Below are 57671 nucleotides of genomic sequence, written 5' to 3'. Positions count from 1 at the left end.
TCAGCCTCTATAGCTTGATCTATAACCTTACCTACTAAGAATGTTAATAATCCCTTAGATTGATAGTCTTTTATAACTTTAGAAGCAGTAGCAGCATCTGGGCATTCTCCAAGTACAACTGCAACACCTGGTATATCTCCAGTAACTAATGGTACTCCTAGGGATCTTATTATTGGGTCAGATATATGGCCTGCACATGGAGCTTCATATGGAGTTTCCATTGTAGAATATTTTATAGCTTCTATAACTTCAGCCGCAACTGCTGTAGCTAATCCTGAATTTAGAGCATTTTCTAGTAGATGCTTTTTTACAATTAGACTTTCAACTACACCTAGTGCAGCTTCTAAATCACCTAATGTATTCATTTTGTTTCCTGTAGCTGCATATATAACTGGAAGTGAATATGCAGTATCAGGGAAAGCAACTTTATGATCTTTACCATGTTTTTCTATTTCTTGGTTTAAATAACCTCTAGCAGCATCCAGTGCTTGTTGTGATCCTGTAAATATAATATTATATAAGTTCACTGTAGTATCCCCCTTTAAATTTTTTATACATTAAATGCAAATCCACCTTCATTTAATTCTAAATATGAATCTGCATATAATGAAGCCCCTCTTATGATATCGCAAGATTTTATAGTATTCATTAATTCTATATCACATGGATTTATTATTGCTGAGCTAAATCCATTAGACATAGCCATAGCTAAAAATGCACTATCTAAAACTGGTCTTACATTTTTAGGAGCACCATTTGATACATTTGATAATCCTCCTGTTGTTTTAAGACCCATTTCAGTCATCATTCTTATAGCTTCTAATACTTCCATTTGTTTTTCTTGCATTCCTTTTATAACTAAACATAATGGGTCAAATAACATATCTTCAGGTTCTAATCCTGCCATTAAGCCTCTTTCTAATAATTCTTGGCAATAAGCCATACGCTCATCGTTATCTCTTGGTATACCTTCTTTAGCACATAAAGCTATAACCATAGCTCCATATTCTCCCGCTAAATCTATTAAATCTATTCTTCCACCTGCATCAGCAGAGTTTATTATTGCTTTTCCATGTTCGTTGTTGTAAACTTTAAGACCAGCTTCTATAGCTTTTCTATTCGCTGTATCTAAAGCTAATGGAACATTGTTAAATTCCCTTTGAAGTAATTGAACTCCCCATGCCATCAATTCTTCTCCGTCTCTTTCTGCTGGCCCTATATTGAAATCTATATAATGAGCTCCAGCTTCTAATTGTTCTTTAGCTCTTTTTAGTATTGGTTGTGGGTCTCTTTCCGCTAATGCAGTTCTTATTACTGGTGAAATACAGTGAATTCTTTCACCTATTATCATAAACTTTTCCATATTATAGTTCCCCCTTATTTATTTCTATTTAAGCCTGAGACATAGCAGCTTCTGATTTTAAGCTCATTTCTCTTAAGAATTTTGGTAATTCCATAGATTCTTCAGTTCCTATAACAACATTCCAACCTGGTAAATTATCTTCTATATCACCTTTAAGAACAGCAACTTTGCCTGGTATTATTAGGTTTCTATTCTTAGTCATGTCTGCAACTCCGCTTTCTTTTATAAACTTAGATATACTATTTCCTCCAAATTTACCTGCAGCCCATGCAGTAAGAACTGAATATCCACCTGCATCTGGTATAGCTAACCATACCGGTACTTTGGATCTTTCTATTTCGCCAGCTATTATGAAGTAAGTTAATGCAAAGTCAACAGTTACTAAAACTGGAGAATTTTCATCTGGATTATTTATTGGATATATCTTAGGTTCAACTCTCATTGGTCTTTGTGGATCAGTATATATATTTTGTCTTAAAGCAAATAATGGTAATGCTCTAGCAAAATCTATATCATTTAATACAACTATAGAACCATATTTAACTATAAATACAGAAGATAATGCTATTTCCATCATCTTATCATCGTTAGATAATTGATTAACGAATATTATCGAAGGGTATCCAAATGTTCTATCTTGTTCTTTAAGTGATATTCTTCTCATTTGAATTGCATTAGCAAATGTATCTTTTATTGATTTATTTCCAGAATCTAATATTAATTCCTTATATCCTAACTTTTGTATATTTTCAACAGTAGAATATAATTCTTCTAAATTATCACCTTTAACACCTAGTGCTATTTTATCATTTTTAACTATTTCAACCATTTGAGCATAGTTATCTTTGTTTGCCCCATATAATATTGGATTAGTTTCTTTTACTAATTCTACTGATTCTTTGGCAACTTCCACATCTTCACATATTAGCATGTATACAAGATTTAATTGGCTTTCTTTAACTTTATTTATTAAGTTTAAGTAAGAATCTTTATTTCCATTGTATTTTAAAGCTGCTATTTCTACTTTCATTTCTTCCCCTATTCTTATGTAGTTAACAGCTTTTATATTTTCTATTTTGTTATTTATTTCTTCGTCGCTCATATTATCACAGAATTCAACAGCAAATCTATTTCTGTTTACTAGGGTTTTTTCATGTCTAAATAATACAGTTTCCCCACCTAGTTCATATGAAGCTATATCGTTTCCTACTTTAACAGCTTTCATAAGTGGAGCTGTTGCAGCAGATAATTGATTTAGAGCATCATCAGACATATGAGGACATTTAGAAACTTCTACAGCACCAGATGCAACCTTCATACAAAATGCCATACAAGTTGGGAATCCACAATCCTTACAGTTTTTCTTTGGTGTTAATTTAAATATATCTAAAGCTTTTAATGCCATATCTTTTTCCCCCTAACCTTATGTATTATGATAATTCACTTACTAAATTTTTTATAGTTTCTACTGATTTTGGATGACGTAATACTATAGCATTAGCTCCACCTACTAGTACACTTGCAGCAGTTGAAACTTCCATAGCAATTCCTCTTTCTTCTTGACAACCCCATTCTGGTACATCTTCTACGGTCGCTACAGATTCCTTAACATTCCAGGTTTCAAAAGAAACTGGAGTTATTATAGGCATTTGTAAAGTTTTATCATTTTGAGTAAATGCTGCAAGCCTTATTCTATCCATAGTAGATGCAACATACTCATATCCATATCCTACAGCTGAGCATCCAACGTTCATAACAATATTCTCAGATTTAACCCCTAATTGTGTTAATAATACGTTTAGTTGTTTAGCTAAGTTTATATCAACTGAAGATTCTGCACCAACTTTGTGGTCATACGCCATACCAGCAGAAGCTCCTACAGCTTTATAATTTTCCTCTACAGCTGACATGAATAAACAGTTATATCCATCTACAGCAGCAGTAACTTTTTCAAATAATTTTGAGTCTTTATCAATATTCCCAGAACCAGCTATAACAAGTGGTAAACTTACAACTTCAGCTATAGATTTAGCTACTTGTGAGCATTCCTCAGGAGTTTTATCTAATCCAGCAGGATCAGCTCCTTCTAGCTTTAAGCATATAAAATCTGGTTTTATATTTTCTTCTATATATTTAGCCCATTCTACTGGATTACTAGCAACATCTTTATATATATCCTTTAAAGAATCCGTCCAGTTTTCTGGATAAACATCTAACATTTCTACTCCAATTTTTTGTGTGTTACCAGTTGAACCATCAAAGCTATAGAATGGAAGAACTTCTTCTCCTCCTAATTTTATAGCTTTTTCTCCTTTTCCTACTTCTACTTCTGATATCTTACCAGAGTACTTTTGAACAGACATTTTGAATGGCATCTCATTTCTCCCCCTTAAGCCTATTATATTTCTAGTTTTGATATTATTTCTTTTATAGCTATCTTTGCCTTTGATTCTTCAGGCATTTTCACTAATGGTATACCAGATGAATCATATTCATATATCATTTCATCTTGTGGTACTATTCCTATTAAATCGAGGTTTTGTATACCTATTTCTTCTTTTATTCCATCACTTAAAACCCCATTTGGAACCTTATTTACTATTAAATGCATATTCCCTATGCTAAGGTTTAATTCCTTAGCTAGATCTTTTATTCTTCCTACAGCTTGAATACTTCTTCTTGAACAGTCACTTACAAGTAAAAGAGTATCTATATGTTTTGTAGTTTTTCTACTTAAATGTTCCATGCCTGCTTCGTTATCTATAACTAGATATTTATAACTATCTGAAAGGGAGTCTGTTTGTTCTCTTAATACTCCATTTACATAACAGTAACATCCTTCTCCTTCAGATCTTCCCATAACTATTAAATCGAATCCATTACCTTCTACTAAAGAAGTATTTAATCTATATTTAAGATACTGAGCCTTGGTCATACCACCCGGAAATGAATTACCTTGTTTTTCTCTCTTGCTTACTTCTTCTCTTATTTGTCCTATAGTATTATCTACTTCCACACCTAATACTTCATTTATATTTGCATTAGCATCAGCATCTACTACTAATATAGGACCTTCTTTTGCAGATGTTAGTTGGTTAATTAAAAGTCCTGTTAAACTTGTTTTACCAGTACCACCTTTTCCTGCTACTGCTATTGTATATCCCATAAGCTTTTCCCCCTTGTGTTATATAAAACAGGCTTTTAAAAACCTCTGTCTTATGCTTTAGCTAATTTTGAATTAACTGAGTGAACACATTCTCCATGTACATCATGTAAAGCTTCCATTATACCTTCTGATAAAGTTGGATGTGCATGTATAACATCTCCTACTTGCTCTACTGTTAATCCTAAGTGAACTGCTAAAGATAACTCTGTTAATAAATCTGTTGCATGAGGACCTACTATAGAAGCTCCTATTATTTTATCTTCTTTGTCAGCTAATATTTTTATAAATCCTTGGAATTGTCCTATAGCTTGAGCTTTGCCTAATCCTCTGAAGTCAAATTGACCTATATTATATTCTATTTCATCTAACTTTAGTTGCTTTTCAGTAACACCAACAGCTGCTACTTCTGGCTCAGTATACACACATCTTGGTATAGAAGTATAATTTACAGATTTATTTTTTCCAATAGCATTCTCAGCAGCCACCATACCTTCTTTAGAAGCTACATGTGCTAAAAACGGACTATTAACTATATCTCCTATAGCATAAATTCCCTCTACACTAGTTTCCATTTTTTCATTTATAACTATTTTTCCTCTTTCTATATCTATACCCAGTTCTTCTACTCCTAATTTATCAAGGAAAGGTTTTCTACCTACGGAAACAAGAGCCATCTCTGCCTCTATCTTTTTACCATTTGACAAACTAGCAACTACTTTTTCGTCAATTATTTCACAATTATCTATCTTAGTATCTGTTAATACTTTAATTTTATCTTTTTTAAATTGTCTTTGCAACTGTTTTGCAACATCTTTATCCTCGAATGGTAATATTTGGTCAAACATCTCCACAATTGTAACTTCAGTTCCTAAAGCTCTAAAAAATTGACCAAATTCACAGCCTATAACTCCTCCACCTATTATAAGTAGTGACTTTGGAAGATTATCTAAATATAATGCTTCATCACTAGTTATAACCTTTTTTCCGTCATATGGAAATATAGGCGGTATAACAGGAACTGAACCAGTAGCTAATATTATTTTATCAGCTTCTACTATTTCATAAGTTCCATCTTCTTTACTTACTTCTATTGTGTTTTTATTAACTAACTTTCCAAATCCATTTATTAATTTAACACCTTTTTTTTCAAATAAAAACTCTATACCTTTAACTAGCTGATCTACTACTTTGTCTTTTCTTGACATAATAGCATTAAAGTCAGGATTTATATCCCCTTCTATTTTTATTCCAAAGTTTTTTGCTTCTCTTATTCCCATTAATAATGAAGAAGAAGCAAGCAATGCCTTAGTAGGTATACATCCAACATTTAAACATGTTCCACCTACTTTTTTCTTTTCTATAACTGTAACATCCGCACCAAGCATAGCAGCTTTTATAGCAGCTACATATCCCCCTGGACCTCCACCTATTACCGCTACTCTCATTCCTATTTCCCCCCGTCATTTTTCACAAAATGTTTAAATATGTACTATATTGGATAAAATACAAATGAATTAATTATTTTAAAACCTATATTAATATTTTGACACTATTCAGTTATTTCCTTCTTATAATTGAGCTGCATCTAATATTGCTGGCACATTTTCTTCAGCACCTATTGCCATTACATGAACTCCATCACAAAGACCTTCTTCTTTTAATTGCTGTATGAATTCTCCTGCTATTTTTATACCTTCTTGAGCCCAATTTTCTGTTCCTACAGATTTCATTCTTTCTATTACTTCATCAGGAACATATACACCTGGTACGTTTGCATTCATAAATTTAGCCATTCCAGGAGATTTTAATGGAATTATGCCGGCCAATATTTTAGCATCTAAGTGATTAGTTTTGTCTCTAAATTCTCTCATAGTTTCTATATCAAATATAGCTTGTGTTTGGAAGAACTTTGCTCCAGCTTTCATTTTCTTTTCCATTTTTAATATTTGCAATTCAACTGGCGCATACCTTGGAGTAACTGATGCTCCTAAGTAAAATTCTGGACTTCCTTTTAATTCATTTCCAACCATATCTTTTCCGTCCATTAATGTAGTTGCTACTTGTAATATACCTACACAATCTAAATCAAATACCGGTCTCGCTTGTGGATGATCTCCAACAATTGTATGATCTCCAGTTAATGCCAACATATTATTTATTCCAAATACCCCAGCTGATATTAATTCTCCTTGAATAGCTATTCTATTTCTATCTCTTCCTGTTATTTGAAGTACAGGTTCTAAACCTTCATCTTTTAATATCTTGCAAGTAGCCAGTGATGTAGCTCTCATTACTGCTGATTGAAAGTCCGTAACGTTTACCCCATGAACTCTTCCTTTTATTGCTCTTGCGCATTCTACTAAATGAGCGAAATCCGTTCCCTTAGGAGGTGCCATTTCAGCTGTTATTGCAAATTGCCCGTTTTCTAAGGCTTGTTTTAATAAGCTCATTTGAAAAATCCCCCTTTTACCTTCTATTAAGCATTAGCTATTTCTTCTTTTTTCTTTAAGCTTAAACTTCTTGGATTTATAGATTTTTGGAAGTTTTTAGGCTCTCTTATAGCTGTTAAATTTTCCAGTAGTCCTAAATCCTTTAATTTTTCATATATCATTATCCATGCACAATCATTTTCCGAACTCACTTCACACTTTCCATCTTTTGCTCCACCACATGCTCCATTTAATAACCCCTTAGCGCACATAGTTACTGGACATATACCTCCAGTCCATCCTAATTCACATTCTCCACATGCTCTGCAAGCTTCTTCGTATTCTCCAACTCTTTTAACTTCACCTATGAATAAAGTATTATTAGATGGATAAACTGGTACTTTAACATTTTTAACTACAGTTTGAGTCCCATCTCCACAGGCTAAAGAAAGTATAGCATCGGCATCTTTTAATTCAGTCTTAAGCTCTTTTAAATCTTTTTTGACTTTTAATAAATTACATGAAGGTCCGAAGACCTTCATACCTAGAACTTGCTTTCCGTTAGTTTCTAGTAATTCTTTCATTTCTTCTAATTGTTCTTGTCCACCCACTTTACAAGTAGTAGCACACTCTGAACAGCCAGTTAATATTACTTTATTAGATTCTTTTAAATAACCTAATACTTCTTCTAAAGGTTTTTTTTCAGAAATTACCATCTCTATCCCACCTTAGTTACTTTATATTGTTTTGCAACTTACATGCTTTAACAACATGCTTAGCTAGTATTGATGTTGTAACTGATCCTACCCCCGCTGGAACCGGCGTTATCATAGATACTTTTTCAACTACAGAATTTGTATCTACATCTCCACATAATTTACCTTCTTCATCTACATTTATTCCAACATCTATTACTACTGCACCTTCTTTTATATATTCTTCTTTTACCATTTTTGCTCTACCTACTGCAGCAACTAATACATCTGCTTCGCTAGTTACTTTTGGTAAATCCTTAGTTTTAGAATGGCATATAGTAACTGTTGCATTTTCATTTAATAATAACATCGCAGCTGGTTTTCCAACTACCATTGATCTTCCTAGTACTGCAACTTTTGCTCCATTTAAATCAACATTGTAGTGTTTTAGTATTTCAACTACCGCTGTTGGAGTACATGGTGGAAATCCTGTTTTATCTCCTTCCATGATCTTAGCAGCATTAAGTGGGCTAAAACAATCAACATCTTTCTCTGGAGCTATAACATATTTTATAGATTCTTCATCTAATTGTTTTGGAAGGGGTCTAAAGCATAGTATTCCATTTATACTTTCATCATCATTTATTCTTTTTAATTCATTTATATAATCTTCTTGAGTTATATTTTCGTCTAACTCTATTACATCAGTTGTTATTCCTACAGATTCGCATCTTTTCAACGCTCCTCTTTCATAAGCTAGATCATCACTTCTAGCACCTACTCTAACTATAGCTAACTTTGGGTTTATACCCTTTTCCTTTAATTCACTAATATCTTTTATTAAGTTTTCACTTATTTGATCAGCAACCGGCTTTCCTTTTATTATTTGGCCCATGTGTTAATCTCCGTTCGTTAATTTTTTATCTATATAAAATAAAAGAAATTATCAATAATTTCTTTTATGATTTTACTTTCCTAGCATTCTTTCTACTTCACTATATACTTCATCAGCTATTTTTACGCCTTCTGTAACTAAGTTAGTAACTTCAGTTTTTACATTACGTACATATTCTTCATCTTTTATTGAGTTTATATTGATTATAACATTTAATTCTCCACTAAGAATGGCTGCTCTTAAACATTGAACCCCTACACCGACATCACTTATAGCAAGTTTAGACCCTTTGTCAACTAATGCTTCATGTAGTTTAATAGAGTCATAACATGTTCTTACTATTTTTATAGGTACTTCACAAGCTAATTTTAGTGCATTTTCCATAGTTTCTTCTTTTATCTTCTTCTCTTCATCTGTATTAGAAGGAAGCCCATAAGCTTTAGATAACGGAAGAAAGCCTTCTGCATCTTTATCTATCATATCAAGTAAATCTTTTTGTATTTTCTCAGCTTGAAATAATATTTCTTTTACATCGTCCTCATATTGAGCATATTTTTTCTTGCCTATTGTTAAATTACATACCATACTGCCTAAAGCCATTCCTACAGAACCTACTAAAGCAGCTGCACCACCACCACCTGGTACAGCTGCTTTAGAGGCAAGGATATCAATAAATTCTATAGAATTTTTTTCTATTAATTTCATTGCCTTGACCCCCTAAAGCTTATTTGATTGTTTTTTATTTAAATATTAGAATAATCCTCTTATTAATCCATTCTCATCTACATCTATTTTTTCAGCAGATGGAACCTTTGGTAATCCTGGCATTTTCATTATTTCTCCTGTAAGGGCAACTATAAATCCTGCTCCTGCAGATACTGTTAATTGTCTTACAGTTACTCTAAATCCAGTTGGTCTTCCTAATTTAGTTGGGTCATCACTTAAAGAATATTGAGTTTTTGCCATGCATATTGGTAAATTGCCAAATCCTAATTTCTCTAAGTTTTGAATTTCTTTTTCTGCTGTTGCAGTAAAGTCAACTCCATCTGCACCATATATTTTAGTAGCTATAGCATTTATTTTTTCTTTTATGCTCATATCTTCTTCATAGCAGAATCTGAAGTCTTTTTTGTCTTCTTCTATTAATCTTATTACTTCTTTAGCTACAGCTTCTCCACCTTCTCCACCTTTAGCCCAAACTTCAGATAATGCAACATTAACACCTAGTTCTTTACACTTATCTTCTACTAATTTAAGTTCAGCTTCAGTATCAAGTGGGAATCTGTTTATTGCAACAACAGCAGGTAATCCAAATACCGTTGTTATATTTTCAACGTGCTTTAATAAGTTAGGAAGTCCATTTTCTAAAGCTTCTAAGTTTTCATCATTTAATTTATCTTTAGCAACTCCACCGTTATATTTTAACGCTCTTATTGTAGCTACTATTATAACAGCATCTGGGCTTAATCCAGCTTTTCTACATTTTATATCTAGGAATTTTTCAGCACCTAAATCAGCGCCAAATCCACCTTCAGTAACTACATAATCAGCAAAGTGCATTGCCATTTTAGTAGCTATAACTGAGTTACATCCATGTGCTATATTTGCAAATGGTCCACCATGAATAAATGCTGGTGTTCCTTCTAATGTTTGAACTAAATTTGGTTTTAGAGCATCCTTAAGTAATGCAGCCATAGCTCCTTGAGCATTTAACTGCTTAGCTGTTACTGGTTCACCACTATATGTATAACCTACTATCATATTTCCTAGTTTTTCTTTTAAGTCAGTTATGTCGTTTGCCAAACAAAATGCAGCCATTACTTCTGAAGCAACAGTTATATCAAATCCGTCTTCTCTTGGCATTCCATGTGCTTTTCCACCTAATCCATTAGTAACATTTCTTAATTGTCTATCATTCATATCAACACATCTTCTCCAAGTTATCTTTCTTGGATCTATGCCTAGACTATTCCCTTGGTGAATATGGTTGTCTATCATAGCAGCTAATAAGTTGTTAGCAGCTCCTATAGCATGGAAATCTCCTGTAAAGTGTAAATTTATATCTTCCATAGGAACAACTTGAGCATAACCTCCACCTGCTGCTCCTCCTTTAACACCAAATACTGGACCTAAAGATGGTTCTCTAAGTGCAACTAATGTTTTATTTCCTAATCTTGATAATGCATCTGAAACACCTATAGTAGTTGTTGTTTTACCTTCTCCAGCTGGAGTTGGATTTATTGCTGATACTAATATTAATTTAGATTTTTTGCCACCATTATCTCTTTTTAATAAATTATAATCTACCTTAGCTTTATACTTTCCATATAGCTCTATATCATCTTCAGTTAAATTTAATTTACCTGCTATATTTCTTATGTCTTGTAACGTTGCTTCTTGAGCTATTTCTATATCACTTTTGAATCCCATTTTAAAAATCCCCCTTAATTAATTTGTCCTTAATAATATGTATTTCGTTTATTGCATTTATATTACTATCGTATGGAGATTTATTTGACCTATCGGAATCTATAATTCCCTGATTATAGTGAATATACCCTAATAATTCACTTTTTTCAACGTTTTTCATTATAAAATGTTCATCTTCTTCATTTCTTATTTTATTCCCAACGACTAAAACTTTCTTTACACCTATATCTTCGCCTAATTTTTTTACTTTCCTATATGTTTGTAAACTTCTTTCCCCGGGTTCTACTACTACTATAAAAGCATCTACCCCTTGAGCCGTTCCTCTACCTAAATGCTCTATTCCCGCTTCCATATCCATTACTACAACATCTTTATTTTGTAATATTAAATGAGATGTAAGTCTCTTTAATAATACATGTTCCGGACAAACGCAACCTGATCCCCCTGAATCCACAGTTCCCATTGTAAGAAGTTTTACTTTATTATATTCTTTACAGTATTTTTCTGGTATATCATCTACCTTTGGGTTCATTCTAAACATTTTTCCAAAGCTTCCTGCATCAGCAGCAGTTCTTTCAGAAACTAAATTCTTCATTTCTGATATTGGAACTATAGAGTCAGAAATTTCTTTAGGAAATCCTAATGCTAATGCTAAGTTAGCATCAGGATCTGCATCAACAGCCACAACTCTATATCCATCATCAGCAAACAACCTTGATAACATCGATGAAAAAGTAGTTTTACCTACTCCACCTTTACCAGTTATAGCTATTTTCATTAGTATCACCCTTTGTCTTAGTCTTATTGTATATTAAGCTTTTGTTGTTGCAGCTTCTAAAGCTTCTTCAACTTCTACATCTTCTTTATTGTTCATTCTTTCAATAACTAAATTTTCAAAGTTAACACGTTTTTCTTCTATTCTATCAATTATCATTTTAGCTAGTTCTTGTGGGTTTTCATTTACAAAAGCTCTAGCTCCAACCTTTTCTTCTGCTCCAGTAGTTAAAGCATTTAATACTTTTTGAGATCCGCTTATTGGAGGCATAACTCCTAAGAATGTATCTACACCTGAAGATATAACATAAGTTGCTATACCAACAGCTTTTTCAGACATCCATTCTGGAGCAACTCCAGCAACTGGTAAGTCACACATATCCATATCTAAGAATTCAGCTGTAGCTCCAACTAATTCTAGTATACGGCTTATATCTACACAAGATCCCATATGAAGTACTGGTGGTATATCTACTAGTTCACAAACTGTAGCTAATCCTTTGCCAGCTAAACTTCTAGCTTCTTTTGTCATCAGACCAGCTTTGGCAGCAGCCTGTGCAGCACATCCAGTAGTTACAACTATTATATCATTCTTTATTAATTCTTTCATTATCCCTATATGGCCTTCATCTGCTTTATTTTTAGGGTTGTTACATCCTACTATACCTACAGCACCTCTTAATACCCCTGCTTTTAAGCAGTCTGCTAATGGTTTAACTGTTCCTGGTACGTCTGTTTGAGAGTTAACTACTCTATTTAATTGATTTATTATAGCGTCAATACTATATCCTACTATGGCACTTGACTTCATTTCAGGTATCATTATCTTAGAGTTATCTCTGTTTTTGAAGTTTAATATAGCTTCTCTTACTATTTTCTTAGCATCTTCATATGCCGTATGTTCATTAAATTCTATATGATTAGCTCCTTCTATTTTAGCTTTAGGAGAAGTCGTTATTAATTTAGTATGATAGCAATCTTGTAACTTAGCTAATGCCGGGAATATACATTGTACGTCAACTATAACAGCCTCAACAGCACCTGTAAGTATTGCTAATTCTTGTTGGTGGAAGTTACCAGCTATTTTAACACCATGTCTCATAGTAACCTCATTACCTGTACAACACATACCAGCTAAGTTTATACCTTCAGCACCAACTTCTTTAGCTAAAGCTACTAATTCTGAATCTTCTGAAGCTAATACTATCATCTCTGATAAAGTCGGTTCATGACCATGTAACACTATGTTAATTTTATTTTCTTCAAGCACCCCTAAGTTAGCTTCTGTTGTTCTAGGTGTTGGAGTTCCAAATAAGATATCACTTATATGAGTACCCATCATAGAACCACCCCATCCATTGGCCAAAGATGTTCTCATAGACATATGTATTAAGCTTTCCACTTCAGAAGTACATCCTATATGAGTGGAGTGCATTATTGTAGCGATTTCTCTATCTATAGCTCTTGGAAGTATATTATTTTTTTCCCAAACTTCTTGTCTTTTCTTTGGAGCTCTCTTAACCATATTTTGTATTCCAAAAGGCTTACCAAAGTCCTCTAGTGCCATTTTAGCTACTTCTTTAGATAAAACATATGTTTCTTTACCTTCTGTCTCTATTCCCCAAGATTTAGCTAATTGTCTTAATTTAGCTTCATCTTTTACTTGATAATTCCCTTCTGGACTTGCATCATATAAAGTATAAGCTAAATCTCTTGCATGATCAGAGTGAGCAGAAACCCCCGCTGCTACCATTCTTGCAAAATTTCTAGCTACTATTGTATCTGCATCAGCTCCACATATACCCCTAGGAGTTTTCGGAGTTATTCTACATGGTCCCATGTGACATATTCTACAGCAAGTTCCTTGTAATCCAAATCCACAAGAAGCCTTCATAGCAGCTTTTCTGTCAAACATAGTTTCTACACCTTCATTTTGAGCTTTAACTAATAGCTCTTGGGTAGCTGTGTCAATTGACATTAATTTTTCATCCATTTTTTATCCCCCTTATTTAACCTTCTCTTCTCTTAAATTATATGTATGATAGTTAAATTTAAGACAATGTTTTTTCATCTTTTATGGTAATTTTTTACTTATTAATTTGATTATAACATATAAAAATATAAAAAAAAGGGTTTTTTAACTGTGTAATATAATTTTTATGTTAAAAAACCCCTTGCTTTTTAATTATGCATTTCTCTAAATGTTCAGAATATTTTATCGGACCTTTCTGTCGAAGTGTGTTTTTAGAAAAACTTTGTTAAATATTAAACCTAATTTTTTTCTAATACTTTTCTTTCTATATTTTTTCCTATCTCAAAAGCTTTAATATTTATATCTATAAACTTTTCTTTAACATTTTCTTTAATAGATTTGTACCAATCTACTTCCTGTATATTTAAAGCCTTAACTATAGTCCCTAGCATTATTATATTTTGAACTTTGATATTTCCTAATTTAATGGCTTCTTCAGCTGCATTTATACTTATTACATTTTCTAAATTTTCTTCTAACTTTTCTATTACACCTTCTGGATATACTTCTTTTCCAGATAATACTGTTGCTGATGGTATTTTGTAGTCGTTTATTACTAGTATTCCATCAGGCTTTAAGTATTCTAAGTATCTTAAAGCTTCAAGTCTTTCAAAAGCTATTATAACATCAGCTTGTCCTTTTCCTATTATAGGGGAATACACCTTTTCTCCATATCTTACTTGAGTAGTAACGCTGCCCCCTCTTTGAGCCATACCATGCACTTCTGACATTTTTACATCATATCCTGCATCTACTAATCCAGAAGATAATATCTTAGATGCAAGTATTATCCCCTGTCCACCTACACCTACTAACAATACATTTTTCACATTATTCATACTTATTCACCTACTCTTTCTATAGCATCAAATGGACATATTTGTTCACATACAGAACATCCTACACATGAATTTTGATCTATTTTACTCTTTCCTTCAAAAGATATAGCTGGACATCCGCACTTTAAGCACATCTTACAACTCTTACACTTGTCTGCCGCTACACTAAATTTCTTAGGAGTTAAATCAAATGATCTTTTATCATGTTCTGTCATTTGCTTAAGAACACAAGGCCACTGAGTTACTATAACACTCGGTTCTGATGATGATAATGCGTTATCTAAAGCGTCATTAGTTTCTTTTAAATTTAGAGGGTTTATAACTTGTATATTTTTGATTCCTATAACTTCACAAAGTTTTGGTATATCTATCATATTAGCGACTTCTCCCATTAACGTATATCCTGTACCTGGGTTTTGTTGATGACCTGTCATACCTGTGATTCTATTATCTAATATAATAGTTACCGAATTACCTCTATTGTAAGCTACATCTACTAAACTATTAATACCTGAGTGGAAGAATGTGGAATCCCCTATAACAGATACAACTTTTTTGTCTACATTATTAACATTAAATGCCTTTTGAGCCCCGTGGCCTGAACTTATAGATGCTCCCATACATATACAAGTATCCATAGCATTTAATGGTTCAGCAGAACCTAACGTATAACAACCTATATCACCTGTAATCATAACATTTTTCTTTTTAGATAATGCATAGAATAATCCTCTATGAGGGCATCCTGCACATAAAGTAGGCGGTCTAGATATAACTTCTGATTTTAATAAATCTAGGTTTTCTATTGTTTTATTTTCTCTACGTAATAAAGTTTCAGCAACTATATCTGGATTTAGCTCTCCTATATTAGGTATTTGACTTTTACCTATGCAATCTATACCCATAGCTTTTAATTGTTCTTCTATATATGGTTCTAATTCTTCTATTACATACAATGTCTTTACTTTTGTTGAGAAATCTTTTATTTTTTCAAATGGAAGCGGGTGAGTGAATCCTAGTTTTAAGTATGACACATCATCTCCGAAAACTTCTTTAGCATATTGATAAGCTACACCTGATGATATAACACCTATTTCGCTATTATTTAACTCCATAGTATTCAGTGGAGAATTGTTACTATATTCTTCTAATTTCTTTAGTTTATCTTCAACTACTACGTGCAGTTTTTTTGCATTTGCTGGTGTTGCTACGAACTTAGTTATATTTTTACTATATGGATTTATTGTTTTATCTTCTCTGTTTCCTAGTTCTACTACTGTTTTTGAATGACATATTCTTGTTGTAAGTCTATATAATACTGGAACATCAAACTCTTCAGATATATCAAATGCTACTTTTATAAAATCTTTTGCTTCTTGGCTATCACTTGGCTCAATCATAGCTATTTTGGCAAATTTAGCATAATATCTATTATCTTGTTCATTTTGAGATGAATGTAGTCCAGGATCATCAGCTGATATTAATACAAATCCACCATTTACACCTGTATAACCATAAGTCATAAGTGGATCTGCTGCCACGTTTACCCCAACGTGCTTCATTGCAGCTAAAGATCTTGCCCCTGCTATAGATGCTCCTATTGCAACTTCCATTGCTACTTTTTCATTTGGCGCCCACTCTGAATATATATTTTCTTTATAATCAACCATATTTTCTAGTATTTCAGTAGACGGAGTACCGGGATATGCTGCCGCTACAGTTCCCCCTGCTTCATAAAATCCTCTGGCAACTGCTTCGTTACCAGTCATAAGTAATTTCATAATATTATCCCCCTAATTTATTATTTATTAATTATTGTTATACATTTCATTGGCTACTAATGCACCATAAGCTATTGAATATAATTTTGATTCATGACTGTCAGCTCTTGATACTAGTACTACAGGAGCCTTTGCCCCCATAATTATTCCTGCAGATTTAGCATTTGCCATATATGTAAGTGCTTTTCCTATTCCATTTCCAACTTCTATTGTCGGAACTAATAATATATCTACATCCCCACTTACATTACTTTCAAACTTTTTAACCTCTGCAGATTCTTTAGAAACTGCCAAATCAAAAGCCAAAGGCCCCTCTACAATAACGCTTTCTCCAAATATACCTTGTTTTCCTGCTTGTGCTAACTTGTCCGCATCTACAGTTGATTCCATCTTAGTACTTACTTTTTCTTTAGCCGCTAAACATGCTACCTTTATAGTATCTAACTCTAAAGATTTTGCTGCTTGTATTGAATTCATAAGTATTTTCTCTTTTTGTTCATAAGTTGGAGCTATATTCATACCACCGTCTGTTAATATTAACAGCTTATGATATGCTGGCATTTCATATATCATAACGTGACTTAATAAACTATTTGTTCTTAAACCATATTCTTTATCAAGTACTGACTTTAATAATATTGATGTATCTAATAGCCCTTTCATTACAAAATCTGCTTTTTTGTCTGCAACTAATTTTACAGCAGTTTTTGCGCTTTCTTCTAAGCTGTCTGTTCCTATAATTTCTATGCCATCTAGTGATATTCCTAGTTCATTTGCTATTATTTTTATTTTTTCTATGTCACCTACTAATATAGGCTCTATTATATCTTCTTTCTTTGCATCAAATACTGCATGTAATACTTCTTTGTCTTCTGCCGCAGCTACTGCTAATTTCATTTTCGCGTCATTTTTCAACTTGCTCATTATATCATCTAATTTTTTTATCACGTGAATTCCCCCTTAAAAGTCATTTTTTAAAATTTGTAATATTTTTAATTTAACCACAATAATATATTACACTTTTTGTCCATATTTTGGAACAAAATTTCTATAACTTAATATATTATTTATAGAATAAATAAATTAATCAATGAATATAATGTAAATTTATGAATATACGGAGGAAATACAACATGATCATAAATGCATTTAAGGACCTTAGTCCTATTATACAAGCCCTCTGTGCAACCCTATTTACATGGGGGGTAACTGCTCTTGGAGCATCCTTAGTTTTCTTCTTTAAATCTGTAAATAGAAAGGTATTAGATGGAATGATGGGATTTGCTGCAGGTGTTATGATAGCTGCAAGCTTTTGGTCTCTTCTTTCACCTGCTATAGAAATGTCTGAACAAACTTCAATCGCACCATGGATTCCTCCTGCTATAGGTTTTTTATCTGGCGGATTATTCTTGTGGGGAGTTGATAAAATTATTCCTCATTTACACGTTGGCTTTGATAAACCAGAAGGAGTTAAAAGTGGATTTCACAGAAGTATATTATTGGTTTTGGCTATAACCTTACACAACATACCTGAAGGTTTAGCCGTTGGAGTTGCCTTTGGAGCTGTGGCGGCAAATCTTCCATCAGCTTCATTACCTGGAGCTATTGCTCTTGCTATAGGTATAGGTCTTCAAAATTTCCCTGAAGGTGCTGCTGTTTCAATGCCTTTGAGACGCGAAGGGTTTTCTAGAAGAAAAAGCTTTTTTTATGGTCAGGCTTCAGGGATGGTCGAGCCTATTGCAGGTGTTCTAGGCGCACTTGCAGTTATATATATGCAGGCAATTCTTCCTTATGCATTATCTTTTGCTGCAGGAGCTATGATATATGTAGTTGTAGAAGAGCTTATTCCAGAATCACAACTTGCTAAAAATACAGACTTGGCAACTATTTGGACTTTAGTTGGCTTTACTATTATGATGATATTAGACGTTGCATTAGGATAGTAATACAAAATTCGCTTTGCTCATGTCGCCAACGACCTTGAAAATATGGGACCTTGCTCAAAAAAGGTGTAGACTAGTCTACACCTTGTTTATTAGTAATTATCTAATTCTCTCATACAAGCTACAGTTATTTCATCTTCTGGATTTAATTCGTAGGCTTTTTCTATGTAATCTCTAGCAATATCAACATCACCATTATTTAAATATGCCATTCCTAAATTACATAGTATTTCAGGATCTTCCTTTATGTCTAATGCTTTATGGAAATATTCTATAGTTTTTTCCATATCAATCATAGAATAACATAATCCAAGTTCCATTAATGTATCTACTTGTTGTGGTTTTAATATAAGTATCTTTTCAAAATAATTTATAGCTTCTCCTAAATCTTGCATATCTTTATAAGCAAGTCCTATTATAAATAATAAGTTCCACCATTCAGGATATTCTTCAACTAATGGGATAAGTTTTTCAAGCCCTTCTTCACTTTTTCCTTGGAATACTAAGTTATAACCTTCTTCATATTGAACTTTATTTTGTATTTTTCCAAGTTGTTCTTGTATTTCCATAGTGCTTTCTTCGTCTAAGTTCAATTCTAACCCTTGTTCCCAAGTTAATTTTGCCTTAATATATTGACCTTGGTTATAGTAATGATATCCTAATTGATAGAAGGCAGGACCAAAACTAGGGTCTATTTCTAATATTATTTCTAATTTATCTAATGCTTCTAATAAAAAGTCATTCATTTCTTTTTCTTGACTATTTTTTTGATGAATCTTAGCTATCTCCTGACAAACTAGTGCATAATGATACAATCCATTTATATTATTATTGTCCATAGTTATAAGAGATTTGAAATAAGCAAGTGAATCGCTCATTTCGCCTTCTTCAAACTTTTTTCTTCCCATATATCCAATATATGATTCTATATCTACGTTAATTTTATCGTCTAATGCTTTTAAAAATTTCTTATATTCTTCATTATATTTAAATTTGTGATCTATTCCTATTATATATATCATTGCATCTGCTAGAGACATTAAATTAAGGTTGTTTTGAGCTGTACCTTCTTTTATACCTTTTACTAAAACTTCATTTTTTATAGGTACATCTAATCCATCACTTGGTATATTATATCCTTCTAAGTTTAATTCTGTATCTTCTTTAATTCTAATAAATGCTAGCTCTTCTGTTTTTTTAAATATATGTTTTTCTATTTTAAATTTCATATTTCTCCCCTCCTACATTTGTACTAAGTATGACTTTGATTTTTCAAATACCTTTTTATCATTATCATAAACAAATAATACAGTAGTTGTATATTCTTTTAAGTCTTCATTTATATTTTCTTTTAGCTTTATTACGTTATACTTAAACACTTCAAAGTGAACGTGTTTTATTATATTTTTAGCCGGAGAATTTCTGAATTTAGGTATGTACATTTCTACGTTATCTTCATTTTGTAAGAATAAGTGACATCTATTTTTAAAATCTTCCAATTCATATTTATCCATGAATTTAGGTACGTTCGGAGATTTTCCCAATGATACATAGTCGTATTTTAATATTTCTTTAAATAAATCAATTTTTTTATTTATTTTATATTCATAGAAATCTAATAGAATATTATATAATTGGTTTTTTCCTTGTGAAAGTTTAAAATATTCATTTGAATCGTAATAACTAGAAAACTCTTCAAAAAATCTAAAAGGATTTTCTCTATAGTAGTTTGATATTAAGTACTTTATAGATAAACTAAAATTCTTAGAATTATAATATAACTCTAAGATTTCTTCTACATCCTTTAGCTTTAGAATTTCATTATAATTCATATACTTATTATATAAAATTTCGTAAGGTGGGTAATCCTTATACTTATATCCATGTACATCGGCATTAGCCCTTACTCCAGTTCCTTTTATCATTTTTAAAAAGCCTAGTTGCACTTGCTCTATCCCTAAATTGAATACATCATTAAAGGATTTACCAAAACTTTCATAATCTTCATATGGAAGTCCAGCTATTAAATCTAAATGTTGATGTATATTCCTAAAAGAAGATACCTTTTTAACTGCATAAGATAATTTTTCAAAATCATCCTTGCGTCCTACAGCTTCTAGGGAATCTTTGTTAGTAGACTGTACTCCTATTTCAAATTGAAATAACCCTTCTTTACAATCTTTTAAAAACTCTAACATTTCTTCATCTATTAAATGTGCAGTAACTTCAAAGTGGAAGGTAGTATGATCATTATCATTTTCCATTAAGAAGCTCATTACATCCATGGCAAATTTACTATTAGCATTAAACGTCCTATCTATAAACTTAACTTGGGATACTCTTGCATCCATAAGGTTTTTTAAGTCTTTCTTTACTCTATCTATGCTAAAATACCTAAGGCCATTAATTGTAGATGATAGGCAATACTGACAGTTAAATGGACACCCTCTAGATGTTTCATAATAAACTATTTTATTTTCATATTCACTTTTGTCCATATTATCGTAAGGACTTGGTATTAAATCTAAATCTTCAAGTAGATTTCTAGGTTTGTTTTGTATTATCTCATTTTCATTTCTATATAAAATGCCATTTATATTTTTTATATCTCTTTTTTCAAGTAAGTATTCTACAAATTCTCTAAATACGACTTCTCCTTCTTCACATATTATATAGTCAATAAAATCGTACTTTTTCATTGTATTCATACTATCATAAGAAACTTCAGGTCCACCTAAAAGTATTTTTATTTTAGGATTAATTTTTTTTATGCTCTCGCAAAGCTTTAATGTGTCATCAACATTCCATATATATGTAGAAAAAGCTATTAAATCATATTCCTTCTTGTGTATTTCTTTTAATATATAATCTAAATTATTATTTATTGTATATTCTTCCATACTACAATTTATTAAATCCCTTGTGAACTCTTTTAAATACCTTATAGCCAAGTTAGTATGTATGTATTTAGAATTTAAAGTTGTTAATAGTATATTCAAAATATTTCACCTCTCTCAAAATCTATCATTATATATTACCACAATACTATGAATTTATCCATTTTTTTGGTTATAATACCATTAGGTATTACATTATATATATAAATTTCATTAAAATTTTTACAAATTTTTTTATTTTTTAAAAGGTTTTTTTGTAGTTTTATAGAACTATTTGTATTACGTATAATTATAATTACATTAGAAAGGAGTCAGTCATGGAGAAATTTGACAAAGTATCTATAGATGAATTATCAAAGAGAGATTTATTGCTTATAATAAAGTCTTTAGAATATACTTATGAAAATACTAATTTAAAAGAATTTATTAATTTAAAAAATAATATACTAAAGGAACTATGTTTCTTAACAAATACTAACGAAGAATCATTTCTTGAGTATTTAGAATCTGATAATTAAGATTTCTTAAATTTAAATATATAGTTACCACTTTTAGATTCTAATTTTATAGACAATATATTATTATCGAATTTTTTATCTAATACTTTTATGTTATTTAATATAGGGTCATATTTTGTATCTCCTATATTTAGACTTATTATTGTTCTTGGATCTACATTTTCATCAAAAGTTTTCTTGTTTACTTTATAGTTTCTTAATTTTAATATGTAATTAGCCATTAAATCTATAAATTCTATATTGTTTATATTACTTTGATTTATATCGAAATTTAATATAGATAATATAGAATTTTTTATGCTCTTAAATCCTTCTATAGTTTCATTTTCATCTTCAATGAATATTTGATATAATAAATTTAAAAAATTGTTAATAATACTCTCTTCATTTTTACCAAAATCATTAGTGCTTAAGTATCTATCTATGGTCTGTATATATTTAATTCTATTTTTTTCAAATAATATAACTTCGCTTTTACCTATATCAATTTTCAAATCTATTATTCTTTGCTTTATTTGATGAAGTAAGTCATGATATTCTATTTGGGCATTACCTAATATCGTATGTATAGTATAGTTATAGACTACAGACGATAATATGTAGTCGTATAGATATTCATTTATTTTATTATATAAAACATAATATCTAATATTCTTTATAACTTCCCTTTCACTTTTGTCTAAATTTGTATTAGCTATAATTATGGGCAGCAAAATATTTAAATTAGATAGATAATTAATATTTTTAAAACCATAAAATTTATAATATGCAAGTTCACCTTTTAATCTATTGTAATCAACATAAACACATCTGTTTATCTTATCATCTATTAAACACTTTGTATTTATTAGAATCATATCCTTCAGATATTTATCTTCACATAAAAAAGCACTTATATACCCATTTTTCAACCTAATGTCTTTATCCATATAATCACTTCCTCATAAGTAATACAACAATTTATATTTTTGTCAATTTGTATATCAAATATGTAGTTGTCCGTAAAAAAAGTGACAGCTATGTAGCTGTCACAAGTGTAGGGGGGGTAGTAGCATATATAAATTTATTAATTCTCTAATATGCTACATCCATATATATTTTTCTATGTCCTAATTATACAATATGATATTTTTAGATGTAAAGTATTATTTTTCGACAAAACTTATTGTTTGTTTTTAAATCTACATTTTATGTGGAGCTTTCATCCCTAATAAAGCTAGTGCATTTTCTATTGTTTGTCTTGTAACTTCAACAAGTGCAAGTCTAGCATTTCTAACATTTATATCATCTATTAATATAGGATTATCATGATAAAACTTATTAAATGCTTGTGCTAAATCAAGTACAAATCTTGTTATTATATGAGGCTCATCTTTTCTCATTGCTAAAACTATATTTTTATTAAATGAAGCTATTAATTTTATAACTTCCGCACTATCTTCATCACTTAATAAGCTATAATCTATATCTGCTGTAATTTCTTGGTTTGCTTTTCTAAGTACTGAACATGATCTAGCATGGGTATATTGAACATATGGTCCTGTTTCACCCTCAAAGTTTAATGTTCTGTCCCAAGAGAATACATAATCTTTTATTCTGTTATTAGATAATTCTTGGAATATAACCGCTCCTACTCCAACTTGTTTTGCTATTTCATCTATATTGTCTATATTTGGATTTTTTTCAGTTATTATTTCTTTAGTTTTTTCTACAGCTTTAGTTAAAGCATCTTCTAAGAATACTACTCTACCTTTTCTTGTAGACATAGTTCCTTCTTCTAAACTAACCATACCAAATGCAACATGCATACAGTCCTTTGCCCATTCATATCCCATAAGTTCAATTATTTTAATCCATTGTTGGAAATGAAGGTTTTGTTGAGATCCTACTACATATATGCACTTATCAAAATCATATGTTTCTTTTCTATATATAGCTGCTGCTATATCTCTAGTTATGTATAAACTTGAACCATCACTTTTAGTTATAAGCGCTGGAGGCATGTTGTATTCTTCTAAATCTACTATTTGAGCACCCCTTGATTCTTGAAGCACACCTTTTTCATTCATAAGATCTATAACTCTTGGCATTTTATCTGAATAAAAACTTTCACCTGCATACGAATCAAATTCTATGTCTAACATATCATATACTCTACTAAATTCTTTTAAGCTTTCATCCCTAAACCATGTCCATAATCTAACGGCTTCTTCATCTTCATCTTCTAATTTTTTGAACCACGATCTTGCTTCATCATCTAATGCTGGATCTTTTTCTACTTCTTCATGGAATTGTACATATAATTTAAGTAAAGCAGATATAGGACTTTCTTTTACTTCATTTTCGTTACCCCATTTTTTAAATGCAACAATAAGTTTACCAAATTGAGTTCCATAATCCCCTAAGTGGTTTATTCTAATTGTATTATATCCTTGTGATTTATATATTTTATATAATGAATTTCCTATAACTGTTGTTCTAATATGTCCTATATGAAATGGTTTGGCTATATTAGGAGATGAGAATTCTACTATTGTAGTTTTTCCCTCACCTATATTACTATGTCCATACTTGTCCTTTTTCGATAATACATCATTTATAACATTTCTAGCTAATATTGTTTTATCAACAAAGAAATTAACATAGCCTCCAGCTACTTGTATATTAGATATGTATTCAGTCTTTTGTGTTTTATTACATATGTCTTGTGCTATCATAGGTGGTGCTTTTCTATATGTCTTTGCTAGCTTAAAACATGGGAACGCATAATCACCCATATCTTTATTCGGAGGTATTTCTATTGATTCTGTTATTTCTTCTAAAGTCATTTCACTAATTTGCTGAGACAAAATTTTGGCAACTTCTAATTTAAAATCCTGCATATTATTTCTCCTTCCTAAATTTTTACATATTTATTATTCCCAATTGGTAGTATTAACAAACAAAAACTCTCGCCTCTTAGAAATTTTAAGAGACGAGAGTTTGACCTCGTGTTACCACTCTTATTAGTATAAACTACACTTACTTTATGTCCGTAACATGAACTATAGTAATTTATTATTTTTTAAGTGTACTCCTAAAATATAATAAATTAAACTATGAACTTTTTCAAGTATTTACCTGTATTATTATACTTTATTTTATATTTCATTCTCATTTACTACTTTAATTCCTTCTTTAGTCAAAATAGCTGCCGTAACTCCCATACCATTCTTAATGTTTCCTTTAAAACTTCCATCATATATCTGTTTGTTTCCACAAGATGGACTATTTGATTTTAATATTGCTTCCTTACAATTATATAATTTTGCTATTTTAAAAGTTTCATAAGCCCCTTTTATAAAGTTTAAACTTACGTCTTTTCCTTCTTTGCTCATTACTATAGCTTTTTTATTTATTACATCCATACCTTCACCATTTACTATTTCTGATGGTATCCTCGGAGTGGAAAGTCCTCCTAGTTGTTCGGGACATACAATTATATAATTTTTATCATTTATATATTCTAAAACCTTATTGTTGTTATTATTTCCACCATTATATTTACAATCTACACCTACTAAACAAGCTGAAATTAATATCACTATTATCACCTACCTAAGTTCTACTATTGTAACTCCCGCTCCACCTTCTCCATAAGCACCTTCTCTAGAGGTTTTTACGTGTTTATGTTTTTTTAGAATTTCTTTTATACCTGATTTAAGTGCTCCTGTACCTACTCCATGTATAATAGTTACTCTCTCAAGGCCTGCAACATAGGCATCATCTAAATACTTATCAACTTCTTCCATAGCTTCTTCGAATCTCATTCCTCTTAAATCAACTTCTGATTTTGCACTGTTTGATTTAGACTTTATTATTTTTCTAGTACTTTGTGTAACAGTAGATTTAGGATCTTTTTTTGATTTTTCAAGAGATGCAAAAGGAAGGTTCATTTTCATTATACCTATTTGAACTAATGCTTCTTTTTTACTATTATCAACTGATATTACACTTCCTTGTTGATTTAAAGTTACAACTTTTACATCATCTCCAGGTTTTAAATCCTTTATTTCTTTTTTGGCTAACTTAGGAACTATCATACTTTGCACACTAGGTTGTAAGCCTTCCATGGACTTTGATATTTCTCTTCTTAGGTCTTCTATTTTTTTATTTTTTTCTCTAGAGGCCATTTCTTTTTCAAGCTCTCTTAGTTCTTTTACTATTTCATCACTTTTTTCTTTTGCTTCTTTAGTTACCTTATATGCATCTTTTTTAGCATTTTCTATTATTTTTTCTTTTTGTTGTTCTATCTTAAATATTTTCTCATCGTACTCTTCTTTTAATCTTTGTATTTCTTCTCTCAACCTCTGAGCTTCTTCTCTTTCTTCTATTGCTTTAAGCCTATTTTTTTCTATATTTTGCAGTAAATCTTCTAATTGTATATTCTCAGTATTTATAAATCCCTTAGCCCTTTGTATTACATATTCACTAAGGCCTAAACGACTTGATATTTCAAATGCATTTGATTTTCCTGGAACTCCTATTAAAAGTCTGTATGTTGGGCTTAATGTTTCAAGACTAAATTCAACAGCTGCATTTTCTACTCCCTCTTTAGTTAAAGCATAGCTTTTTATTTCACTATAGTGAGTAGTTGCTATACACCTAGCACCAGCCATTTGCACATCCTCTAGGATCGATATAGCAAGTGCAGCTCCTTCTATAGGATCCGTTCCTGCACCTAATTCATCAAATAATACTAATGAATTTTCTGTAATATCACTCAATATAGATACTATGTTCGTCATATGTGATGAAAATGTAGATAAGCTTTGTTCTATACTTTGCTCATCTCCTATGTCTGCAAAAACATTATCGAATACACACATACTAGTTCCATAATCAGCAGGTATATGAAGGCCACTTTGAGCCATAAGTGCAAATAAACCTACAGTTTTTAGGGTAACAGTTTTACCACCTGTATTAGGACCTGTTATAACTAATGTATGAAATTCTTTTCCAATCCATATAGTATTTGGAACTACCTCATTTATATTAAGTAGTGGATGTTTTCCATTTTTTATATTTAAATATTTATCTTCATTAAGTATAGGTTCTATAGCCTTCATCTTAATGGACAACTTTCCTTTTGAAAATACAAAGTCTAATTTTCCTAGTATTTCTTGATTTGATATTATTTCATTACTTACCTCTCCTATATATCCAGATAATTCCTTTAGTATTCTTTCTATTTCTTCGTTTTCTTTAAGTCTTAACTCTCTTAGTTCATTATTCATCTCAACTATAGAAATAGGCTCTATAAACAAGGTAGCTCCAGATGATGATTGATCGTGAACTATTCCTGGAACTTGACCTCTATATTCCAATTTAACCGGTACTACAAATCTATCTCCTCTAATTGATATTATTGCATCTTGTAAATATTTTTGATATGTGGTAGATGTTATTATGGAATTTAACTTAGAACGTATAGATTGATTTTTTTGAATTATTCTCCTTCTCAAATCTCTTAAGGTAGATGATGCATTGTCTGATACTTCTACTTCACTTACTATAGCATTATATATTTTTTCTTCTATATCTCTATAAGTATACAAAGAACTTGTCAACCCTTGTATTATAGGGTAATTAAAGTTTTCTTCATTCTCCCCTGAAAGTGCATTTTTTAACAATCTTGCAGCTCTTAAAGTATCTGCAACCATAAGTAATTGTCCTGGATCAAGTGATGAACCTATATTTGCTTTTTTTACTTGGAGCTCTATATCGTGGATTCCACCTAGACTTACCCCACCTCTTTTTATTAATATTGCTTGTGCTTCACTAGTTTCCTTAAGCATTTGTGCTACTTCATTATAATCCGAACTAGGTTGTAGTTTTTCTATATATTTTAAACCCAAAGAAGACGATGTTTTGTCTTTTAACATGTCTATAACTTTGTAGTATTCTAAAATTTTCAATGACTTTGTGTTCATGTTTCCTCCTTGATTTTTTTGTCATATTATGGATATAATATTAACATGTAAATATATATATATTTTGTCTATATTGGAGTTATACTATTTATATATTATACATAATATAGTTTATTTTGTACTAATTAAATTTAACTTACATAGAAAAGGAGAAATATTTTATGAGTAACGTAATTTGTAATTTAGAACCAAAGTTAGTTTTCAAGTATTTTGAAGAAATATCTCAAATACCTAGAGGGTCAAAAGATGAAAAAGCTATAAGTGATTACTTATATAACTTTGGAAAAAACTTAGGTCTTGAAACTATACAAGACGATGCTTTAAATATAATAATAAAAAAACCTGCAACTCCTGGTTATGAAAATGCCCCTGGTGTTATCTTACAAGGTCATATGGATATGGTTTGCGAAAAAAACAAAGGAACTGCACATGACTTTTCAAAAGACCCTATAGAATTAAAAATAGATAACGATATGATATATGCTAATAACACTACTTTAGGTGCAGATAATGGTATTGCAGTAGCAATGTCTATGGCTGTACTTGCATCTAATGATTTAGAACACCCTGCAATAGAAGTTTTAGTAACTACTGATGAAGAAACTGGAATGAGTGGTGCTATGGCAGTAGATGGTAGTATATTTAAAGGTAAATATCTTCTAAACTTAGATTCTGAAGAAGAAGGATATTTACTTGTAAGCTGTGCTGGAGGAGTTACTTCATTAGTTAACTTACCTATAACTCACAAAGATGTAGATAATTCTTTAAATGCCTATTCAATAGAGATAAATGGCCTTCAAGGTGGCCACTCTGGTATGGATATAATAAAACAAAAAGGGAACTCTAATAAATTAATAGGAAGAGCCTTAAATTTAATTCAGAAACTTCAAGGTTTAAATTTTGATTTAGTTGAAGTTCATGGCGGTTCTAAAAATAATGCTATACCTCGTGAATCTGAAGCTATAATATTAATAAGCAAAAATGATGAAGTTAAACTTAAAAATGCTATAGATGAAATTCAAGCTATGTATTCTAATGAATTTAAAACTTCTGATTCAGGTGTAAAATTAACATGTAAAGAAGTTGAAAATAGCTATACTAAAGCTTACTCTGATGACTCTAAGAAAAAAGTACTTCAAATGTTAAATGTAATTCCTAATGGAGTTCAAACTATGAGTATGGACATAAAGGATTTAGTAGAAAGTTCTACAAATCTAGGAGTTGTTAGAAACTTAGATAATCACGTTGAATTTGAAAGTGCTACAAGAAGTTCTGTTAAAACATTAAAAAATGAAATAACTAATACAATAGAACTATTAGCACAAACTTTAGGTGCAACTCAGAATTTAATAAGTGATTATCCAGCTTGGGAATACAACAAAAACTCTCAATTAAAACAAATATGTATAGATGTTTACAAAAACATGACTGGAAAAGAGCCTGTAGTAATGGCACTTCATGCAGGTCTTGAATGCGGATTATTACTTGAAAAAATGCCAAACGTTGATGCCATATCATTAGGTCCTGATATGTATGATGTTCATACTCCAAATGAACATTTAAGTATATCTTCAACTGAAAAAACTTGGAAGTATCTAGTACAAATACTTAAAAATATAAAATAAAAATTCGCTTTGCTCAAAAATTTATCAGTTAGATATAACAAGCAAAAGGAAGGTCATAATTTAATATGACCTTCCTTTTATTTAACCTATAATCCTAATTCATCACTTATATTTTGCATAGCTTCAAGGGATAGTTTTGCAAATTCATCAAAGGATATACCTACTTCTTCTATGCTTTTCATAGCATGTCTATTAGCTCCTGCTGCAAATCTTAATTCTTTCATTCTCTTTGTTATAGACTTTACCTTAACACTAGATAATTTTTTATCTGGATAAACTAAAGTTATAGCATTTATAAATCCAGTTATAGGGTCTGCTGCGTATATCGCCTTGTCTATAATATTATCTCTACTTACCCCAGTAGATTCATTATGTGCACTTATTGCATGGTACATAAATTCATTTCCAAATCCCTCTTGCTTTAATATTTCTATAGCTTTTACTCCATGTATTTTTGCACCTTCTTCAGACATATAATCCATTAAGTCTGAGTCTAAATCATGTAATAATCCAGCTATAGCCCATTCTTCTTCTCTTTGTGGTTCTAATCTCTTACCTAACTCTCTCATAACAGCTTCAACAGCGAATGAATGTTTCACTAAGTGTTCTGTCTTAAGATTTTTATGTAGTATTTCTAAAGCTCTTTCTCTCATTGTTACCCCTCCTGTTTTTTACTCTACGCCTCTATAGTAGTGTCCTGTATTTTCACCATTTTTATTTAGATTATCGTAAACATCTTTATGTTCCATACATATTTTAAAATTATTATCTATAGTTAATGTAAATGCATTTAATATATTGTCAACTTCATCACTTTTTTCAGAGGTAAAATCTAATCTAAATACATCTATTCCTATATCATGTAATGTTATTAAATCATCTAACATACATAATGGTGTTGAATTGTATATGGTTGTCCTGCAAAACATATCTTGAGATAACTTATACTCTTCCCCTTTTATATCTCTAAGTGAATATATACTTTTGTTACATGTCTCGCATCTTTTATCCTTATTGCAATCTCTTGTTAAAACACCCATTGGACAGTACTCAGTTACCATAAGTGGAACATACCCATATACTAAACTTTCTATTTCTGCATTTGTATATAATAAGGTTTCTTCTATTTCACTTGTATTTAACTCAGCAGATATACATACAGTACTAGCATTATAAGATGCAAAGTGATTTATTGATTCACTATTAAATGGATTTAAATAGTAATCAATATATAAGTTTTTATTTTTTAGGTAATTTATACTACCTAGATTTCCTACTTGTATATTTTCTATATTATTTAATTTATTTAATAAGTTATAATCACTATTTCTAAGTATTCTAGGCGCACTATATATTATTTTTATATTGTGTTTTTTGCCTAGGTTTATTGCGGTATCTAAAGTTTTTATATCTTCGTAGTATATAGCATCTACAGAATATTTTAGTGATGCCTTTAATTGTTCTATATTTTTCACTTTTACTCTAATTTTATTTTTTATATCTTTGTTTATTTTATTAGGTTTGTATTCTACACTAGTTTCTTTGTACTTTCTTACATTTAAAATAGCCCTTTTATTATTTAGTTCTTCTATTCCATTTCTTCTTAGTTGATTTAATACACTTATAGGAATACTTATATTCTCATCCATGTTTATATTAATATGTATTAATTCATATGGTGTGTTTCCTAACTTAGATAATTGAGATATTACTTTATCTTCACTTAAAGATACTTTCATAGCTTGTTCTATTAGTTTATCTCCGCTAACATCTACTACATTGCCTTTTTCATCTTTTAGTATAAGTTTTGGATAATCATTTAACTTCAATATAACATCTGCTTTTATATTTATTTTTTTATGTTCTACTTCATTTTCATAACTTTTTTGAGCTTTAGCCATAAGTTCACTATCAGATGTTTTATATACTTGTTGATTTAGTTTTGCGTCTCCTACAAAATCTATTTCTATAATATCGCCTTTATTTCCTCTTTCTAATATTTCATTATTTTTTAATATTCTACCTATAGTTCCTCCACCTAAGTTTATTCCATCGCCTTTTTTAAGAGAGTTTTCTAATTTTATTTTTAATTTATTGGTTTTTCTACTGTAATCTATAACTTGTCCTACATATAGACCTACATTATTAGGTTTATAAGGGTTCATTATATCTGAACCAACTTGGTTTAACACATATCCCTTTGTAAAATTTCTATTAAATATAGTATATAAATCATTAATAGTTTCACCTGATATGTTTATTTGATTATCTTTATTATATTGTTCTATTGCTTGTCTATAGCTTCTTATAACAGTTGCAACGTATTCTGGTCTTTTCATTCTTCCTTCTATTTTTAGAGAATGAACGCCACATTCTATTATTTTATCTATATCTTCTATAGTATTTAAATCCCTTGGACTTAATAAATATTCCCCATCTGTACTTAAAACTTCACCGTTATATAAGTCTATTAGTTCGTATTTTTGTCTACAAGGCTGAGCACACCTTCCTCTATTTCCAGATCTACTTCCTATCATACTGCTCATAAGACATTGTCCTGAATAACATACACAAAGTGCCCCATGTACAAATACTTCTATATCTACATTTGTGTTGTCACATATATACTTTATTTCATCTACGTTTAACTCTCTGGCCAATACAACTCTATTAAATCCTATATTTTCAAGATATTTAACATCCTCTATAGAGTGAGCTACCATTTGCGTACTAGCATGGAGTTCGAAATCAGGAAGTAATTTTTTTATTAACCTTGCCATTCCTATATCCTGAAGTATTATTGCATCTACATCTATATCATATAGATATTTTATATATTTAATAAAATCTTCTATTTCATTTTGTTTTATTAATGTATTTACTGTTACAAATACATCGACATCTCTTATATGAGCATACTCTACAGCTTCTTTAAGTTCATCTCTGTCGAAATTATTTGCCGATGCCCTAGCGCTAAATTCCATACCTCCTAGATACACAGCATTTGCTCCGTTTTGTACTGCTGCTCTTAGTGATTCAAAACTGCCAACTGGAGCTAATAACTCTAATTTATTCATTTTATACCTCCTTTAATAAACACAATTTAAACTTGCAATCCTCAAAAAATTAACCTTCAGGTTATTTTACCCTGAAGGTTAACTATGTTATTCTGCATTCTTTGCCTTATATGACTTTAATTCTTGCTCTAGCTCAATAACTTTTAATTGAAGATCATATAACTTATTTTGAAAACTAGAAGCTAAGTCTTCTGCTACTTTTATTCTGTTTTCTGACTCTTCATATTCATTTTTATGTTTATTGCACTCTTCAGTTGCTTTTATAGCTATTTCTTTTTGACTTTCTATTTCTTTTTTTAATGAGTCTACTTCATTTTCTTTTTTGATTATATCTATTTTCGATTGTTCCAACTCGATTTTTATTTTTTCTAATTCGACTTGAATTTCTTGATTTGGCTTACTATTTTCTTCCATAACCTTTGCATATTTTTTACTAAGCTCTTCATTTTCAGAAGAACATTCAAATAATATGTCTGTTATATTTAAAGCTGTCAATATAGCTGCCATACTAGTGCTTAATCTAGGATTAGCCTTAGTTATCTTTTCCATTTCTTCATCCACATAATGAGCAACAGCTCTCATATGTTCCTTAGTTTTTTCTCCAACCATAGGATATTCAATGCCATTTATTTTGACAATAACTTTATTCATTCTAACACCCCCATGCTAGCGTGTATTAATTTGATCTTAAGTTAGCATTTAATTTCTCACTTAGCTCACTTACTATCTTATCATGTACCTTAGAAACATCTTCATCAGTTAACGTTCTATCTTGACTTCTATATACTATAGAATAAGCAACAGACTTATATCCTTCTTGTATTTGAGCACCTTTGTATACATCAAATAACTCATAACTTTCTAATAATCCTTGAGAGTTTTCCTTTATTATATCTTCTATTTGCTTAACAAATACCTCATCTTTAACTAATAATGCAATATCTCTAGTTATAGCTGGATATTTTGGCAATGCTTTATAACGTTTTTCGCAGTTAGAGTTTGCAAACACTAAGTCTAAATCTATTTCAGCCATGTAAACTCTATTGCTTAAGTTATAATTATCCAACACGTCAGGATGAAGTTCGCCAAAGGTTCCTATACATATATTATTATACACTATATTAGCACATCTTCCAGGGTGGAATGTTAAATTTTCTTTTTCTGGGATTATTTCATAATCTGAAAATCCTGTATTATATAATGTTTCTTCTAAAGCCCCTTTTAAATAGAAGAAATCTATATTGTTTCCATAAATACCTATGCATAACTTTTTAGTTTGATTTGGAAAATCTGAGCTTAGTTCAAATGTATTTCCAATTTCAAATCCAGCAAATGAATTTACTTTACGAGAATAATTAGTATACATAACATCTAACATATTAGATATTAAAGTAGTTCTCATTACAGATGTTTCTTCACCAAGAGGATTTATTATTTTAACAAAATCTCTTTTCTTATCATTTTGAGATAAATTTATTTTGTCTACTCCTCTTGGGCTTACAAATGAATAAGTTAATATTTCATTTATTCCCATAGATACTAAACTATTTTTTATTTTGTCTTCAAATTTTTGATTGTCAGTTTTTATGCCAACAGTAGTATTTCCATATAAAGAAGCTGATGGTATATTTTCATATCCGTATATTCTAGCTATTTCTTCTAATATATCAGCCTCTTGCTCTATATCTAATCTAAAACTTGGAACTTCTATTTCTAATTTATTATCTTCTATTAAATTACATTTAAATTCTAATCTTTCTAATATTCCTATAAAATCATTTAAAGGAACATTAACTCCTAATAAAGAATTTATTTTTTGAGGTCTTACAACCATTTTTTGCTTTTCTACTTTATTTTCATAGTTATCTACTATACCTTTTAGTACTCTTCCAGCCCCTAATTCCTCTATTAATTGAGCTGCTCTATTTATTGCAGTCTCTACTACGTTTACATCAATACCTTTTTCATATCTTGCAGATGCTTCTGTTCTAAGCCCTAACTTTTTAGATGTGGCTCTTATACTTTCTGATTTAAAGTTAGCACTTTCTATTAATATTTCTGTAGTGTCATCTTTTATTTCAGAATTAGCTCCACCCATTACACCTGCTATACCTAATGTTTTTTCCCCATTAGTTATAACTATCGTATTACAGTCAAGAATTCTTTCTTGTTCATCTAAAGTTATAAACTTTTCTCCATCTCGAGCAGTTTTAACTACTATTTCATTCGTACCTATTTCTCTTAAATCAAATGCATGAAGAGGCTGGCCTAACTCTAACATAACGTAATTTGTTATATCAACTATATTGTTTATAGGTCTTACACCTGCTTCTATAAGCCTTCTTTGCATCCAATATGGAGATGGCCCTATCTTTATATCCTTAACTATTCTAGCACTATATCTTGGACATAAATCATTATTTTCTATTTTAATATTAAAGCTTATGCTTTCATCACTTTCTTTAACATTTATACTTGGATACTTCATTTCTTTTTCTAAAGTAACTGCTGCTTCTCTAGCTATACCTATTATAGATCTGCAATCAGGTCTATTTGAAGTTATCTCAAATTCTATTAATGTATCATTTATACCTAATATATCTTTTATATCTTTTCCTAATTCATAATTTTCTTCATGATCTAATATGTATATTCCATCTCTTTTGTATTCTGCTACATATTGCGATGGGATTCCTAGCTCATCACCAGAACACATCATACCTTCAGATGTTTCTCCTCTTAATTTTCCCTTTTTTATCTTTATACCGCCAGGAAGCTTAGCTCCTACTAATGCAACAGGGATATAATCATTTTTAGATATGTTTTTAGCTCCAGTCACTACTTGAATAATTTCATTTCCAATATCAATTTTAGTAACTACTAACTTATCTGCATTTGGGTGTTGTTCTATTTCTAGTATTTTACCAACTACTACTTTTTCTATTTCTTCTCCAAATGATTCAACTCTTTCTACTTTAGATCCTGTCATTGTCATTTTGTCAGCAAAATCTTTACTATCTATATTTATATCTACATAATCTCTTAGCCATTTCAAAGGAACTAACATATTTATCCCTCCTATTAAAATTGATTTAAAAATCTCATATCATTTTCGAATAATAATCTAATATCATCTATTTCATATTTAAGCATTGTAATTCTATCTGCTCCCATACCAAATGCAAATCCACTGTACTCTTCTGGGTCTATCCCACAGTTTCTTAGAACATTTGGATGAACCATACCTGCGCCTAATATTTCTATCCAACCTTCGCCCTTACACATAGGACATCCATCTCCACCACATTTAAAACAAGTAACATCTACTTCTGCACTTGGCTCTGTAAATGGGAAGTTATGCGGTCTGAACTTAGTCTTTGTCTTTTCACCAAATAACTTTTTAACAAATGTATCTAGTGTGCCCTTAAGTTCTGCCATAGTTACATTTTTATCTACAACTAATCCTTCTATTTGATGAAACATTGGAGAATGTGTAGCATCTGGGGAGTCTGATCTAAAACATCTTCCTGGAGATATTACTCTTATAGGTAAGTCCATACTTTTCATTGTTCTTACTTGAACTGGAGATGTTTGAGTTCTAAGTAGCAATTCATCATTTATATAGAATGTATCTGACATGTCTCTAGATGGATGATCTTTAGGTGCATTTAATGCATCAAAGTTATTAAATACAGTTTCTATTTCTGGACCTTGCGCTATGCCAAATCCCATTCCCATAAATATTTCACTTACTTCATCTATTACTTGAGATATAGGATGTTTTTTTCCTACAATAAATTTATTTCCTGGCATAGTTACATCAAGTACTTCAGTTTGTAATTTTTGATTCTTTTCTATAGATTTTAATTCTTCTTTTCTTGAAGCTATAGAATTTTCTATTGCTTCTCTAACTTCATTTGCAACTTTTCCTATAATAGGTCTTTCATCAGCTGATAATTTACCCATTTCTTTTAGTATAGCTGTTATTTCTCCCTTTTTTCCTAGGTACTTTACCCTTAGAGTTTCTACTTCCTCTATACTTTGTGTAGTTTTAACTTCAGCTAAGGCACTTTGTTGTAAAGTCTGTAGTTTTTCCTTCACATTATTCACCCTTTCTATATAATAAATGGATATTAATTATTTAATACAACAAAAAAAGCCCCTTATCCCTAAGTAGGGACGAAAGGCTATATTTTCCGCGGTACCACCCTAATAGTCTAATAAATTAGACCACTCATAAGAACTTAACGCGTTCATACGTCAAAGTCTACTTAAATTTCAACCTTGAAACTCCAGAGCGAACTTCCATTGATTTCTTATAAAGTGCTTCCAGCCTAGTCACTTTTCTCTGTACTAAGTTTAATCAAAGTACTTTTCTCTTTCATTGTTTTTATAATATTAGAGTTTATGTTATAAAATTATATCATAGTAAATTATTACTTACAATGTATTATACTAAATATTTTTTAATTTCATACATTAATATTCCTGCACTTATAGCAGCATTTAAGGATTCTGCACTTCCATATATAGGTATCTTAACTAATATATCAGATTTTTTTATTATATTATCATTTATTCCATTAGCTTCATTTCCTATAACTAAAGCAACTTTACTTCCATATTTTACATTACTATAATAATTGTCAGTATCTAAATAACTTGATACTATGTTGAATTCATTATCTTTTAAGGTTTTTATGGCATCTTCTTCATTTAAACTAATGGTTTTCATATTAAATATAGATCCCATTGTAGATCTTATAACTTTAGGGTTGTATATGTCTACACTTCCTTTTAAAGTTATTATTAAATCAACCCCAGATGCATCTGCAGTTCTTATTATAGTTCCCATATTACCTGGGTCTTGTATTCTATCTAATACAACTACAAATTTTGTTTCATCTTTTATTAAATCATCTAAATTATTTTCTTTTATATTTATAACAGCCAAAATACCTTGTGTATTTTCTGTATCTACTAAATCTTTAAATAACTTATTAGTAGTTTTATAGATAGGTATATTTCTAGACTTTAATGTATCTACTATCATAAATTCTTTTTTATTTGAAAAATCATCATTAAATATAATATAGTCAATACTAGCGTTACTCTCTAGGGCTTGGGTAATTATTCTATAGCCTTCTATTATATATTTGTTTTCTTCTTGTCTAGTTTTTGATTTTAGTAATGACTTAGTATATTTTATCTTTTCATTTTCTTTACTACTTATCTCTATTATCATTTAATTATCTCCTAAAAATATTATCATCTGGTGTTATATGACTTATCTTATTATTACTTCCTATAACTACTAGTATGTCGCCGAGTCTTAGACGTTCGTCAGGAGATGGTGTCACATTTATATCTCTTCCATGTTTGATGGCTAATACTGTAACCTCATATTTGGCTCTTAAATCTAATTCCTTTATAGTGCTACCTACCCAGGCACTTGGAGTTACTATTTCAACTATAGAATACTCTGGGTCTAATTCGATATGGTCTAGTATGTTATTAGACACTAAGTTATGGGCAACTCTAACTCCCATATCTCTTTCTGGAAATATAACTCTATCTGCCCCTATTTTGTATAATACCTTAGCTTGTAATTCATCCATAGCTTTACATACTACTTGTGGTACTCCCATTTCTTTAGCTATTAACGTAGCCATTATTGATGCCCTTATATCCGATCCTATTGCTACTATAACTACATCAAAATTTCCAAGACCAATAGATCTTAAAGCATTTTCATCTGTAACATCTACTATTGCAGCATGAGTAACTTTGTCAGCTATATTTTGTATTGTATCCTCATTTTTGTCTATAGCCATAACTTGATGTCCAAGTAAATTCATAGTAGTAGCTACAGATGAACCGAACCTTCCACAGCCTATAACAACATATTGTCTCATAATATATCTCCCTTCATTATCCAACTATTATTTTTCCCTCAGGATATCTTATAATTTGTTTATTTCCTCTAGCTGCTATAGCTATGAGTATTGTAAGGGATCCAACCCTTCCAGCAAACATACAAAGCATTATGACTATTTGTCCAACAGGAGTTAAATTAAAGCTACCTCCAATACTAAGTCCTACTGTAGCAAAAGCTGATACTACTTCATATAAGGATTCTACTACATCAAATTTCGGCTCAAATATAGTCAGTATTAACGTAGCTGTAACTACTATTGTAATAGCTATGAAAAATATTCCTATAGCCTTATTTACTATTGCATAAGAAACTCTTCTATTATACACCTCTACATCTTCTTTACCTACTATGAAAGTCTTAACTGTTAATATTAAAGTAGCTAATGTAGTTGTCTTTATACCTCCACCAGTTGATGCTGGAGATGCACCTATAAACATAAGTATTATCATTATAAATGTCGATGCTTGGTTCATCTTGGTTAAATCTAAAGTATTAAATCCTGCAGTTCTAGTAGTTATAGATTGAAATAAAGAACCAAGTAACTTACCTTTTATGGATAAGTTTCCTATAGTGTCTGGATTATTATATTCTATAACAAATATTAATATAGTCCCTATTATTATTAATATAGCTGTTGTAGTTAATACTATCTTAGAATGTATTGAAAGTTTAGAAAATCTTCTTGCCTTCAATATATCTAATATAACAGGAAATCCCAATCCACCTAAAATTATAAGTCCGCATATAGTTAAATTTATAGTTGAATTATTTACATAAGAAATTAAAGAACTATACTTGCCACTTATTCCTCCCATTAAATCAAACCCCGCATTACAAAATCCAGATATGGCATGGAATATACTGTACCATATACCCTTTGTTATCCCAAATTGAGGAATGAATACAGTCGATAAAAGCAAGGCTCCAAAACCTTCTATTATAAAGGTTATAAGAAATACATATCTACTTAATTTTACTAGACCTGATAAATCAAAATGATTTAGTGATTCTTGTATTAAAAGCCTTTCTTTCAAATGTATTCTTTTTTTAATTATAAGTGCAAGCATAGTTGCTACAGTCATAAATCCCAATCCACCAACTTGAATTAAGGATATTATTACTATTTGTCCAAATAAAGTCCAATGAGTTGCAGTGTCTGCAACGATTAGACCTGTAACACAAACAGCAGATGTAGATGTAAATAGGGCATTTAAAAAACCAATACTTTTCCCATCTTGAGATGCTATAGGCAATGTTAAAAGTATTGCACCTAAAAAAATCACACCTGCAAAGCCTAAAACCATGACCTGAGCTGGAGATAGACAATTAAATATTTTACCACATCTCCCTATGGTATTTTCTATAGGGTTTTTCATATGCTATTTTCACTCCTTATATTTATGCATTATATAATGTTATTATCCGACTATGATTTTGCCTTCAGGATATTTTATAACTTGTTTATTTCCTCTAGATGCTATAGCTATGAGTATTGTAAGTGATCCAACCCTTCCTGCAAACATACAAAACACTATAACTAATTTTCCTATAGGAGTTAAATCAAAGCTCCCTCCAAGAGTAAGCCCTACTGTAGCAAAAGCTGATATTACCTCATATAAAGATTCTACTATATCAAATTCCGGCTCAAATGTAGTTAATATTAAAGTACATATAATTATCGTAGTAAGTGCTATAAAAGATACCCCTATAGCCTTATTTACTATTGAATAAGAAATTCTTCTATTATATACTTCTACATCTTCTTTACCTACTATAAATGTTCTAACCGATAATATTAATATAGCTAGAGTTGTGGTTTTTATACCTCCACCTGTTGATGAAGGTGATGCGCCTATAAACATAAGTATTATCGTAATAAATGTTGATGTCTGATTTAGGCTAGTTAAATCCAAAGTATTAAATCCACCAGATCTAGGAGTTATAGATTGAAATAACGATCCTAGCAGCTTATTTTTTAGCGGTAAATTTCCTAAAGTTTGTGGATTATTATATTCTATAGCAAATATTAATACGGTTCCTAAAATTATTATTATAGTTGTTGTAGTCAAGACTACTTTAGAGTGTAGTGAAAATTTTGAGAATACTTTATTTCTAAACACATCTAATATAACAGGAAATCCTAAACCACCTAAAACTATAAGCCCACATATAGTTATATTTATAGTTATATTATCTGCATAATAAGTTAAACTACTATATTTTCCACTTATTCCCCCCATTAAATCAAATCCAGCATTACAAAATCCACCTATTGCATGAAATATACTATACCATATCCCTTTTGCCACGCCAAATTGAGGAATAAATACAGTTGATAGCATTAGAGCTCCAAAGCCTTCTATTATAAATGTTATAAGCACTACATGTCTTGTTAGCTTTACAAGCCCTGACAGATCAAATTGATGAAAAGATTCTTGTATTAAAAGCCGCTCTCTTAAATTTATCTTCTTTTTAATTATAAGTGCAAGCATAGTTGTAATAGTCATAAACCCCAACCCACCAACTTGAGTTAAAAGTATTATAACTATTTGTCCAAACAAAGTCCAACTTGTTGCAGTATCTACAACTACTAGTCCTGTAATGGAAACTGCCGATGTTGATGTAAATAAGGCATTTAAAAAACCTATACTATTCCCATCTTGGGATGCTATAGGTAATGTTAAAATTAAGGCCCCTAAAAGAATTAGACTTCCAAAACCTAAAACCATAATTTGAGCTGTGGATAGTTTATTAAACAATTTTCTCCACGCACCTATGGTATCTTCTATAGGCTTTTTCATATTCTATTTTCACCCCTTATAGTCATGTATCATATCAATTTATAAGAATAGATTATATAATATAAAATATTTAATGTAAAGTATTAAAACCCTCAATAATAGCTTATTTTTAACCCCTATTGGTATTATCTATCGTTTTTTAATAATAATGCTATGTATTACTCTTTTAACATCACACTTTGTATCTAATAAAATATAATAGTACAAATAAAATTAATAAAGGAGCCTTTAGAATGAGACAACAATACTATTAAAACCTGGAAAAACTAAAAAAAGTACCTGAGTATAATCTCAGGTACTTGTCTTATTATTAAGCAGCTAATTTTTCTTTAGCAACAGATACTAATTGAGCAAAACCTTCTGCATCATGTATAGCCATTTCAGCTAACATTTTTCTGTTTACTTCTATGCCTGCTAATTTTAATCCATTCATGAATTTTGAATAAGATAATCCATTTATTCTAGCACCAGCATTTATTCTTTGTATCCATAATTTTCTGAAGTCTCTTTTTCTTAACTTTCTACCTACATAAGCGTTTCTTAATGCCTTCATTACGAATTGATTAGCAGGTCTGAATAATTTACTTCTTGCTCCTATAAAACCTTTTGCAAGTTTTAATACTTTTTTATGCTTTTTACGAGCATTCATTGCCTTTTTTACTCTTGCCATGGTTACGCCTCCTTTGTTTTCTACTTTAGTCCATAAGTTTTATAATATAAATTTCCATCCGGGATTTTATATATATGGTAATAATTGAGCTATTCTTCTTGCATCACCTTCACTAACTATTCCTGCTTTTCTTAATTGCATCTTAGTTTTAGCACTCTTCTTAGTTAGTATGTGTCTTCTATAAGCCTTAGATCTTTTTAATTTTCCACTTCCTGTTGCTTTAAATCTCTTAGCAGCACCTCTATGAGTTTTCATTTTTGGCATAGTGGGTTCCTCCTCTCAAATTTTAGTCTATTTTTTTGGTTCTATTATTACAACCATATTATTGCCTTCAAATGCAGGAGCTTTAGTTGTTGTTCCATATTCTTCTATTAATGCTATGAAATCTGTCATAACTACTTTACCTATATCTTTGTGTCCTAATTGTCTTCCTCTGAATCTTAATTCTACTTTTACTTTATCGCCTTTTTGTAAGAACTTGATAGCATTTTTAGCTTTAGTGTTTAAATCATTTGCTTCTATACCAGGTCTTAATCTTATTTCTTTAAGGCTTACAGTTTTTTGTTTCTTTTTAGATTCTTTTTCTTTTCTAGATTGCTCATATTTAAACTTGCCATAATCCATTATTCTACATACTGGTGGATTAGCATTTGGTGATATTTTTACTAGATCTAAATTTTTGCTATTAGCTATTGCTTGAGCTTCTTGAGAAGACATTACCCCTAATTGCTCTCCTGTATCTGATAGCACTCTAACTTCTTTATCTCTTATTTCATCGTTTAATGGCATTTCTTTACTAATGGCAGGACACCTCCAACTATAATTTTATATAAAAAAAGCGAATGACAAAGTCATCCGCACAAGTTACATAGCAATTCCATAAGTAATAGTAACTATTATTAACCTTACTAACTTTTGTTGTAAGGTGAGAAGCGGATAACTTCTTCTTGTTCACATCAACTACCTTATAAAATATATCATTATATAAAATATTTGTCAACTTTTTTTAAAAAATCCGTTAAATTTTTTCTTTATGGCAATACTTTTTATTATATTATTACTATTTTAGTTTAATTTGGAAAATATTTAAATAATATTATTTGGCAATAAAGGTAACAATAAGTTTAAACAAAAATACCATATTATTTGAGGTGCATGATTATGAAAACTATAAAAGAAATCTTGAAGAAAATCAACGTACCTGTTCCAGCATTTGCTCAAACAAAAATGGAAAAAGAAACTCCACCTGATGACTCTAGCTACACAAAACCTAAAACTACATTTAAAGATGTAGCTGGTCTAGAAGAAGTAAAAGAAGAACTATTTGAACTAGTGGACTTTATAAAAAACCCTGACAAATATAAAAAAATGGGAGCTAAAATTCCCAAGGGAGTTTTATTTTATGGTCCCCCTGGAACAGGTAAAACATTGCTGGCAGCCGCCGTGGCTGGAGAAACTAATTCTTCCTTTTTCAATGTAACAGGTTCAGAGTTCGTTGAAAAATACGTAGGAGTTGGTGCAAAAAGAGTTAGAACATTATTTGAAAAAGCTAGAAAAGAATCTCCTAGTATAATATTTATTGATGAAATCGATGCAGTCGGAGCAAAAAGACATCTTGAAAGCAACAATGAAAAAGATCAGACTCTTAATCAATTACTTGTAGAAATGGATGGATTTAACAAGGATACCAATGTAATAATAGTAGGTGCAACTAACCGTCTTGATTTATTAGATGAAGCATTATTAAGACCTGGAAGATTTGATAGACACGTACACATAGGAAATCCTAACTATTTTACTAGACATGAGATACTAAAAGTTCATACTCAAAATAAACCTATAGACCCAGCTGTTAATTTAGATATTTTAGCTAAAAAAACCCATGGATTTAACGGTGCTCATCTTGCAAATATTGCAAATGAAGCAGCAATCCTTGCAGTTAGAGACAACAGTAATATTATAACTCAACTTCACTTTGATAAAGCCATAGAAAGAGTAATAGCTGGTCTTGAATCAAAAAATGCTAAATTAATAGAAAAAGAAAAGAAAATAGTATCTTATCATGAGTCAGGCCATGCATTGGTTAGTAATGTATTAGGGCTAAATCCTATACAAAAGGTATCTATAGTTCCAAGAGGACAGGCATTAGGATATGTTTTACAACTTCCAGATGAAGACAGATTTATATATACAAAAGAAGAGTTATTAGGCAGAATGAAAATATTATTAGCAGGAAAAGCAGCAGAAGAATTAATATTTAATCATCAATCTACAGGGGCTAAGGACGACTTGAAAAAGGTTACTGAAATTGCAACTCAAATGGTATGTGAGTATGGTATGAGCAGCTTCGGATATGTGACATTAGATGGAAACCAAAAAACACTACTTTCAGAAAAAATACAAGAAGAAGCAAATAAAATAATCGATGGATGTTATAAGGAAACTCTAGATTTATTAGGTCAAAGTATGCAAGACCTTCACATTGTATCACAATATTTATTTGATAAAGAAACTATGACCCATGATGAGTTAAAATCATTGATAACTAAAGTAAGCGTATAGAAAAAGAGGTGTTAGATTTCTAACACCTCTTTTTTATTAAGCTTGAATTATATTAGATCTTTCTTCAATTTCTTTTAATATATCATTTAAGAAACTTTCTATATTTACAGAACCTAATTCACCCTTGTCTCTTGAACGAACTGAAATTTCATTGTTTTGTGCTTCTTTTTCCCCTACTACTAACATATAAGGTATTTTTTCCATTTGAGCTTCTCTTATTTTGTAACCTATTTTTTCTGCTCTATCATCTATTTCTACTTTTATATTCTTTTCAAATAATTTAGCTCTTACTTCTTTAGCATAGTCATTGTATTTATCTGATATAGGTAATATCTTAACTTGTACTGGTGCTATCCATGTTGGGAATTTACCAGCATAATGCTCTATTAATATACCTATAAATCTTTCTATACTTCCAAATGCAACTCTGTGTATCATAACAGGTACATGTTTTTCTCCATCTTTTCCTACATAACTTATATCAAATCTTTGTGGAAGTTGCATATCTAATTGTATAGTACCACATTGCCATGTTCTTCCTAAGCAGTCTCTTAAGTGGAAGTCTATCTTAGGACCATAGAAAGCCCCATCACCTTCATTTAATTTATATTCAACACCTAAGTCTTCTAGAGCTTCTCTTAATCCATTTTCAGCCGCTGCCCACTCTTCATCTGTACCCATAGATTTTTCTGGTCTAGTAGATAATTCTAAGTGGTATTCAAATCCAAAAGTTTTATAAACTCTATCTATTAAATCTACAACACCTTTTATCTCATCTTTTATTTGCTCTGGTAACATAAATATATGTGCATCATCTTGAGTAAATGCTCTAACTCTCATAAGTCCGTGTAATGCTCCAGATAATTCATGTCTATGAACCCTACCTACTTCTCCAACTCTCATTGGGAAGTCTCTGTATGAGTGTGGTTTAGACTTATAGTATATAAGTCCTCCTGGGCAGTTCATTGGCTTTATAGCAAAGTCTTGCTCATCTATTTGTACAGTGTACATATTTTCTTTGTAGTTATACCAGTGCCCTGAAGTTTCCCATAATGCTCTGTTTAATATTATTGGAGTTTCTATTTCAACATAACCATCTTTTTTGTGTATTTCTCTCCAGAATTTTAATAGTTCATTCTTAAGTTCCATTCCTCTTGGTAAGAATAATGGGAACCCTGGTCCTTCATCAGGTATTGTAAATAATTCTAGTTCTTTTCCTAATTTTCTATGGTCTCTTTTCTTAGCTTCTTCTAATAAGTGTAGATAATCTTCTAAGTCCTTAGCTTTTTCAAAAGATACTCCATATATTCTTTGTAGCATCTTGTTTTTTTCATCTCCACGCCAGTAAGCACCAGCTATGTTTAAAAGTTTTACAGCTTTTACTTTTTTAGTAGATGGTAAATGTGGTCCTCTACATAAATCAGTAAAATCCCCTTGTTTATAAAAAGATAGTGTTTCACCTTCTGGAAGATCATTTATTAACTCAACTTTATAATCTTCGCCTTGCTCTTTCATTATCTTTAAAGCTTCTTCTTTTGAAAGTTCAAATCTCTCTAAAGTTAAATCTTCCTTAGCTATTTTTTTCATTTCTGCTTCTAATTTTTCTAAGTCTTGTGGAGTAAGTCTATAATCTAAGTCTATATCATAATAAAATCCATTTTCTATAGCAGGCCCAATAGCAAGTTTAGCTTCAGGGTATAATCTTTTTATAGCTTGTGCTAAAATATGCGCACTTGTATGTCTAAATACCTCTTTACCTTCTACATCATCAAATTTATATAGATTTAAGTCAGCATCTTCATTTAATTTATAATCAAGTCCTACTAATTCATCATTTACAGATGCCCCTACTATACTTCTAGCTAATCCTTCACTTATAGATTTAGCTACGTCCATTATAGATGTCCCTTGTTCATACTCCCTTACTGAACCATCCTTTAAAGTAACTTTTATCATATTATTTACCTCCTCTTGAATATTTACAAAAACAAAAAACTCGCCCCATGAAATCATGGGACGAGTATATATCGCGGTTCCACCCAAGTTGGCATAAGCCCTCTTGTAAGACTATAAGGCGTCACCCGAATACTTTCACTGTGCACAGTTACTAAATTCAGCTCCAAGGTAGTTTTCAAATATCCATATTTAGATAAGCTTTCAGCCGGTGACTTATCATCTCTGTAAACTGGGTTTATTTTACTTTTCCTCTTCATAGCAAATTATTCGAAATATTTTAATAAGATATTACCATATATACTATTATTAATCAAGTATAATTTTTATATACATGTTTTATATAAACATAACTACTAATCCTTGGATTATTCCTATTAAAAATCCTAAAACAAGACCTAATACTTCTATATGCTTTAATTCTTTTTTAGCTATACTTAATATTATATCCTCAAGCTTTTCTAAATCAAGTTCGTTTACTTTGTCTTCTATCATCTTTTGGATATTTATTCTATCTGTAGCCTTGTTAACTAATTCTTCGCTTAAATCTGTAACTGTTGCACTTATTTCTTGCTCTACTATATCATCTAAATAACCCTGTATTAGTTCCTTGAATGTACTTGGTATAAATACAGGCATTTTATCGCTTATAACGTTATTTATTTTAAGTTTTATATACTTAACTATTCTATCTTTATCTTCTTCTTTTAATACCTCGTCCACTATTTCATCTAAAGATATTAGTTCATTTTGTACTATCTCACCTATATTTTGAGCTATTTCTCCTCTTCTCTTAGGTATAAGGCCTAATATTTCTATATTTAGTATAGGTATTTTTATTGGATTTATAGGTCTAAATATTAGTTTTATAGCCAGTACATTAGTAATCCAGCCTATTATCCCTCCTATTACAGCCAAAAAAAGTATCGTTGCTACATTTCCCATTTTATCATCTCCTTATTTGAGATTAATATTTTAGACGATAATATATATTTTATATATTAAGTTACTTTTTTTCAATATAAAAAAATAAAACAAAGAGCATTATGCTCTTTGTTGAATTATAACTTTATCGCCAAATATTGATTTTACAGTTTCTATAATCTCTTTTGATACATTATTTTCCAGGTTATCATATATTAATATTTGCTTAGGACACAACGTCAGTAATGTGCTTATTAAAAAGTCTTCGTAATTTAAATTTTCTTTTAGGACCATATTTATCATATCTTCATTATTTTTATTTTCTAAAATATTATCTTCTTTATCGCATAAAATAAATGATCCATCTTTCAATATATGTACTTTTAATATATCTATTTTTTCTTCTTGCATCTCTACAAAATATTTGAGTACATTTATAAATTCATCTTGATCTTTTTTTATTAAATATTCTTCTAGTCCTCTATCACTGAGCTTAGATATGTAATTTAAGAAATCCTTCATTCTGAATTGCACAAATCCCTCTATATTTATCTGGTTGTTTTTAGATATGTAATCATATACCCTATTAAATATACTTTCTTTTATAAAAGTTTCCTTTTTGTTAAAAAGATCTAGCGAATGTTTATAAATCCCTTCTACTTCTTCGTCGTAAATTTCACTATATATTTTTTGTATGTTTTGTTTTAATAATTCTCTTTTTACTATATGTATAAGTGTGTTGGTTATTTCTGATGCTATTCTTATTTTTGTTGTTTCTTTTTTATTTTCATCAATATATACATTTACTTCAACAAGACCATCATTATATTTAACATCTTTGTTGAACGTACCTGATTCAATGAAGTTTTGTAGAGCACCTTTGTGTTCACTTAATATCCTAAGATGTATGTCTCTATATGGCAAATTTCACCACTCCCTTCTGGTCATAAGAGGAATTATAGATCCCAAATCCAATAGAGTATCATTACTTAAGCAAATTACTTTTTTGTTTCTTTCATCTAAAAACCTTTTTATTTCCACATAATTAGGATGTTTTGTTATATCTCCTGAAAAGCATAAGGTATCCTTAGCAATTAAACCACTACAGCCCCCTATAAATCCATGATTCATGTTAAATAGGTTTATACTACCTTCTTCTATTAATAAGCAGTTAATATCGTGTTTTATAACCTCTGAGTATATACCTGCATCTGACGTTATTATAGAATTTTCATCAATTATACATATAGAGCATTTAGAATATCCTTGCCTTACATTTATTCTTATCATTTTGTTATTATTTATGTAATCTAATATATTTTTTTCTGTATATTGGAAATTATGAATTGCATATTTCCCTAGAATCGCTACATTATATTGGATGTTATAAGGATATCTATTTTTAATATATTCTTTTCCTTTAATTATATTAAAGTTATATTCTTTTAAAACTTCTACATAATAATCGTATACATTAGGGGCTATAACAATATCTCCTTTTCCTAAATAGCAAACACAAATATCTGGATGATGTTTTATGGCTTCATAGGTTTCTCTACATTCATAAGTTTTTATTATATCTATATTTCTATTTTTCAATTGATATTCCATTTCCTTAGGAATTCTTTTGTCTACTAATACTAGACCTACATTATTTTGAGGAATAAATGGGGCATCGCTATAATGCATAATCTCACTTCCTTATCTTAATTTTGGAAAACATTCTATATTTTTATACATTAAAATTAATATCCTATAACTTCCTAATAAAAAAAGATGATAGATTAAATCTACCACCTTTTACTATACGATTATCTTTCGCCTTTCTTATATGGTATACCTAAAGCTGACGGCGAATTAGAACTTTTTACAAATATTACAAGTATTATAAGTGTTATTATATATGGTGTCATAGATAATAAGTTTTCATTTATATGGAATGGTAATTGTGGATTTCCAAGATAAACTGCAAGTCCTGTTGAGAATCCAAATAATAAACATGCCCACATTGCACCTTGTGGCTTCCACTTACCAAATATGACAGCCGCCATAGCTATATATCCTTGACCAGATATTAGTGTAGGTCTAAATGACGAAACTATAGCTAAACTCATAGCAGCTCCACCAAATCCAGCCAAAACACCTGATAATATAACAGAAAGATATCTTACTTTAGTAACATTTATACCTAATGTATCTGCTGCTCTTGGATGTTCTCCTACTGCTCTTATTCTTAGACCTAACTTAGTTTTATATAAAATAAACCAAACTAAAATTACAAATATAAACGCTAAATAAACAGTAGCATAAGTGTTAAAAATTGTATCTAATGGACTACCTTGAGGAAATACACCATTTAAAGGTCTTGGTATTTTTTGTTCTATATCTATCGCTGGTGTCATAGTTGATCCATCAAATAACATTTTTGATGTAAATAATGCAACACCAGGGGCTAATAAGTTTATGGCAACGCCTGATATAGTATGGTCTGCGTCTAAACTAATGGTAGCTATAGCATGAATTAAAGCAAATAATCCTCCTGCCAATCCACCTATTAAAAACGCCAACCACGGATTTCCAAATAAATAACCTGAAGCAGCACCTGCAAAGGCACCTATAACCATCATACCTTCAAGCCCTATATTAACAATCCCTGAATTTTCTGAGAATATACCTCCTAAAGCTGTAAATATAAGGGGTGTAGAGTACATAAGTGTCGTACTAAGTATAATTGCTAAATCTTGCATTATTTATTACCCCCTTGCGTTTTTTTCTTCTTAAATTTATTATAAGCAATTCTTAAAGCACTGCTTATAGCTATAAAGTAAACTATAGAACCTGTAACTATATTTATTACTTCAGAAGGTGCACCTATAGTTTGCATCTTACTTCCTCCATATCTAAGAGCTCCAAATAATAGCCCTGAGAATATGGTTCCTATTGGATTACTATTTGCTATAAGAGCAACAGCTATACCGTCAAATCCAGTACCTTCAGGTGCAGCTAGCACTGTTATATTATGAGATACACCCATAACTTGTATTGCTCCAGCAGCTCCAGCAAGCAGCCCTGCTATTGCCATAGATGTAAATATAGATTTTTTAACATCTATACCTGCATATTCAGCACCAAATTTGTTATATCCTACACCTCTTAACTCAAATCCTAGGGTAGTTTTAAATAATATATAAGCTATTATTATTACTAGTATTATAGCTATTACTATACCCCAGTTAACTTTTGTAGCTGGGCCTACTAATCCTTTTAACCAATTTATATCTATTTGTGAAGTTTCTAATATATCTTTAGATGCTTCACTATCACCTTTTCTAAACCATGTACTCATTACTATATAATTGCTATAATAAAAAGCTATCCAGTTAAGCATTATCGTTGCTATAACCTCATTAACTCCAAACTTAGCTTTTAGCCATCCAGCAAAACCACCCCATATAGCACCTGCTAAGCACCCAACTATAAGAGTTAAAGGTATATGGATTATTAAAGGAAGTGATACAGCATATCCAAATACTCCTGCTGCTAATGCGCCTATTATATATTGACCCTCGGCTCCTATATTAAATAATCCTGTTCTAAATGCAAAGGCTACAGATAAACCAGTTAATATAAGAGGAGTAGATCTTATTATAGTCCAAGCAATATATTTAGGTTTTCCAAATATACCATCAAGCATAGCAATATATGCTTCTATAGGATTGAATCCTGCAATAGCAAGTACTATTGCTCCAACAATTAACCCTAATATTATAGATATTAGTGAATATATTACAGTATCATTTCTTAAAAATAACTTTTTGTTTTTGCCTAAAGTCCCACTATTATTACTCATGGCCTTCACCTCCTGCCATCATAAATCCTAATGTGTTTTCATCAGCATCTTTAGCATCTACAATTCCGACTATTTGTCCTTCATATATAACTGCAATTTTATCTGATACATTCATTACTTCATCTAGTTCAAATGAAACCAATAATACTGCATTTCCTGCATCTCTTTGTTGTATTAGTGATTTATGTACAAACTCTATAGCTCCTACATCAAGACCTCTTGTTGGTTGAGTAGCTATAAGAAGTTGTGCTTTATTAGTGGCTTTTCTAGAAGTTACTATATTATCAACCTCTCTACCAATTATTATCTTTTGTTGATTACCCCCAGATAATGATCTAGCCTTTAGACTGGAATCAGTAGGTCTTACGTCAAATCTTTTTATAAGATAGTTAGCATGTTCTTTTATAGAATCTTCTTTTAATACTCCATTTTTAGAAAATCTATCATCCTTGTAATTTTGAAGTACCATATTTTCTTCTACAGTAAAATCTAATATTAGTCCTCTTTTTTGTCTATCTTCAGGTATATTTTTCACTCCATTTTTAAATATTTCTATAGGAGTCTTATTTATTAACTCTTGTCCATTTATCTTTATACTTCCATTTTCAGCATTCCTAAGCCCAGTTAGAACTTCTACTAATTCAGACTGACCGTTTCCATCAACTCCAGCTATACCTACAATTTCTCCTGCCTTTACTTCTAAAGAAAAATCTCTTAATGCTTGAACTTGTCTATTGTCTTTAGCATTTAAATTTTCTATTTTTAATACTATATCTTTTGGAATTGATTCTTCTTTTTCAACTTTAAATGTAACTTCTCTACCTACCATCATTGCCGCTAAGTCATCTTCAGTTGTATCGCTTACATTTACTGTGTCTATATATTTACCTCTTCTTATAATAGTACAATGATCCGCTGCAGCTTTAATTTCTTTTAGTTTATGAGTTATAATTATTACTGATTTTCCTTCTTTTGTTAAGTTTCTTATTATTTGCATCAATTCGTTTATTTCTTGCGGAGTTAATACTGCTGTAGGCTCATCAAGTATAAGTATTTCAGCCCCTCTATAAAGCGCTTTAAGTATTTCAACTCTTTGTTGCATTCCAACTGATATGTCTTCTATCTTAGCCATTGGATCAACATGAAGACCATATCTCTTAGAGATTTCTCGAACATCTCCTATTGCCTTATCCATATTAAGAGCGCCTAGACCCTTAGTTGGCTCCATACCTAATACTATATTTTGTGCAACTGTAAACGTATGAATTAACATGAAATGTTGATGAACCATACCTATACCACTTTGTATAGCTATATTTGGGTTATCCATTTCAGTTTTTTTGCCTTTTATGTATATTTCTCCTGATGTTTGTTGATATAAACCATATAATATATTCATAAGGGTAGATTTACCAGCCCCGTTTTCTCCCAAAAGGGCATGTACTTCTCCTTTGTGCACAGTCAAATCTATATTATCATTAGCTGTGAAATTACCGAACTTTTTAGTTATATTTTTCATTTCAACAACTTTTTGACTGTAATCTATATTTCCATTAACCGAAGCCATTTCCTTACCTCCTTCTACGTAGTTAGCATTTTATATTATACTAAAATTTAATAACTATAACAAACTATTTAATTTAAAAATCTTCAAAATGAATGCCCTCGGAAAACATTTTCCCAGATTAATATTTAAATAGATATATATTATAATATATTTTTTTGTATTTTGAAATATTTTGTCGAAATTTGTTTATATTTTTTTAAGTTACATTTCTAAATTATTATTTCCAATTAATATAAAAATAACGCCTATGTAATTATAGAATCAAATAATTAATGGCCTCCTTGAATGAATTAATAAGGAGGCCATTAATTATCTAATATTATTATTTACCAGCTTTGTCGTACTCTGCTTTCGTTCCAGGAACTTTTACTTCACCATTTTTAACTTTATCCGCTTCTTTATTTACATAATCTAATACATCTTTTGGCACGTTTTTATCTGAAGTTGGAGCTACACCAACACCATCTTCTTTCAATCCATATACAGTAGTCTTACCTCCGTTGAAGTTTCCTTCTTTTAAATCTTTAACAACATTATATACAGCAACATCGACTCTCTTCATCGCTGAAGTTATAACGTTGTTTGGAGCTAGATCATTTTGATCTCTATCTACACCTATAGCGTACTTCTTAGTTTCTTTAGCCGATTCTATAGCCCCGGTTCCTACATTACCTGCTGCTGTAAATATGATATCTGCTCCATTTCCATACATTTGATTTGCTATAGATTTACCTTTTGCAGCATCACTAAATGAGTTAGCATATTGAATCATTGTTTTAGCATTTGGATTGGCAGCCTTTACACCGTATTCATATCCATATCTAAACTTTTGTATAACAGGAACTTCCATTCCTCCTATAAATCCTACATTATTTGTTTTTGTCATTTTTCCAGCTATTAATCCAACTAAGTACGAAGCTTCTTGATCATTAAATACTAAACAGTTTACGTTTTCAGGTGTTTCTTGGCCTTCAGCTTCATAATCATAGTCAACTATAGCAAATTCATAGTCAGGATAATTTTCAGCAGCTTCTTTTACAGCTTCTGCCATTTTAAATCCAACACCTATTATTAAGTCGTATTCTTCATCTACTAAAGTCTCTAAGTTTGGAACATAATCTGCATCTTGATTTGATTCTAGATATTTAACATCTACGCTTAATTCCTTTTTTGCCCTTTGTAAACCTTCCCAAGAAGATTGGTTAAATGATTGATCGTTTACCCCACCAACGTCTGTAACCATACCTACTTTTAATATCTCTCCTGCCTTTTCATCTGCATTTCCTTTATTATCTTTTCCACCATTTTGACATCCAATCATTAAAGACGCAGATAAAACAAATGCTGTCCCTAGCGATAATATTCTTTTGAGTTTCACTATAAATACCTCCTCAAATATGTAATTTATATATACGAATATATAATTTGCATAATATACTTTTTTATTCATATTTGAAGTATTTTGAATTTAAAGCAAAAAAAATCCTAGCATATAATACTAGGATTTTTTAATATCTATTTTTTCATCGCTTTATATTCTTTTTCATCTGCTGGAACTTTTATTTCACCGCTCTTTATCTTTTCTCCTTCTGCATTAACAAAGTCTAATACATCTGGAGCAACGTTTTTGCTTGTAGTTGGAGCTATACCCACACCATCTTCTTTTAATCCATAAATACTAGCCTTACCACCTTCAAATTTACCATCTTTTAAAGCTTTAACTGTATTGTAAACTGCAGTATCAACTCTCTTCATCGCTGAAGTTATAACATTGTCTGGAGCTAAATCATTTTGATCTCTATCAACGCCTATTGCATATTTATTTTGCTCTTTAGCTGCTTCTATAGCTCCTGTTCCAACGTTCCCTGCTGCAGAGAATATTATATCAGAATCTTGAGAATACATTTGATTAGCTATAGATTTACCTTTTGCTGCATCTGTAAATGAGTTTGCATATTGTATTGCTACTTGAGTTTCAGGATTAGCAGCTTCTACCCCTGCCATATATCCATATTGGAATCTTTCTATAACTGGAGATTTCATACCACCTATAAATCCAACATTACCAGTTTGACTCATTTTTCCAGCTATTAATCCCACTAAATATGATGCTTCTTGCTCATTAAATAATATACAATTGATATTTTTAGGTATTTCTTTTCCATCACCAGAATAATCATGATCTATTATAGCAAAGTTTTGTTCTGGATAATTTTCAGCAGCTTCAAGTATAGCATCTGCCATTTTGTATCCAACACCTATTATTAAATCGTTATCTTCATCTACTAAAGTTTCTATATTTGGTGCGTAATCAGCATCTTGAGTAGATTCTAAGTATTTAATATCTGCACCTAATTCTTTTTTAGCTTTTTGTAATCCTTCCCATGCTGATTGGTTAAATGATTGGTCATTTACTCCACCTACATCTGTAACCATAGCAACTTTTAAAGCTTCGTCTGAACCAGTAGTGGTTTTTTCTGTGTTAGTACTACATCCAACTAGTAAAGAACTTGCTAAAATTGTAGCTAACCCTAATGATAATAACTTTTTCAATTTCATATGTACCCTCCCTATTTCTTATATTTACCAAAAATATTCTATAAATATTTTACAATAATCTGACAACTTTATCTATACTTTTATTTTTGTACCCAAAAATATTTTTTTAAATCTTGATAATTTTATATAATTTAAAATAAAATTAGGATGCCTTGTAAATTAAGGCATCCTTTAGTTGAAAATCTAGCATCCAGTTTTTTCTTGAGATGCATATCCTGCTTTTCTTAATATATCAAGTGCTACTTCAGATTTAGCTTCATTTACTAACACTATAGGCCCTGTACAGCCCATACCGCTTTCTGCATATACTCCGTTTTTCCATAAAACTTTAACAGCATCTTCTAAATCCATTATATCTATACCAGATATTGAATAAACAACTACTTCTTTTTCTGGAGCAGTAATCTCTTCATTATCTTGACTTGGTTTGCTTTCTTTTTTAGTTATAGAATTTATAACATCATCGAATTTTGCTTTTTTAACAGCTTCAAATTCAGATTTAGATACATTATTTATATTTCCTTTAACTATATCATAAGCATATTTAATTGCATTTGCAACTACAGGAGTACCTGATGCTCTTGATAATATAAGTATATTTCTATCATAATTTTCTCCTATACCAGGACCATATCCATAACCCATAGCTTCATAGTCTCCACCTGTATTGAAAGAAGAAAATACCTTCATAAATATGTTACCACTTAATGTATCTGTAACCATAACGTCAGCCGCACCTGCTAATAAGTCATTTCCTCTCATTACGCTTCCGCCATCTGCTCTTATAGACTCAGCGAAGCTTATATCATATCCATTTTCTTTTAACTGTTTTAATGCTCTTTCAACTTGTCTAGCACCATCAACATTTAATATACCTACCTTAGGATCTTTTATTCCTACAGATTTAGCAGTTATTATTCCATATATAGCATTCTTTACCATAGCTTCTATCCTGTTAGTTCCTGAAGTTCCTGTAGTAGTTGCAAGTATCATTTCAGTCCCTCTAGAAGGAGTTACAACTCTACCTACTGTAGAAACCCCTATAGGGAAATTATAATGCATAGTTACACAAGCATCTATATACCCTGAATCTAGTAATTCTTCCATTTTTTTATGAGCTTCTTCTTCACTTTGAACTTCAACTACTTCTAATTCAGTTTCTACCTTTTTACCTATTAAAACTATTTCAAATTGAGAAGACTTAGCTAAATGAGCTCCATTTACTAAATTTGAAACCCCATGCTCACTTCCTAAAGTAGTTAATCCAATTCTTATTTTTTTACCAAATTCACCACTTTCGATGGCATTAGCTATTTCTAAGAAGGTATCTGCAATTGCTCTATTTGCAGCATTATTATTAGCCATTAAGATCACCCCCTAATCTTCTAACATATCTAATGCTAATTTCTTCATTGCTTGTGCTATCATTTTCTTTATTTCGTCTTTAGAAGCGCCGCCTTCATTTTCAGCTACTCCAGTATTTCTCTCTACTATGAAAGATACTCCGTCGAATAAATTAGTCATACGTCCTAAGAACAAGCTTCCTTTACCTACAAACATAGCTCTATTTGCATCTCCGCTAGTTAAATCTTCTATAGCAAATCCTACATATGGAACTCCTGATGGTATATGTCCTTGAGTAGGAGCCCATCCTGGAAGTCCATGTTTTTCAACAAAGCTAACTAGTTCAGATCTTTGTAAATCTCCTCTTTTAACAGCTAAAGCAGCTATCATCTTATAGTTAGCTTCTGGCACATCTCCTGCTCCTGCAGGTTTAGTTATATCTGGATTTTGCATTTCTACAGAATATTTATCTATATCAGTTACTTTAAGACCTGCTTTATCTATAGAGTCTGTTATTAAAGCTGTCATAACTGCTTGTGGAGAAGATCCTGTACCAACCGTATGTTTTCCAACTAAATCAGTTCTTATTATAGGGTTTACTCCATCATTTTTAGAAACTAATACAGCAAATCCACCTACTACATCTTCAAGAACTGGCATACCTTTCTTGATATGGTCTCTTGCATTCATACCTAGTTTTGCTGTAGCTCCACCAGCAACTACCATAACATTTTCGAATATTCCTGATTTTACAAGTGCTGATGCTTGTATTAATGCATGAGTAGGTGCTGCACAGAACCCTCTTGTATCTGATCCTGTAGCATTCTTAAGTCCTGCCATTTCAGCTATAGATTTTGCAAAGTTTCCTCCGCCTCTTTGATTTACATCTCCACATGCTTCTTCAGAGCACTCTATTACATATTCTATGCTAAGTGGATCAACACCAGTTTTTTTAACTAATTGTACAGCAGATAAAACTCCAGATGCTTTAACTACTAAATTTTCAAGCATTGTATGTGCGTTTAAGTTAACGTCTACATCATGAGCTGCCTTAACACAACCTACTA

Annotated in this window: 49 protein-coding genes and 3 other annotated features (2 of these 52 cut by a window edge); of the genes, 4 read left to right on the top strand and 45 right to left on the bottom strand. The window is 30.7% G+C overall.

The window, feature by feature from the left end; all coding sequences use genetic code 11:
* From acsB to BS62_RS08455, 16 genes are all read right to left on the bottom strand, one after another.
* Positions 1-527: the 5' end (the start) of an acetyl-CoA decarbonylase/synthase complex subunit alpha/beta gene (acsB, locus tag BS62_RS08530; protein WP_496490842.1), read on the bottom strand. It extends 1600 nt beyond the left edge of the window; the window shows 527 of its 2127 coding nt (coding positions 1-527); the start codon lies at positions 525-527; its stop codon lies beyond the left edge, outside the window.
* A gap of 23 nt (positions 528-550) precedes the next feature.
* A complete protein-coding gene (acsE, locus tag BS62_RS08525; RefSeq protein WP_496490841.1) occupies positions 551-1363 on the bottom strand; it encodes a carbon monoxide dehydrogenase/acetyl-CoA synthase methytransferase subunit in 813 nt (270 codons plus the stop codon).
* Between the two features lie 28 nt (positions 1364-1391).
* Positions 1392-2768, bottom strand: coding sequence for an acetyl-CoA decarbonylase/synthase complex subunit gamma (acsC, locus tag BS62_RS08520; RefSeq protein ID WP_496490840.1), 1377 nt, complete (start codon positions 2766-2768; stop codon positions 1392-1394).
* Between the two features lie 25 nt (positions 2769-2793).
* Positions 2794-3738 (bottom strand): acetyl-CoA decarbonylase/synthase complex subunit delta, encoded by a 945-nt coding sequence (acsD, locus tag BS62_RS08515; RefSeq protein ID WP_496490839.1) that lies wholly within the window; start codon positions 3736-3738, stop codon positions 2794-2796.
* Between the two features lie 23 nt (positions 3739-3761).
* The gene (locus BS62_RS08510) at positions 3762-4529 is read right to left on the bottom strand and encodes an ATP-binding protein (protein ID WP_496490838.1); all 768 of its coding nucleotides are present in this window, start codon (positions 4527-4529) and stop codon (positions 3762-3764) included.
* Positions 4530-4579: 50 nt separating this feature from the next.
* Positions 4580-5974 carry a dihydrolipoyl dehydrogenase gene (lpdA, locus tag BS62_RS08505; RefSeq protein WP_496490837.1) on the bottom strand — a complete coding sequence of 465 codons (1395 nt, stop codon included), beginning with the start codon at positions 5972-5974 and terminating at the stop codon, positions 4580-4582.
* A gap of 123 nt (positions 5975-6097) precedes the next feature.
* Positions 6098-6979: a methylenetetrahydrofolate reductase gene (locus BS62_RS08500; protein ID WP_496490836.1), complete on the bottom strand. Its 882-nt coding sequence runs from the start codon at positions 6977-6979 to the stop codon at positions 6098-6100.
* Positions 6980-7005: 26 nt separating this feature from the next.
* On the bottom strand, positions 7006-7674 hold the full coding sequence (locus BS62_RS08495) for a methylenetetrahydrofolate reductase C-terminal domain-containing protein (protein ID WP_496490835.1): 669 nt from the start codon (positions 7672-7674) through the stop codon (positions 7006-7008).
* A gap of 16 nt (positions 7675-7690) precedes the next feature.
* Positions 7691-8548, bottom strand: a complete 858-nt coding sequence (locus BS62_RS08490; protein WP_496490834.1) for a bifunctional 5,10-methylenetetrahydrofolate dehydrogenase/5,10-methenyltetrahydrofolate cyclohydrolase — start codon at positions 8546-8548, stop codon at positions 7691-7693.
* A gap of 72 nt (positions 8549-8620) precedes the next feature.
* Entirely contained in the window at positions 8621-9253 is a 633-nt protein-coding gene (locus BS62_RS08485) for a cyclodeaminase/cyclohydrolase family protein (protein ID WP_496490833.1), read from the bottom strand.
* Positions 9254-9298: 45 nt separating this feature from the next.
* Positions 9299-10978, bottom strand: coding sequence for a formate--tetrahydrofolate ligase (locus tag BS62_RS08480; protein WP_496490832.1), 1680 nt, complete (start codon positions 10976-10978; stop codon positions 9299-9301).
* Between the two features lies 1 nt (position 10979).
* Entirely contained in the window at positions 10980-11756 is a 777-nt protein-coding gene (locus BS62_RS08475; protein ID WP_496490831.1) for an ATP-binding protein, read from the bottom strand.
* A gap of 33 nt (positions 11757-11789) precedes the next feature.
* Positions 11790-13745 carry an anaerobic carbon-monoxide dehydrogenase catalytic subunit gene (gene cooS, locus BS62_RS08470; RefSeq protein WP_496490830.1) on the bottom strand — a complete coding sequence of 652 codons (1956 nt, stop codon included), beginning with the start codon at positions 13743-13745 and terminating at the stop codon, positions 11790-11792.
* Between the two features lie 278 nt (positions 13746-14023).
* A complete protein-coding gene (locus BS62_RS08465; protein WP_496490829.1) occupies positions 14024-14623 on the bottom strand; it encodes an indolepyruvate oxidoreductase subunit beta in 600 nt (199 codons plus the stop codon).
* Between the two features lie 2 nt (positions 14624-14625).
* Positions 14626-16404 carry an indolepyruvate ferredoxin oxidoreductase subunit alpha gene (gene iorA, locus BS62_RS08460; RefSeq protein WP_496490828.1) on the bottom strand — a complete coding sequence of 593 codons (1779 nt, stop codon included), beginning with the start codon at positions 16402-16404 and terminating at the stop codon, positions 14626-14628.
* Between the two features lie 27 nt (positions 16405-16431).
* Complete coding sequence (locus BS62_RS08455; protein WP_496490827.1) at positions 16432-17352, bottom strand: bifunctional enoyl-CoA hydratase/phosphate acetyltransferase; 921 nt, start codon at positions 17350-17352, stop codon at positions 16432-16434.
* A gap of 185 nt (positions 17353-17537) precedes the next feature.
* Here BS62_RS08455 and BS62_RS08450 point away from each other — a divergent pair, with 185 nt between their 5' ends.
* Entirely contained in the window at positions 17538-18347 is an 810-nt protein-coding gene (locus tag BS62_RS08450; protein ID WP_496490826.1) for a ZIP family metal transporter, read from the top strand.
* Positions 18348-18439: 92 nt separating this feature from the next.
* On the opposite strand, the gene BS62_RS08445 is transcribed toward BS62_RS08450, so the two are convergent.
* Entirely contained in the window at positions 18440-19576 is a 1137-nt protein-coding gene (locus BS62_RS08445) for a tetratricopeptide repeat protein (protein WP_496490825.1), read from the bottom strand.
* A 12-nt stretch (positions 19577-19588) separates the two neighbouring features.
* Positions 19589-21346 carry a B12-binding domain-containing radical SAM protein gene (locus BS62_RS08440; protein WP_496490824.1) on the bottom strand — a complete coding sequence of 586 codons (1758 nt, stop codon included), beginning with the start codon at positions 21344-21346 and terminating at the stop codon, positions 19589-19591.
* A 215-nt stretch (positions 21347-21561) separates the two neighbouring features.
* On the opposite strand from BS62_RS08440, the gene BS62_RS08435 reads away from it, so the two are divergent.
* Positions 21562-21762 (top strand): hypothetical protein, encoded by a 201-nt coding sequence (locus tag BS62_RS08435; protein ID WP_496490823.1) that lies wholly within the window; start codon positions 21562-21564, stop codon positions 21760-21762.
* On the opposite strand, the gene BS62_RS08430 is transcribed toward BS62_RS08435, so the two are convergent.
* The 4 genes from BS62_RS08430 to BS62_RS08415 all read right to left on the bottom strand — a co-directional run bounded on the left by BS62_RS08430 (position 21759) and on the right by BS62_RS08415 (position 27734).
* The gene (locus BS62_RS08430) at positions 21759-22691 is read right to left on the bottom strand and encodes a hypothetical protein (protein WP_496490822.1); all 933 of its coding nucleotides are present in this window, start codon (positions 22689-22691) and stop codon (positions 21759-21761) included. The two genes, BS62_RS08435 and BS62_RS08430, sit on opposite strands and share 4 nt — an antisense overlap.
* A 252-nt stretch (positions 22692-22943) precedes the next feature.
* Complete coding sequence (gene argS, locus BS62_RS08425; protein WP_496490821.1) at positions 22944-24644, bottom strand: arginine--tRNA ligase; 1701 nt, start codon at positions 24642-24644, stop codon at positions 22944-22946.
* Positions 24645-24902: 258 nt separating this feature from the next.
* On the bottom strand, positions 24903-25346 hold the full coding sequence (locus BS62_RS08420; protein WP_496490820.1) for a 2-thiouracil desulfurase family protein: 444 nt from the start codon (positions 25344-25346) through the stop codon (positions 24903-24905).
* Positions 25347-25355: 9 nt separating this feature from the next.
* Positions 25356-27734 (bottom strand): endonuclease MutS2, encoded by a 2379-nt coding sequence (locus BS62_RS08415; RefSeq protein WP_496490819.1) that lies wholly within the window; start codon positions 27732-27734, stop codon positions 25356-25358.
* A gap of 161 nt (positions 27735-27895) precedes the next feature.
* On the opposite strand from BS62_RS08415, the gene BS62_RS08410 reads away from it, so the two are divergent.
* Complete coding sequence (locus BS62_RS08410; RefSeq protein WP_496490818.1) at positions 27896-29359, top strand: aminoacyl-histidine dipeptidase; 1464 nt, start codon at positions 27896-27898, stop codon at positions 29357-29359.
* Positions 29360-29445: 86 nt separating this feature from the next.
* Here BS62_RS08410 and BS62_RS08405 read toward each other — a convergent pair whose 3' ends face one another.
* The 12 genes from BS62_RS08405 to infC all read right to left on the bottom strand — a co-directional run bounded on the left by BS62_RS08405 (position 29446) and on the right by infC (position 42634).
* Positions 29446-30012, bottom strand: coding sequence for an HD domain-containing protein (locus BS62_RS08405; RefSeq protein ID WP_496490817.1), 567 nt, complete (start codon positions 30010-30012; stop codon positions 29446-29448).
* 18 nt (positions 30013-30030) lie between these two features.
* Positions 30031-32436: a U32 family peptidase gene (locus BS62_RS08400; RefSeq protein WP_496490816.1), complete on the bottom strand. Its 2406-nt coding sequence runs from the start codon at positions 32434-32436 to the stop codon at positions 30031-30033.
* 87 nt (positions 32437-32523) lie between these two features.
* Positions 32524-33087 (bottom strand): cell division protein ZapA, encoded by a 564-nt coding sequence (locus BS62_RS08395; protein ID WP_496490815.1) that lies wholly within the window; start codon positions 33085-33087, stop codon positions 32524-32526.
* Between the two features lie 25 nt (positions 33088-33112).
* Positions 33113-35503 carry a phenylalanine--tRNA ligase subunit beta gene (gene pheT, locus BS62_RS08390; RefSeq protein ID WP_496490814.1) on the bottom strand — a complete coding sequence of 797 codons (2391 nt, stop codon included), beginning with the start codon at positions 35501-35503 and terminating at the stop codon, positions 33113-33115.
* A gap of 14 nt (positions 35504-35517) precedes the next feature.
* Complete coding sequence (gene pheS, locus BS62_RS08385) at positions 35518-36537, bottom strand: phenylalanine--tRNA ligase subunit alpha (protein WP_496490813.1); 1020 nt, start codon at positions 36535-36537, stop codon at positions 35518-35520.
* Between the two features lie 71 nt (positions 36538-36608).
* Positions 36609-36830 (bottom strand) — a binding site (T-box leader).
* Between the two features lie 56 nt (positions 36831-36886).
* Positions 36887-37681 (bottom strand): TrmH family RNA methyltransferase, encoded by a 795-nt coding sequence (locus BS62_RS08380; RefSeq protein WP_496490812.1) that lies wholly within the window; start codon positions 37679-37681, stop codon positions 36887-36889.
* A 4-nt stretch (positions 37682-37685) separates the two neighbouring features.
* On the bottom strand, positions 37686-38351 hold the full coding sequence (locus BS62_RS08375; RefSeq protein WP_496490811.1) for a potassium channel family protein: 666 nt from the start codon (positions 38349-38351) through the stop codon (positions 37686-37688).
* Between the two features lie 16 nt (positions 38352-38367).
* Positions 38368-39750, bottom strand: a complete 1383-nt coding sequence (locus BS62_RS08370) for a TrkH family potassium uptake protein (RefSeq protein ID WP_496490810.1) — start codon at positions 39748-39750, stop codon at positions 38368-38370.
* A 42-nt stretch (positions 39751-39792) separates the two neighbouring features.
* On the bottom strand, positions 39793-41175 hold the full coding sequence (locus BS62_RS08365; protein WP_496490809.1) for a TrkH family potassium uptake protein: 1383 nt from the start codon (positions 41173-41175) through the stop codon (positions 39793-39795).
* A gap of 310 nt (positions 41176-41485) precedes the next feature.
* The gene (gene rplT, locus BS62_RS08360) at positions 41486-41845 is read right to left on the bottom strand and encodes a 50S ribosomal protein L20 (protein ID WP_496490808.1); all 360 of its coding nucleotides are present in this window, start codon (positions 41843-41845) and stop codon (positions 41486-41488) included.
* A gap of 66 nt (positions 41846-41911) precedes the next feature.
* On the bottom strand, positions 41912-42109 hold the full coding sequence (gene rpmI / locus BS62_RS08355) for a 50S ribosomal protein L35 (RefSeq protein WP_496490807.1): 198 nt from the start codon (positions 42107-42109) through the stop codon (positions 41912-41914).
* A 27-nt stretch (positions 42110-42136) separates the two neighbouring features.
* The gene (gene infC, locus BS62_RS08350; RefSeq protein WP_496490806.1) at positions 42137-42634 is read right to left on the bottom strand and encodes a translation initiation factor IF-3; all 498 of its coding nucleotides are present in this window, start codon (positions 42632-42634) and stop codon (positions 42137-42139) included.
* Between the two features lie 35 nt (positions 42635-42669).
* Positions 42670-42800 (bottom strand) — a sequence feature (ribosomal protein L20 leader region).
* Between the two features lie 206 nt (positions 42801-43006).
* On the opposite strand from infC, the gene BS62_RS08345 reads away from it, so the two are divergent.
* Positions 43007-44407, top strand: coding sequence for an ATP-dependent metallopeptidase FtsH/Yme1/Tma family protein (locus tag BS62_RS08345; protein WP_496490805.1), 1401 nt, complete (start codon positions 43007-43009; stop codon positions 44405-44407).
* Between the two features lie 36 nt (positions 44408-44443).
* On the opposite strand, the gene thrS is transcribed toward BS62_RS08345, so the two are convergent.
* From thrS to grdC, 11 genes are all read right to left on the bottom strand, one after another.
* A complete protein-coding gene (gene thrS, locus BS62_RS08340; protein WP_496490804.1) occupies positions 44444-46363 on the bottom strand; it encodes a threonine--tRNA ligase in 1920 nt (639 codons plus the stop codon).
* 53 nt (positions 46364-46416) lie between these two features.
* Positions 46417-46629, bottom strand: a binding site (T-box leader).
* A gap of 70 nt (positions 46630-46699) precedes the next feature.
* Positions 46700-47305 carry a DUF445 domain-containing protein gene (locus tag BS62_RS08335; protein ID WP_496490803.1) on the bottom strand — a complete coding sequence of 202 codons (606 nt, stop codon included), beginning with the start codon at positions 47303-47305 and terminating at the stop codon, positions 46700-46702.
* A gap of 99 nt (positions 47306-47404) precedes the next feature.
* Positions 47405-48208, bottom strand: coding sequence for a sporulation protein YtxC (gene ytxC, locus BS62_RS08330; RefSeq protein ID WP_496490802.1), 804 nt, complete (start codon positions 48206-48208; stop codon positions 47405-47407).
* A 3-nt stretch (positions 48209-48211) separates the two neighbouring features.
* Complete coding sequence (locus BS62_RS08325; protein WP_496490801.1) at positions 48212-48973, bottom strand: DUF6873 family GME fold protein; 762 nt, start codon at positions 48971-48973, stop codon at positions 48212-48214.
* 122 nt (positions 48974-49095) lie between these two features.
* Positions 49096-50031, bottom strand: a complete 936-nt coding sequence (locus tag BS62_RS08320) for an ABC transporter permease (protein WP_496490800.1) — start codon at positions 50029-50031, stop codon at positions 49096-49098.
* Positions 50031-51134 (bottom strand): ABC transporter permease, encoded by a 1104-nt coding sequence (locus BS62_RS08315; RefSeq protein WP_496490799.1) that lies wholly within the window; start codon positions 51132-51134, stop codon positions 50031-50033. The genes BS62_RS08320 and BS62_RS08315 overlap by 1 nt, the downstream gene beginning before the upstream one ends.
* A complete protein-coding gene (locus BS62_RS08310) occupies positions 51127-52701 on the bottom strand; it encodes an ABC transporter ATP-binding protein (RefSeq protein WP_496490798.1) in 1575 nt (524 codons plus the stop codon). Before BS62_RS08310 ends, BS62_RS08315 begins: the two co-directional genes overlap by 8 nt.
* 322 nt (positions 52702-53023) lie before the next feature.
* A complete protein-coding gene (locus tag BS62_RS08305; protein ID WP_496490797.1) occupies positions 53024-54079 on the bottom strand; it encodes a BMP family lipoprotein in 1056 nt (351 codons plus the stop codon).
* Positions 54080-54216: 137 nt separating this feature from the next.
* On the bottom strand, positions 54217-55260 hold the full coding sequence (locus tag BS62_RS08300; protein ID WP_496490796.1) for a BMP family lipoprotein: 1044 nt from the start codon (positions 55258-55260) through the stop codon (positions 54217-54219).
* Positions 55261-55443: 183 nt separating this feature from the next.
* Positions 55444-56625, bottom strand: a complete 1182-nt coding sequence (gene grdD / locus BS62_RS08295; RefSeq protein ID WP_496490795.1) for a glycine/sarcosine/betaine reductase complex component C subunit alpha — start codon at positions 56623-56625, stop codon at positions 55444-55446.
* Positions 56626-56637: 12 nt separating this feature from the next.
* On the bottom strand, positions 56638-57671 hold the 3' portion of the coding sequence (grdC, locus tag BS62_RS08290; protein ID WP_496490794.1) for a glycine/sarcosine/betaine reductase complex component C subunit beta. The gene runs 499 nt beyond the window's last position; the window shows 1034 of its 1533 coding nt (coding positions 500-1533); the start codon falls outside the window, past its right edge; the stop codon is at positions 56638-56640.

Source organism: Sporacetigenium mesophilum DSM 16796 (assembly GCF_059569055.1).
The sequence above is the reverse complement of the archived record's forward strand: the minus strand, read 5'-3'. Positions and strand labels throughout refer to the sequence as shown.

Bases quoted from the DNA above. Each gene is read 5' to 3' on its own strand.
- acsE (WP_496490841.1), bottom strand. From the start codon at position 1,363: ATGGAAAAGTTTATGATAATAGGTGAAAGAATTCACTGTATTTCACCA.
- acsC (WP_496490840.1), bottom strand. From the start codon at position 2,768: ATGGCATTAAAAGCTTTAGATATATTTAAATTAACACCAAAGAAAAAC.
- acsD (WP_496490839.1), bottom strand. From the start codon at position 3,738: ATGCCATTCAAAATGTCTGTTCAAAAGTACTCTGGTAAGATATCAGAA.
- BS62_RS08510 (WP_496490838.1), bottom strand. From the start codon at position 4,529: ATGGGATATACAATAGCAGTAGCAGGAAAAGGTGGTACTGGTAAAACA.
- lpdA (WP_496490837.1), bottom strand. From the start codon at position 5,974: ATGAGAGTAGCGGTAATAGGTGGAGGTCCAGGGGGATATGTAGCTGCT.
- BS62_RS08500 (WP_496490836.1), bottom strand. From the start codon at position 6,979: ATGAGCTTATTAAAACAAGCCTTAGAAAACGGGCAATTTGCAATAACA.
- BS62_RS08495 (WP_496490835.1), bottom strand. From the start codon at position 7,674: ATGGTAATTTCTGAAAAAAAACCTTTAGAAGAAGTATTAGGTTATTTA.
- BS62_RS08490 (WP_496490834.1), bottom strand. From the start codon at position 8,548: ATGGGCCAAATAATAAAAGGAAAGCCGGTTGCTGATCAAATAAGTGAA.
- BS62_RS08485 (WP_496490833.1), bottom strand. From the start codon at position 9,253: ATGAAATTAATAGAAAAAAATTCTATAGAATTTATTGATATCCTTGCC.
- BS62_RS08480 (WP_496490832.1), bottom strand. From the start codon at position 10,978: ATGGGATTCAAAAGTGATATAGAAATAGCTCAAGAAGCAACGTTACAA.
- BS62_RS08475 (WP_496490831.1), bottom strand. From the start codon at position 11,756: ATGAAAATAGCTATAACTGGTAAAGGTGGAGTAGGTAAAACTACTTTT.
- cooS (WP_496490830.1), bottom strand. From the start codon at position 13,745: ATGGATGAAAAATTAATGTCAATTGACACAGCTACCCAAGAGCTATTA.
- BS62_RS08465 (WP_496490829.1), bottom strand. From the start codon at position 14,623: ATGAATAATGTGAAAAATGTATTGTTAGTAGGTGTAGGTGGACAGGGG.
- iorA (WP_496490828.1), bottom strand. From the start codon at position 16,404: ATGAAATTACTTATGACTGGTAACGAAGCAGTTGCCAGAGGATTTTAT.
- BS62_RS08450 (WP_496490826.1), top strand. From the start codon at position 17,538: ATGATCATAAATGCATTTAAGGACCTTAGTCCTATTATACAAGCCCTC.
- BS62_RS08445 (WP_496490825.1), bottom strand. From the start codon at position 19,576: ATGAAATTTAAAATAGAAAAACATATATTTAAAAAAACAGAAGAGCTA.
- BS62_RS08435 (WP_496490823.1), top strand. From the start codon at position 21,562: ATGGAGAAATTTGACAAAGTATCTATAGATGAATTATCAAAGAGAGAT.
- BS62_RS08430 (WP_496490822.1), bottom strand. From the start codon at position 22,691: ATGGATAAAGACATTAGGTTGAAAAATGGGTATATAAGTGCTTTTTTA.
- argS (WP_496490821.1), bottom strand. From the start codon at position 24,644: ATGCAGGATTTTAAATTAGAAGTTGCCAAAATTTTGTCTCAGCAAATT.
- BS62_RS08415 (WP_496490819.1), bottom strand. From the start codon at position 27,734: ATGAACACAAAGTCATTGAAAATTTTAGAATACTACAAAGTTATAGAC.
- BS62_RS08410 (WP_496490818.1), top strand. From the start codon at position 27,896: ATGAGTAACGTAATTTGTAATTTAGAACCAAAGTTAGTTTTCAAGTAT.
- BS62_RS08405 (WP_496490817.1), bottom strand. From the start codon at position 30,012: ATGAGAGAAAGAGCTTTAGAAATACTACATAAAAATCTTAAGACAGAA.
- BS62_RS08400 (WP_496490816.1), bottom strand. From the start codon at position 32,436: ATGAATAAATTAGAGTTATTAGCTCCAGTTGGCAGTTTTGAATCACTA.
- BS62_RS08395 (WP_496490815.1), bottom strand. From the start codon at position 33,087: ATGAATAAAGTTATTGTCAAAATAAATGGCATTGAATATCCTATGGTT.
- pheT (WP_496490814.1), bottom strand. From the start codon at position 35,503: ATGTTAGTTCCTTTGAAATGGCTAAGAGATTATGTAGATATAAATATA.
- BS62_RS08380 (WP_496490812.1), bottom strand. From the start codon at position 37,681: ATGATAATAGAGATAAGTAGTAAAGAAAATGAAAAGATAAAATATACT.
- BS62_RS08375 (WP_496490811.1), bottom strand. From the start codon at position 38,351: ATGAGACAATATGTTGTTATAGGCTGTGGAAGGTTCGGTTCATCTGTA.
- BS62_RS08370 (WP_496490810.1), bottom strand. From the start codon at position 39,750: ATGAAAAACCCTATAGAAAATACCATAGGGAGATGTGGTAAAATATTT.
- BS62_RS08365 (WP_496490809.1), bottom strand. From the start codon at position 41,175: ATGAAAAAGCCTATAGAAGATACCATAGGTGCGTGGAGAAAATTGTTT.
- rplT (WP_496490808.1), bottom strand. From the start codon at position 41,845: ATGGCAAGAGTAAAAAAGGCAATGAATGCTCGTAAAAAGCATAAAAAA.
- rpmI (WP_496490807.1), bottom strand. From the start codon at position 42,109: ATGCCAAAAATGAAAACTCATAGAGGTGCTGCTAAGAGATTTAAAGCA.
- infC (WP_496490806.1), bottom strand. From the start codon at position 42,634: ATGCCATTAAACGATGAAATAAGAGATAAAGAAGTTAGAGTGCTATCA.
- BS62_RS08345 (WP_496490805.1), top strand. From the start codon at position 43,007: ATGAAAACTATAAAAGAAATCTTGAAGAAAATCAACGTACCTGTTCCA.
- thrS (WP_496490804.1), bottom strand. From the start codon at position 46,363: ATGATAAAAGTTACTTTAAAGGATGGTTCAGTAAGGGAGTATGAACAA.
- BS62_RS08335 (WP_496490803.1), bottom strand. From the start codon at position 47,305: ATGGGAAATGTAGCAACGATACTTTTTTTGGCTGTAATAGGAGGGATA.
- BS62_RS08325 (WP_496490801.1), bottom strand. From the start codon at position 48,973: ATGCATTATAGCGATGCCCCATTTATTCCTCAAAATAATGTAGGTCTA.
- BS62_RS08320 (WP_496490800.1), bottom strand. From the start codon at position 50,031: ATGCAAGATTTAGCAATTATACTTAGTACGACACTTATGTACTCTACA.
- BS62_RS08315 (WP_496490799.1), bottom strand. From the start codon at position 51,134: ATGAGTAATAATAGTGGGACTTTAGGCAAAAACAAAAAGTTATTTTTA.
- BS62_RS08310 (WP_496490798.1), bottom strand. From the start codon at position 52,701: ATGGCTTCGGTTAATGGAAATATAGATTACAGTCAAAAAGTTGTTGAA.
- BS62_RS08300 (WP_496490796.1), bottom strand. From the start codon at position 55,260: ATGAAATTGAAAAAGTTATTATCATTAGGGTTAGCTACAATTTTAGCA.
- grdD (WP_496490795.1), bottom strand. From the start codon at position 56,625: ATGGCTAATAATAATGCTGCAAATAGAGCAATTGCAGATACCTTCTTA.